The sequence below is a fragment of the Pseudomonas sp. FW305-20 genome (genome assembly GCF_058788075.1).
Genome location: NZ_JBYTAJ010000002.1, coordinates 228636 through 286306 on the forward strand (window position 1 = coordinate 228636; position 57671 = coordinate 286306).

Consider the following 57671-nt stretch of genomic DNA (forward strand, 5'->3'; position numbering starts at 1 on the left):
GAGGCATTTGTTCGCGAAGTCAGTACGAAAATCTATAAGCAAGCCTTCAGCGGCAAATTCAACATCATCATGGAATGTGCGTTCGATAGCCTCGACTTCGCAGCCTTCCCGCCGTCGGCGACCGCCGCCGGTTATCAGTTCGAAACTCACATTGTGGGCTGCACTCAATCGTTTGCTCATGTGTCGAGCATCAAACGAGCGCTCAAAAGCCTTGAAGACCAGGAAATGGAACGGTTTCTCACGGTATCGACGCTGGATGCCAGCATGAGTTATGCGCCTGCGATCATCCTGGCCTTGGAGACGGCTGCAAAAGCGGTCAGCGGCTCGCAAGTCAATGTGTACGAACGCGGGTTCGGCGTGTTGAACGAGCGGACCTTGATTGCCCAGAGTACTTACTCCAAAACTGCCGGCGGTTCCGTTGCCACAACGACAACCAAGGTGGATTTTGCGTACAGCATCTATTCGAATATTATCGACAACCACATCTTCGCGGCGAGCGATCGCGATGAAGTCATCAAAGAGTGCCACCTGGCGCTGCTCAAGATGGCGACTCATGCTTCGCATGTTCCCAAATTCGTCTACAACGATCTGTACGCCTACATCGTCAAACACGTCAATCGATAACGCTGGGCGACGAGTACCGTTTTTCCGGCTTTCCAAATGCGTGGTATGTCGCATACTCCAAAAAACGGTCATACCAAGAGGGATCAATGAACGAGGATCGGACCAACGCCATCGACGACAGTCGTTTTCGCCTGTTAATCGATGCTGTGATTGACTATGCGATCTACATGCTTGATCCCGATGGCATCATCACCAGCTGGAACAGCGGCGCCAGGCGTTTCAAGGGGTACGAGGAGTCCGAAATCCTCGGCCAGCACTTTTCGCGGTTTTATACCGAAGAGGATCGCCGTGCCGGTTTGCCCCAGCGGGCACTGGACACGGCGATCAGGGAGGGGCGTTTCGAGGGGGAAGGCTGGCGGGTTCGCAAGGACGGCACGCATTTCTGGTGCCACGTGGTCATTGACCCGATTCTCGACCCGTCGGGCAAGTTGCTCGGGTTTGCCAAGATTACCCGTGACCTGACCGACCGCAAGATGGCCGAAGAAGTCCTCAAGCAAAGCGAGCAGCAGTTCCGCCTGCTGGTTCAAAGCGTCACTGATTACGCCATCTACATGCTCGCCCCGGATGGCCGCCTGACCAACTGGAATCCCGGAGCCCAGCGCATCAAGGGTTATTTGCCCGAAGAGGTCATCGGCAAGCACTTCTCAATGTTTTACACCCCGGAAGACCGCGAGGCCGGCGAACCGCAACGGACCCTGGACATTGCCGTGCGAGAAGGGCGGTTCGAAAACAAAGGCTGGCGCGTGCGCAAGGACGGTACGCGGTTCCTGGCCAATGTCGTGGTCGATCCGATTTGGGGCGAAACCGGCACTTTGCTCGGATTCGCCAAGATCACCCGTGATATCACCGAAGTCACGCAAGCCCAGCAGACGCTGGAGCAAACCCGCGAGGCGCTGTTCCAGGCGCAGAAAATGCAGGCCATTGGCCAACTCAGCGGTGGTATTGCCCACGACTTCAACAATTTGCTGACGGTCATCCTCGGCAATCTGGAAATCGTGCGCAAACGAGTGGGAGAGGATCCGAAAATTACCCGGCTTGTGGACAATGCCACCCAGGGCGCCTTGCGCGGTGTCTCCCTGACCCAGCGCATGCTGGCGTTTGCCAGGCGTCAGGAACTCAAAGCCGAACCCGTCGAGATCCCGGCGCTGGTGCAAGGCATCATTGGCCTGTTGCGCAGCTCGCTCGGGCCGTCCGTGGTGCTCGAAACCCGCTTTTCACCAGAGCTCGAACCGGTCCTGGCGGATGTCAATCAGCTTGAACTGGCGGTGTTGAACCTGGTGACCAATGCCCGTGATGCGATGCCTCATGGCGGGAAAATCGTCATCAGTACCAAGACCGAAGAAACCGTGGATCAACCGCAGTTATCCCTGCTGCCAGGCCGGTATGTGTGCCTGAGCGTCAGCGATACGGGGGAGGGCATGGATGAAACCACGCTCGGTTCGGCAATGGACCCGTTCTTCACGACCAAAGGCATTGGCAAAGGCACGGGGCTGGGTCTTTCGATGGTGCATGGTTACATCGAGCAATTGGGCGGGCGATTCGTCCTCAAGAGCCAGAAGGGCATAGGCACCGTCGCCGAATTGTGGATACCCATCGCCACGACCGGTTCGGTTGCCAGGCCCGTTGCCGAGGAGACCGCACCGCCGGTGCCCCGTCTATGCGTGTTGGTGGTGGATGACGATAGCCTGGTGTTGACCAGTACCTGCCTGTTACTCGAAGACCTGGGGCATCGGGTGGTCAGTGCGACGTCCGGGGCGCAAGCGCTGGAAGTATTCGACGCCGAAGCAGCGATCGACCTGGTCATCACCGACATGGCCATGCCGCAGATGAACGGCGCACAACTGGCGCAAGCTATCCGCACTAAAAAGCCGGACCTGCCGATCATTCTTGCTACCGGTTACGCCGAGCGTCTGGAAGGTTTTGCGACCAGACTGCCGCGTCTGTCCAAACCCTTTACCCAGCTCAATCTGGTGGAAATCATCGCCTCGACCATGAAGTGATTACGGGTGCTCGCTGTTTGGTTGCATGAGAAGCGGGCGTTCGCAGCTTTTTCCTGATCGTTCCCACGCAGAGTGGGAACGATCAATGGGTAAGCGAGTAATCAACCATCAACCAGACAGCATGACGGTGCATCAAGCCGCCAGATGGGCTGCACTCATTTCCTTCTTGTACTGCGCTTTCAAACTTTCCATCTGCGCGCCCAACTCTTCCAGGGTGGCTTTGCCCAGCAGCTTCTTGGCCTGAGGAAACATCTCGGTTTCCTCTTCTTCAATGTGATGTTCCAGCAGTTCCTTGATCACTTTCACCCGACCGGCAAATTCCGGAGTGGTCGGGTCGGTGGCCTTCAAGTCTGGCAGCACCAGTGAATCTACGGTGCGATGTTCTTCCTTGGCTTCGTAATACATGACGTCCTGCTCCTTGCCCCCGGCTTTCTTGTAGGCCGGGTACAAGACTTCTTCTTCGAGGCGGGTATGGATGGCAACCTCCATTTCCAGCTTGGCCAGCAATTCGCTGCGTTTTTTAACACCACGCTCGGTGGATTCGCTTAATTGGGTCAGGATGCCTTTTACGCGTTCATGGTCAGCTTTCAACAAGTCTATGGCGTTCATCATGGTCGAGTCTCTCCACATTTCAGGGGGTGAGCGCGAACGGTCTCTAGGCCGAAAGTCGCTCATGGTCTCTGAGCATTTGTCGTGCCGGTTTGCCAGTGCGATAACGTGTTTATAAAACAATAAGTTGAAGTGACTGATGGCGAACTGGGGTCATGCAGCCTGCATGAGTCCGGAAATTGACTCATGCAGTTCGCAGTGGAACATTGATGTTTTTTCAGTCAAAAAAAAGCCCGGCGACTGTGCCGGGCTTTTCAAGTTCAGGATATGGATTCCGGCTGCTGGAGCGAACGATGAGCGTTTTGCGTGGATATCGAGACCGGCGGGAAATTTTCGTTGAGCAGCCGCAAGTGCTCGATCGCCTCCTCGAACTTCATGTCGGCCTTTCTGCGCAAGGCCTGATAGCGATCGAACTGGTTCACATCCATGTCGCCGCCCTCCAGTAACGCGAAGGCGCTGCGGCTGAGTGCCTGGGCCTCTTCAAACATTTGATGATTACGTTCCAGGGCGAAAGCCCGGCAGGCTTTGATTTCATCGGAGGTGGAATAGTGAACCATGACCAGCACCTGATTTTTTCGAAGTTCTTTTTGATAGAGATCGATGCCGCAGGGGCCCGAACCCGACACGTCCCGCCGTGCAAAAGCCGAGCGGGATTAAGGTTGTGACCTGCGGGATTGCTCAAGGATTTCAAATTTATCAGCGAAGAAATTCGATAACTCACGCGGCAAACATTCACGGCCATATCAAAAAAGTTGATTTTTTTGCCGTTCATATCGAGCCAGGATCGGTTGAGTACTGATGCCGTGGAACAGAATGCTGAGCGCAACCACGGATAACGTCAGGTCGATACATAACGTTGCTATCGAATCGCCCAACCCATGATTCACGGCATAAAACAGGTAATACAGACTGCCGATGCCGCGTATGCCGAACCAGCCAATCAGCATGCGCTGGTGGCCGTTGAGCAAACGGCCCCAAGGCATGGCGACGACGCTCAGGGGGCGTATCAGGCAAAACAGCACGCCAGCGATCGGCAACGCACGCCAATCCCAGTGAGCCATCAACACCACGCCGAGCAGCGTCACCAGAAACACTTCCATGGCCCGTTCCACCAGACTGCCAAAGGCGAGCATGTCGCCCATCATGATGCCCGCGGCGACCTGCTTGTCCTCAAGGCTTGTGGTATCACCATGAACCGCATGTTGCGGCTCGACGTTCTGATGTCCCACCACGGGCTGAACCAGATGCTCGGCGGGAAGCTCGTCGTCGCCTGTGGATTTGACTTCTTCGTGGCGCAAACCCAGGCCGGCGGCGAATACCGACAAAAAGCCATAACCGTGAATCCACTCGGCCCCGACATACGCCAGGGCAATCAAGGCAAGGGCCAGGTAATCGTTCGGGGACAGGGTGCTGTCGTCATTTTTGATGCGCATCAATAAGGTCAGGCGGCCAATGCCACGGCCCATCCAGTAGCCGGTGAGCAAACCGGCCGGGACTGCCCACAGCAGACTGCGCAGCACCCAGTCGCTCAGCCAGCCGGGGTTACTGTCGTGTTGCACCAGCAGCAGGCCAAGGATAACGAACGGGAAGGCGATCCCGTCATTGAGCCCGGCTTCACCCGACAGCCCGAAGCGCACGCTGTCGTCATCCCGGGCGTCGTTGACTTGCACCAGGGCGGCGAGTACCGGGTCGGTGGGCGCCAGAATCGAGCCGATCAACACGGACGCGCCCCAGGACAATTCGAAGCCGTAATGCAGCAACAGGCTGACCCCGGCAATCGTCAACACCATGACCGGGCCGGCCAGGCCGTAGGCAATACGCCAGTTTTCGTTCCTGAGCGGCAAGCGCAACTTCAAACCGCAGACAAACAATGAAAACAGCACCGCGACTTCCGTCAGGTGCTCCATCCAGATGGACGCCTCTTCGGTGTCCAGTTTCAACAGGCCCAGCCCCGCGGGACCGATGGCGGCGCCCAGCACCAGGCACACCGCCGACGTGGTCACCGGCATCCAGCGCAGGTACGAAGAGGTCAGTGCCAGCGTCAGCAGCACCGCACCCAACACCGCCACCCATAGAATAAAGCTCATGCTCGGTACTCGTAGGGTGCATGCCGCGATGCAGGGCCTGCGCCCTCAACCGACGGTCGTGCGCAGGTATTCAGGCGTCAATACGTTGAACCATAGCAGGATCATCGAGACCAGGAGGGTGACCAGCACCAGCAGGCCGACGCCCCAGACGCAAGCGGCGTTCAGCAAGCCTTGTTCCTTGCGTTCATGCATAAAGGTCGGCAAGCCGACGAACAGCAGAAACGTCGAATAGATCGACGCTGCGCCCAGCACCACAATCGCCAGCCAGCGGCTGGGGTACAAACCGGCAATGCCGGCGAGGAAGTACGGGGTCACGGTGTAAGCGGCAAAGCCGATGCATTGGTTGACGGTCGGCCGTGCGTCGAAGGTGCGCGACATCCAGCGGATAAACAGCCCCATCAACGCCACGCCGACGACGATGGTCACGTAGAGCAACACGCAGAGCTGTAGCGCGCTGGCGGTGCTGAGCTTAACGAGTTCGTTTTCGACCAGGCTCCAGCCGACGTAGGTGGTGCCAATAAACAGGCACACGGCGGGAATCATGGCGAGCAACAATAAATGGGCGAGGTAGTGGCATGGATGCGCTTCCTCTTCCTTGCGGATATCCGTCCATACGTAGTTCGGTTGGGTGAACAGCTTGACGATAGGTGCGGACATGATGACCTCCGGATCTGGAGCGGCCCGTAGCAGGGGGCCCTAAACGTATTGAGGGGCGAGTTTTGACAGGGGTTCAGTTTTTTATCCCAAAGCCGGGCGTGGTCGGATAGAGGGAATGTTTGCGAACGCGCAAGGTCAACCGAGCAGCTCTCCTTTCTGGATGATGTGCCATGAACGTCAGCCAATCCGTGGTCGAATACTTGCGTCAAAACGACTTGCTGCTGACCACCGCAGAGTCTTGTACCGCCGGAAAAATCGTCACGCTGCTGGCTGAGGTTCCGCACAGCGGGGAGTCGATCGAATGCGGGTACGTGGTCTATTCCACCGAAGCGAAACAGCGCTTGCTCCACGTCAGCCCGAAGACGATCGAAACATTCAATCTCACCAGTTGTGAAGTCGCTCAGGAAATGGCCGTGGGTGCGCTGCGCGACAGCACGGCCAATGTTGCGGTGGCGACCACCGGCATCCTCGGGCCGGAAGACGTCGATGGCATCCCGGCTGGCACCATTTGTTTCGCCTGGGTCTATCAGACCGGGCAGGGACGGTGTGTTTTCAGCCGACAGGTGCGGTTTTCCGGTACACGCAGTGAGGTGCAGTTATTGGCCGCGGAGCACGCGCTGAAGTTGCTGCCGCACTTCCACCAACGGGCATTGGCGGGTGAGCAAGGGCAGGGGGCACTCGATGAATGATGAATCCGGGCATACCGATTACCACAGCCGCGACTATCCCGTGCGCGAAGACATGGCGCATCAGGTCAAGGTCTGGCAATTCGAGCGTTGGGGCTGGTACTTCCTGGCGTTGGTGGTGTTGCTGGCGTTGCTCGGCCTGTTTTCACGCGGGCCGCTGAGTACCCGGGACGTTCAGGGCGACGATGGCAAGGTCCGGGTGCAATACGAGCGGTTCCACCGCCACGGATCGACCAATCCGATGCAGATCAGCCTGAGCGGTGCGCCCAATGCCACGGTTGAGCTGGAACTGACCGGCGCGCTGCTGGACGGTTTCAACATTGAAACCGTGCAACCACAACCCCTGCGCGCCATCAGTGCCGGGCACGGCATGAGGTTGTGGGTGCAAACCGACGCTCAGGGCCAGGCGAACCTTTACCTGACGTTGCGCGGCGATGGGCTGGGACTGTTTCGCAGCCGCGTTGCATCACCGGGCGCCATGCCAGTGAACATCGATCAATTCATTTTCCCTTAGGTGACCTATGGACTCGGTATTGCGCGCAGCTGCGATATATCTGGCGCTGATGGTGCTGTTCAAGATTGCCGGTAGACGCTCCCTGGCCGAACTGACGACATTCGATTTTGTGCTGTTGATGATCATGGGTGAGGCGACTCAGCAGGCGTTGCTGGGCGATGACTTTTCCTTGACCAATTCGATGCTGGTGATTGTCACGCTGATTGTCATCGACGTCGGCCTGTCGTTGCTCAAACAGCGCTCGCAATGGGTATCGCAGTTGATCGATGGCGGACCGACGATCCTCGTCGAGAACGGCAAGATTCTGCACAAACGCCTGCGTCACGCGCGATTGATCGAGGCCGACGTCATGGAGGCGGCACGTTCGAGCCAGGGCATCGAAACCCTTGAGCAGATCAAGTTCGCGATCCTGGAGCGCAATGGCAAGATATCGGTGATTGCTCAAGAGCCGTCGTGAGCAATGAATTGCGGCCATACCTGGCTTTTTGTGGCGAGGGAGCTTGCTCCCGCTTGAGGGCGTAGCACTCACAAAATCGGTGATCGTTGCCAGATTTTTGGGGCCGCTACGCAGCCCAGCGGGAGCAAGCTCCCTCGCCACAGGGTTCTCACTAACTCAACGTACTGCATTCAAAGCATCGGCTTGCCACCGGTGATTCCGTACCGCTGCCCCGTGATGTAACTGGCCTCATCCGATGCCAGCAACACATAAATCGGCGCCACTTCCACCGGTTGGCCCGGCCGTCCGAGCGGGGTTTGACCGCCGAAGTCCTGAACCTCTTCAGCGGGCATGGTCGAGACAATCAACGGTGTCCAGATCGGCCCCGGTGCCACACAGTTCACCCGAATGTTCTTCGGCCCCAGCATCTGCGCCAGGCCAGCGGTGAAGTTGGCTATCGCGCCTTTGGTCGTGGCGTAAGGCAGGAGGGTCGGTTTTGGCATGTCGGAATTGACCGAGCTGGTGTTGATGATCGAACTGCCGGGTTTCATGTGCTTCAACGCGGCCTGACAGAGCCTGAAAATAGCGGTGATGTTGACGTCGAAGGTCATCACCCATTCTTCGTCCGGGATGTCCTCGAGGTTTTCGTGGCTCATCTGGAACGCGGCGTTGTTGACCAGCACATCGATTCGGCCAAAACGTTCGACCGTCTTGTCCACCAGTGCCTGGCAGTGGGCTTTCTGCGCCAGGTCACCGGGCAGCAACAGGCACTGCCGGCCGGCCTGTTCGACCCAGCGTGCGGTTTCCTGTGCGTCTTCATGTTCATTGAGGTAGGCGACGGCGATATCCGCGCCTTCACGAGCGAAGGCGATGGCGACGGCGCGACCGATGCCACTGTCGGCGCCGGTGATCAGGGCGATCTTGCCGTCCAGTCGGCCTGAACCCTTGTAGCTTTGTTCGCCACAGTCGGGGTACGGGTCCATTTTATTTTGGGAACCGGGGACAGGCTGGCTTTGTTTAGGGAAGGGTGGTTTTGGATAGGAAGTCATTGCGAAATCTCCGTTCTCAAGGCAGAGGAGTCAAAGGGTTGACCCTGGTGTTTTGCCTTGAGTTCGGTTGGATTTCCGTGATGGTCACTCTTGTCGCCGATCGTTCCCACGCGGAGCGTAGGAACGATCATCATCAGGCTTTGCGATTGAGCAAGCTGCGTTCCATCCGCGCAATGCCTTCTTCCAGCAACGACCGTGGGCAGCCGAAATTCAGGCGCACGAACTGTTTGTTGGCATCGCCGAAATCCAGGCCAGGGCTCAAACCGACCTTGGCTTGTTCAAGGAAAAACTGCTGCGGGTTTTCCAGCCCCAGCGCCGAGCAATCGAGCCACGCCAGGTACGTGCCTTGCGGGATATTCATGGTCACTCCCGGCAGTCGGGTGTTGACCGCGTCCACCAGATAATCCCGATTGCCTTGCAGATACGCCTTCAACCCGGCCAGCCAAGGGCCGGCTTCGCTGTAGGCGACGCGCGTCGCTTCCATGCCCAACGGGTTGACGCTGTCGACCATGCCGCAGCGGGCGTGGTTGACCTTTGCACGCAACGCCGAGTCCTGAATGATCATGAACGATGTTTTCAGCCCGGCAATGTTGTAGGCCTTGCTCGCCGACATCAGCGTGATGGTGCGCTTGGCGATTTCCGGGCTCAGAGAGGCCGTCGGAATGTGCACGCGCCCGTCGAAACACAGCTCGGCATGAATCTCGTCCGAGATGATCCAGGCGTCCTGTTCCAGACAGATGTTGGCAACCGCTTGCAGTTCTTCTCGCGGGAAGACTTTGCCTAGCGGGTTGTGCGGGTTGCTCAGCAGCAGCGCACCGCCACCGGTCAGCGCCCGATTCAGGGCATCAAGTGGCGTGGCGTAAGTGCCGTCCGCCAACGCGTCGAATTCGAGTTCAACCTTGTTCAGTCCCCAGTGCCCCGGCGCATGGCGTAGCGGCGGGTAGTTCGGGACCTGCACCACAACGTTCTGTTGCGGCTGCACCAGCGCATTCAGCGCCATGTTGAACCCCGATTCCACGCCCGGCAGGAAAATCAGTTCCTCAGGCAATACGCGCCAGGCGTACTTGTTCCAGAGGTCGGCGACGATGGCATCGCGCAAGTCGTCCTGGGCCACGCTGTAGCCGAGCATCGGGTGTTCCAGACGTTTTTGCAGGGCCTGGATGATCACCGGCGGTGCGCAGAAGTCCATGTCGGCCACCCACATCGGCAACACGTCGGCCGGGTAACGGCTCCATTTGGTACTGCCGGTGTTGTGGCGGTCGAACACCTGATCAAAATCGAAAGTCATGCTCAGTCTCATAAAAAGCGGGGTTGAACGTGGGGCAATGATAAGCGCCAAGCCCCTGTGGGAGCGAGCCTGCTCGCGATGGCGTCACAACAGTCAGCATCTATGGTGACTGACACTCCGCTATCGCGAGCAGGCTCACTCCCACAGGGTGTGTGATGGCTTACGCCTTGGGATTGCCCGATGGTCGGTTTTCACACAGTCAGTTCTAACATTGTCTACAGTTTCAAGTGTCGGCAGCCAGACTGCCACAACCGTGATTGTCCAGAAAAACCCGGCAAAAATACCGGGTCTCCACCTGACAGGAGTGCACGATGGACCTCAACCGTCGTCAGTTCTTCAAGGTCGCTGGTATCGGCCTTGCGGGCTCGAGCCTCGGCGCGCTGGGCATGGCCCCCGCGACTGCCTTCGCCGAGCAGGTGCGCCACTTCAAGCTTGCCCACACCCATGAAACCCGCAACACCTGCCCGTATTGCTCGGTCGGCTGCGGCTTGATCATGTACAGCCAGGGCGATGCTGCGAAGAACGTCGCGCAAAACATCATCCACATCGAAGGCGATTCCGACCACCCGGTCAACCGCGGCACCTTGTGCCCCAAAGGTGCCGGCCTGCTGGATTTCATTCATAGCCCCGGCCGCCTGCAATACCCAGAGGTGCGCAAACCCGGCACCACCGAGTGGACGCGCATCTCCTGGGATGAAGCGCTCGATCGCGTTGCCGACCTGATGAAGGCCGACCGCGACGCCAACTTCATCGAGAAGAATACCCAGGGCCAAACGGTGAACCGCTGGCTGACCACCGGTTTCCTCGCGGCATCGGCGTCGTCCAACGAAGCGGGTTATATCACCCACAAAGTCATTCGCAGTCTCGGCATGCTGGGGTTCGATAACCAGGCGCGTGTCTGACACGGCCCGACGGTGGCAAGTCTTGCCCCAACGTACGGCCGTGGTGCCATGACCAATACCTGGACCGATATCGGTAACGCGAATCTGATCCTGGTGATGGGCGGCAACGCAGCAGAAGCGCACCCGTGCGGCTTCAAATGGGTGACCGAAGCCAAGGCGCACAACAAGGCACGCTTGATCGTGGTCGATCCGCGTTTTACCCGGACCGCCTCGGTGGCCGACTATTACGCGCCGATCCGCACCGGCACCGACATCGCCTTCATGGGCGGGCTGATCAATTACCTGCTGACCGAAAACAAAATCCAGCACGAGTACGTACGCGCCTATACCGACGTGTCATTCATCGTTAAAGCCGGGTTTGGCTTCGAGGACGGGATCTTCAGCGGCTACGACGCGGCCAAACGCATCTACACGGACAAGTCTGGCTGGGGTTATGAAATCGGTGATGACGGCTTTGTCAAAGTCGACCCGACCCTGCACGACCCGCGTTGCGTCTATCAATTGATGAAGACCCATTACAGCCGCTACACCATCGAACTGGCGAGCCAGATTTGTGGCATGCCCGTCGATGCCATGCAGAAGATCTGGGAAGAAATCGCCACTTGCTCGCAACCGGGCAAGACCATGACGATTCTCTACGCGCTGGGCTGGACTCAGCACTCGATCGGTTCGCAGATCATTCGCAGCGCCGCCATGGTGCAATTGCTGCTGGGCAACGTCGGCATGCCGGGCGGGGGCGTCAATGCCTTGCGCGGGCACTCCAACATCCAGGGGCTGACCGACCTCGGCTTGCTGTCAAATGCGCTGCCGGGTTATCTGACGTTGCCGCAGGATGCGGAGCAGGATTACAGCGCCTATATCACCAAACGTACGCAACTGCCGTTGCGGCCGGGGCAACTGTCTTACTGGCAGAACTACGGCAAGTTCCACGTCAGCCTGATGAAAGCCTGGTACGGCGCGAACGCCACGCTGGAAAACCGCTGGGCTTTTGACTATCTGCCGAAACTGGACATCCCGAACTACGACATCCTAAAAGTGTTCGACCTGATGAGCCAGGGCAAGGTCAACGGCTACATGTGCCAGGGCTTCAACCCCATCGCCGCGCTACCCGACAAAAACCGGGTGATGGCGGCGCTGGCCAAGCTCAAGTGGCTGGTGGTGATGGACCCGCTGGCCACCGAGACCTCGGAGTTCTGGCGCAATGTCGGGCCGTACAACGACGTTGAAACCGCCGGCATCCAGACCGAAGTGATTCGCCTGCCCACCACTTGTTTCGCCGAAGAAGACGGCTCGCTGGTCAACAGCAGCCGCTGGCTGCAATGGCACTGGAAAGGCGCCGACGGCCCAGGCGAAGCGCGCACCGATATACGGATCATGAGCGAGCTGTTTATCCGTCTGCGTCAGCGTTACCAGGCCAACGGCGGCGCTTATGCCGAGCCGATCCTCAAACTGTCCTGGCCCTACAAAATCGCCGAAGAGCCCTCGCCGGAAGAGCTGGCCAAGGAAATCAACGGCTATGCCACCGCCGACTTCACCGACGCTAGCGGCGCGACGATCAAGGGCAACGCGCAACTGGCCGGTTTCGGCCTGCTCAGGGACGACGGCAGCACGGCTTCCGGTTGCTGGATTTTCTGCGGCAGCTGGACAGAGGCGGGTAACCAGATGGCCCGGCGCGACAACAGCGATCCGTATGGCATGAAGCAACACCAGGGCTGGGCCTGGGCCTGGCCGGCGAATCGGCGGATTCTCTACAACCGCGCATCGTGCGACCCGCAAGGCAAGCCGTGGGACGAGAAAAAACGCCTGGTGTGGTGGAACGGTAAATCCTGGGGTGGTACCGATGTGGCTGACTTCAAGTCCGACTCGCCACCGGAAGCCGGGATGAATCCGTTCATCATGAACCCCGAAGGCGTGGCGCGGTTCTTTGCCGTCGACAAGATGAACGAAGGACCTTTCCCCGAGCACTACGAACCGTTCGAAACGCCGATCGGGATCAACCCGTTGCACCCGCAAAACAAGAAAGCCACCAGCAACCCGGCGGCGCGGATCTTCGATTCGGTCTGGGAGACCTTAGGCGTAGCCAAGGACTATCCCTATGCCGCGACCAGCTACCGGCTGACCGAGCATTTCCACTTCTGGAGCAAGCATTGCGAGCTCAACGCGATTTCCCAACCCGAGCAGTTCGTCGAGATCGGTGAAGTACTGGCCAAGGAAAAAGGCATCGTCGCTGGCGACCGGGTTCGTGTCAGTTGCAAGCGCGGGCACATAGAAGCGGTGGCGGTGGTGACCAAGCGGATACGTCCGCTGCAGGTCAACAATCAGGTGGTGCATCAGATCGGTATCCCGCTGCACTGGGGTTTTACCGGGCTCACGCGCCACGGTTACCTGACCAACACCCTGGTGCCGTTCCTCGGCGATGGCAACACTCAGACCCCGGAATCCAAGTCATTCCTGGTCAACGTGGAGAAAGTCTAAATGGCCAGCCAAGACATCATCGCCCGTTCGGCCACCACGACCGTCCCGTCCTCGGTGCGCAACCAGGAGGAAGTGGCCAAGCTGATCGACACCACCAAGTGCATCGGCTGCAAGGCGTGTCAGGTCGCCTGCTCGGAATGGAACGAACTGCGCGACGAGGTCGGTCACAACCTCGGCACCTACGACAACCCCCGGGACCTGAGCGCAGATACCTGGACTTTGATGCGCTTCACCGAACACGAAACCGCCGCCGGCAATCTGGAGTGGTTGATTCGCAAGGACGGCTGCATGCACTGCGCCGAGCCCGGTTGCCTGGCCGCGTGCCCGAGTCCGGGGGCGATCATCAAGCACGCCAATGGCATCGTCGATTTCGACCAGGACCATTGCATCGGCTGCGGGTATTGCATCACCGGTTGCCCGTTCGATATCCCGCGAATCTCGCAAAAGGATCACAAGGCCTACAAATGCACATTGTGCTCGGACCGCGTGGCGGTGGGGCTGGAGCCGGCCTGCGTCAAAACCTGCCCGACGGGCGCCATTGTGTTCGGCACCAAGGAAGACATGAAAGATCATGCGGCCGAAAGGATCGTCGACCTCAAGAGTCGTGGCTTCGACAATGCTGGCCTGTATGACCCCGAAGGTGTCGGCGGCACCCACGTCATGTACGTGTTGCACCACGCCGACACACCGAAGTTGTATGCCGGCCTGCCGAGCGCTCCGACCATCAGTCCGCTGGTGGACCTGTGGAAAGGCGTGAGCAAACCCTTGGGATTGCTGGCCATGGGCTTGGCCGTGCTGGCCGGGTTCTTCCACTACGTGCGGGTCGGGCCGCAATTGGTCGAGGAGGACGAACTGCCGACCACTGTTGACCCTGCGGTGCATGAAGTCGATCCGTCGGTACATACCTTTGATCCGCGCGGGGAGGACAGACCATGATCCGCAGACAGATCCTGCGCTACACCTCGAACCAGCGCACCAATCACTGGCTGGTGGCGATTTTCTTCTTGATGGCGGCGCTGTCGGGGCTGGCGTTGTTCCACCCGGCGCTGTTCTGGCTGAGCAACCTGTTTGGCGGCGGCCCGTGGACGCGCATTCTGCACCCGTTCATGGGCGTGGTGATGTTCGTCCTGTTCCTGGGCTTGGTGATTCAATTTTTCCGGGCGAACATTTTTATCACCAACGATCGCTTGTGGCTGCGACGTGTCGGGCGGGTGATCCGCAACGAAGAAGAGGGCGTGCCCGCGATCGGCAAATACAACCCGGGGCAGAAGCTGCTGTTCTGGATCTTGCTGATGTGCATGCTGGTGCTGTTGTTCAGCGGCTTGGTGATCTGGCGCGAGTATTTCAGCGAGTACTTCGGCATCACCAGCATTCGTTGGGCCATGCTGCTGCATGCGTTGGCGGGTTTGATCCTGGTGCTGAGCATCATCGTTCACATCTATGCCGGCATCTGGATCAGGGGGTCGGTCAGCGCCATGACGCATGGCTGGGTCAGCCGCGCCTGGGCGAGGAGACACCATGAACTCTGGTACCGCGAAGTGACCCGCGACGAGCACCCCGACCGGCCAATCAACAAAAAAGGATAACCCCTTGGCGACGATTCTTGAGCCTGGCGAGATCGAAGCGGCGGCGAGCGCGCCGCCGTTTCTGCACCTGCCACCGAACAATCTGTTCACTTTGCGCGCCTTGCGCCTGGAGCGTCTGGTCGACGGCCATCCGCTGGCCGATTACCTGCGGCTGGTGACCGGCCTGTGCCACGTGCAGCAGGGGCTGCTGGACGACCCGCCCGTCACCGCCATGCCCGATCCCGAACGTAGGCGCGTGTGCCAGCAACACGGCTTACCGCCGTTCGCTGCCGACAGCCTGGTGCGCGAAGACCATTGGCTGCCTTACCTCGAAGCCCTGTTGCAGCGTTACCAGCCACCGCCGCAACCTGCCGTGGAAAAAGCCGTGGCGATGTTGCGCAGCGCCAATGTCGGGCAGCGCAAGGCCTGGGCGATTGCGCTGGTCAGCGGCCAGTTCACCTTGCTGCCCGCCGCCGTGGTGCCGTTTCTCGGCGCGGCGTTGCAAGTAGCCTGGAGTCATTGGTTGCTGAGCACACCGGACCTTGCGCTGAAACCCGGTGACAGCCTCAGCCAATGCCCGGCCTGCGGTTCGCCGGCCATGGCCGGGGTGATTCGCCACCGCGGCAAGTACAACGGCTTGCGGTATCTGGTGTGCTCGCTGTGTGCCTGCGAATGGCATGTGGTGCGGGTCAAATGCGTGTATTGCGAACAAAGCAAAGGCCTTGAATACGTCAGCCTCGATGACGACCGCCACGCTGCCAATCAGGCACCCATTCGCGCGGAGGTCTGCCCCGGCTGCCGCAGCTACCTGAAACTGCTTTACCTGGAAAACGACGCCGAGGCCGAAGCGCTCTCCACGGACCTGACCAGCCTGTTGCTGGACATGCGCCTGGAGCAGGAAGGCTACCAGCGTCCGGCGCCTAATCTGTTGCTGGCACCGGGAGGTGACTGAGCGATCCCTTTAAGCTATCCCTCCGAGCCCAGCAGCTACACTCAGGCGCGACGGTCAACGTTTGCGGGAGCGCCTGATGTCTTCCAGATCCGCCAGCTCAACCCTGCGGCTGCCTTCAATCGACAGCTTGCTGCGTCATCGCGCCTGTCAGCCATTGGCCGAGCGTTACGGGCGTGACGCCCTGCTGGCCAGCCTGCGGCAATTGTTCGATGACTTGCGTGAGCCGGTGCTTTCAGGGCAACTCGACGCCATTGAAATCGCGCCTGAAGCGTTGGCGGGCAGGGCGGGTGAACGCTTGGCCTTTCAGCATCGCAGCAATGTGCGCCGGGTGTTCAACCTCACCGGCACGGTGCTGCACACCAATCTGGGGCGAGCGTTGTTGCCGGAGGAAGCCATCGAAGCGGTGCAAAGGGCGGCCCGCTATCCGCTTAACCTGGAATTCGATCTGAACAGCGGCCAGCGCGGCGACCGTGATGACCTGATCGAAGGCTTGATCCGCGAGCTGACCGGCGCCGAGGCGGTGACGGTGGTCAACAACAACGCTGCTGCGGTGTTGCTGGCGCTCAACAGTCTGGGCGCGCGAAAGGAAGGCATCATTTCCCGGGGCGAACTGATCGAAATCGGTGGCGCCTTCCGCATTCCCGACATCATGGCCAGGGCCGGGGTCAGGCTCCACGAAGTGGGCACCACCAATCGCACCCATGCCCGGGATTACGAGGCGGCCATCGGCCCGCGTAGCGGTTTGCTGATGCGCGTCCATGCGAGCAACTACAACATCGAAGGCTTCATCGCGCGGGTGCCGACCGCCGAGTTGGCGCTACTCGCGCATCAACACGGTTTGCCATTGCTTGAAGACCTCGGCAGCGGCAGCCTGCTGGACCTGACGCGCTGGGGCTTGCCCGCCGAACCGACGGTGCGCCAGGCGCTGATCGATGGCGCGGACATCGTCACCTTCAGTGGCGACAAACTGCTGGGTGGCCCCCAGGCCGGGTTGATTGTCGGCTGCAAAGACCTGATCGCGAAGATCAAGAAGAACCCACTCAAGCGCGCCTTGCGGGTCGACAAACTGACCCTTGCTGCCCTCGAAGCGGTATTGGGCCTGTACCGCGACCCTGATCGTCTGGCCGAGCGGTTGCCGAGTTTGCGCCTGTTGACCCGACCGCAGGCGGACATCCTCGCCCAGGCTGAGCGCCTGCAACCTTCGCTGGCCAAAGCCTTGGGCGACGGCTGGAGCGTCCGCGCAGTACCGGCGCTGGGGATGATCGGCAGCGGCAGCCAACCGGTGGCGCGATTGCCCAGTGCGGCGTTATGCCTGCGACCGCACGTCTCCAAACGTCTTCGTGGACGGCAGCTGCATGGCCTGGAAGCTGCCCTGCGAGCGTTGCCGATTCCGGTAATCGGGCGCATTGATGACGATGCGTTGTGGCTGGATTTGCGGCAACTGGACGATGAACCGGCGTGGCTGGCGCAACTCGATCAGATTGCAGGAACCGTAGCGTGATCGTCGGCACTGCAGGGCACATCGACCACGGCAAGACTGCCTTGCTCCAGGCACTGACCGGCCTGCTCGGCGACCGGCGTCGGGAAGAGCGTGAACGCGGCATGACCATCGACCTCGGCTACCTCTACGCAGCGCTGGAACCCCATGCGCCCCTGACCGGTTTTATCGATGTGCCTGGTCATGAGCGCTTCACCCACAACATGCTGGCGGGGGCCCAGGGCATTGATCTGGTGTTGCTGGTGGTCGCGGCCGACGATGGCGTCATGCCGCAGACCCGCGAACACCTGGCCATCGTTGAACTGCTGGGCATCCCTCGGGCGCTGGTGGCGATCAGCAAATGCGACCGGGTCGAACCGTCCAGAGTGCAAGCCGTTCGCGATCAGGTCCAGACGCTGTTGGCACCGGGGCCTTATGCCGACGCGCCGCAGATTGCGCTGTCGAGTGTGACCGGGGAGGGCGTCGAGACGCTGCGACAGGCCCTGCTCGCGGCGCAACGTGAAGTGCTTCAACGCAGCACCCTTGGCGGTTTTCACCTGGCGATCGATCGTGCCTTCAGCGTCGCCGGCGTCGGTATCGTGGTGACCGGCACTGCGTTGTCTGGCGTGGTGGCCGTGGGCGATACGCTGATGCTCGGCCCGCGGGGCAAACCCGTTCGCGTGCGCGGGCTGCATGCGCAGAATCGGGCGGCCGAGATCGCAATGGCCGGACAGCGCGTCGCGTTGAACCTGAGTGGCGAACGCTTGGCCCTGGAGCAGATCCATCGCGGTCAATGGCTGTCGGCCGAGTGGCTGTACGCGCCAACCCAGCGACTGGATATCGACCTGCAATTGTTGGTCAGCGAACCCAAAGCCTTCGAGCATTTTCAGCCCGTGCACGTTCACGTGGGTACTCAGGATGTCACCGGCCGGGTGGCGTTGCTGGAAGGCACCCGCCTCATGCCGGGTGAGCGGATGTTCGCGCAGCTGCTGTTGAATGCGCCGGTGCAGGTCGTGAAGGGCGATCCCTTGATCCTGCGGGACCAGAGCGCCCAACGCACCCTTGGCGGCGCGCGGGTGCTCGACCCGTTTGCACCGACCCGTCAACGCCGCAGCCCCGAACGGTTGGCGCAGTTACACGCCCTTGCTACAGGTAATGAGCTGGAGAAAATTCTGCCGGCGTTGTTGGCCAATAGCGAAACCGGGTTCGACCCGCGGCGTCTGGAGCGTCAGTTCAACCGCCCCCGCAACACCTGGGTTTTGCCCGATGACGTGCGCCTGATCGACACCCGCCAAGGCCCGTTGCTGTTCAGTGCGGCCCGTTGGGAAGCGCTGAAAGCGCCGTTGCTGGACCACCTCGCCCGTTTTCATCAACTGGAACCGGATCAAATGGGCCCGGACCGGGATCGCCTGCGGCGGTTCAGCGGCACAGCGCTGGAGCGTCCGACGTTCATCAGCCTGCTCGACGAATTACTCGCCAGCGGTGCCCTTGCCGCCAGCGGACCATGGTTGCATTTGCCTGACCATCAAGTGCGTTTGAGCGAAGCCGACGAAGCCCTGTGGCAGCACTTGCAACCGTTGTTCGAACAGGCTGGTTTTGATCCGCCATGGGTGCGCGATCTTGGCCATGAGGAGGCGGCCGTGCGCTTGCTGTTGTGCAAGATGGCCAGGTTGGGATTGCTGCATCAAGTCGTCCGCGACCTGTTCTACACCGACACGATGATCCGCCGTTTGGCGGCTATGCTTGTGCAACTGGCCGCGCAAAACCCGGTGATTCAGGTCACGGCGTTTCGTGATGCCGTGGGCCTGGGACGCAAGCGCAGCATCCAGATTCTCGAATACTTCGACCGGATCGGCCTGACGCGACGGTTTGGCGACAAGCGCCATCTGCGCCTCGACAATGCCCTGGCCCAACGCACCGATCACTGATTTCAAGGAAGGCAATCGCGCCCGGTGGCGCGGCCGGGCTTCAAACCCGGTTGGGGACGGCATCCGTTCCCGGGCAGGTTCGACTCCGGCTGCCTTCCGCCGTTTTCTGATTCACTTCAAATCGTCTTGAGTCAGCGAGAACCCGTGGCGAGGGAGGAGCTCGCTCCCGCTGGGCTGCGTAGCGGCCCCAAAAATCTGATATCCATACCGATTTTTGTGAGCGCTGCGCACTCAAGCGGGACGGTGCGGCGTTCCGACAAGCTCCCTCGCCACAAGGCCGACACTGTCACTGCATCACATAACGCCCCGGCGCCGACTCAATGGCCGGGTATTTGGCGTTACCGGTATGCAGCACCGAGGGCTGGCGTTCGCCAGACTGTTCAGCCAGCCAGATGAACCAGTCATTCCACCAGCTTCCGGAATGTTGCTGGGCGTTCTTGAACCAGGTTTCCGGATTTTTGGTGACCCGGTTGTTGGTCCAGTAGTGGCGTTTTTCCTTGGCCGGCGGGTTGATGACCCCGGCGATATGCCCTGATGCGCCCAGCACAAAACGCTTGGTCCCGGAAAGCAACTCGGTGCTGGCGTAAGCGCTTCGCCACGGCACGATGTGATCGTCATGGGTGGCGAGGATGTACGCCGGAGCATCGATGGCACGCAGGTCCAGCTTGACCCCGCAACAGTCCAGCTCACCGGATTTCAGGTCGTTCTGCAGATAGGTGTGGCGCAGATACCAGCAATACATCGGCCCCGGCAGGTTGGTGCTGTCGTTGTTCCAGAACAGCAGGTCGAGGGGGATCGGTTTCTGGCCCTTGAGGTATTTGTCGACGTTGTAGTTCCACCACAAGTCGTTGGGCCGCAGCAGCGAGAAGGTATTGCCCATGTCCTCGCCCTTGAACAGGCCGATGGGCCCATCCTGGCCGCCGATGGTGCGCTCGCGGTAGGCCACCAATTGTTCGTCGACAAAAATGTCGATAGGGCCGGTATCGAGGTAGTCAAGGAAGGTGGTCAACAGGCTCACGCTGCCAATCTCGCGGTCGCCGCGCGCCGCCAGGACCGCCAGCGCCGAACTCAACAAGGTGCCGCCAATGCAGAAGCCGACACAATTGGGCCGTTGCTCGCCGCTAATCTCGCGGGTCACTTGCAGGCCTTTGATGATGCCGGTTTCGATCAGGTCATCCCAGGTGGTTGCGGCGTGCTCCTGGTCGAAGTTGCGCCACGACATCAGAAACACCGGATGCCCTTGTTTCAACAGATGAGCAACCATCGAGTTGTCCGGGCGCAAGTCGAGAATGTAGTACTTGTTGATGGACGGCGGCACGACAAACACCGGGCGCCGGTATTGGGTTTCGCTTTGCGGGTAATACTGAATCAGCTGGAACAGTTCGTTCTCGAACACCACTTCGCCAGGGGTGTTGGCGAGATCGACACCGACTTTGAATGCACCAGCGTCGCACTGGCGCATCTTGCCTTCTTGCAGGTCGCTGGCCAGGTGCAACAGGCCGGTGAGGAGGCTACTGCCCTGGGTATCGACGACACGTTGCAACGCATCGGGATTACTCGCCAGGAAATTGCTCGGCGCGCCGGCGGCGATGGCTTGTTCCACCAGATAGAGCAGGCGCTGGCGCGGTTTTTTGTCCGGGATCGCCAACTTGTCCAGCAGCTTGAGCAGGAACCCGGCGTTGAGCAGATAAAACGCAGCGAGCGAGCCGAACAGGGGCTGGCTCCAGTTGCCGCTGGCAAAACGCCGATCCTCGAAGCTGAATGGCTGACCGGTCAGCAGTTGCTGGCCGAGTGCGCCCCATTGCTGTTGGTAGTCCGATTGAAGGCTGTCCAGGGTGCTGCGCGGCAGGTCAAACCACGCGTTGTAGTCCTGGCCGGTAAACCACGGATTGGTGCTGACCCAGAGACGTAGCTGTTGCACTGCAAAGGAGGCAATGAACGGAACCTGGCCTGACCAGAAGGTGTTGAAAGTATGCGAGTTATTGTCCATGGAACTCCTTGCCCACATCAGTAAACCGGGCTGAAAAAAACCGCGGCGCCGGACTTCGGCGCCGCGTTAGCAGTCAAGCAAGCAGTCCTGTGTTTCTTCTAGCGCTCGATGACCAGGCTGACACCCTGGCCACCACCGATGCACAACGTGGCCAGGCCTTTTTTGCCGTCACGGCGAATCAGCTCGTGCAACAGCGACACCAGGATTCGTGCGCCTGATGCACCGATCGGATGACCCAGGGCAATCGCGCCGCCGTTGACGTTGACTTTGCTGGTGTCCCAACCCAGCTCCTTGCCGACGGCCAGTGATTGCGCGGCGAACGCTTCATTGGCTTCGATCAGGTCGAGGTCGTCCAGGCTCCAGCCGGCTTTGGTCAATGCCAAGCGGGTGGCCGGTACCGGGCCGATGCCCATGATCGAGGGGTCCACGCCAGCGCTGGCGTAAGCCTTGATCCGTGCCAGTACCGGCAAGCCGAGGGCCAGGGCCTTGGCGGAGCTGGCCAGCAACAGGACGGCGGCGCCGTCGTTGAGGGTCGACGAGTTGCCGGCGGTCACGCTGCCGGTTTTCTGGAACGCGGGTTTGAGGTTGCCCAGCGCTTGCAGGGTGCTGCCCGGACGCGGCTGTTCATCAGTATCGAAGACCAGCGGTTCACCCTTGCGCTGAGGGATCAGGATCGGGGTGATTTCACGCTTGAAGTAGCCCGCTTCGATGGCCGCAGCGGCTTTCTGTTGCGAGGCCGCGGCGAAAGCGTCCTGGTCTTCGCGACTCAGTTCGTATTTTTGCGCCAGGTTCTCGGCGGTGATGCCCATGTGGTAGTCGTTGAAGGCGTCCCACAAACCGTCCTGAATCACGCTGTCTTGCAGTTGCGCATGACCCAGGCGCAAACCGGTACGGGCCTTGGGCAGAACATAAGGCGCCAGGCTCATGTTTTCCTGACCGCCGGCAATGATGAGTTCGGCGTCGCCACAACGGATGGCCTGGACCGCCAATTGGACCGCCTTGAGGCCCGAGCCGCAGACCTTGTTCAGGGTCAGGGCAGGGGTGGTGTGGGGCAGGCCGGCCTTGATCGCCGTCTGGCGTGCCGGGTTTTGCCCCGAGCCTGCGGTGAGTACCTGGCCGAGGATCACTTCATCGATCTGCGAGCCGTCCAGACCGGTCTCTTCCAGCAAACGGCGAATGACCGCCGCGCCCAGCTCGGTGGCTGGAATCGCGGACAAGGCACCTTGAAAACTGCCAATGGCGGTACGAGTAGCGGCAACGATTACGACTTCGTTCATGCGTGACCTCATTAAGATGTTGTCGAGCGAAAGCAGGGCATCCTTGCCCTGACAGGTCTATTGCATGTTCATGCCGCCGTTGACCGAGAAGTCGGCCCCGGTGCTGTAGGCCGATTCATCGGAAGCCAGCCAGGCCACGATGGAGGCGATTTCTTCTGGTTGGCCGAGACGCCCGACCGGTGTGGCCGCGATCATGGTGTCGAGAATGTCCTGGCGAATGGCCGCGGTCATGCTGGTCTGGATGTAGCCTGGGGAAACGGTATTGACGGTCACGCCCTTGCCGGATACTTCCCGCGCCAGGGCCATGGTGAAACCATGGATGCCGGCCTTGGCCGCGCTGTAGTTGGTCTGGCCGAACTGGCCGCGCTGACCGTTGATCGAGGAGATGTTGATGACCCGTCCCCAACCCTTGGTCAACATCCCTTCAATCACCTGTTTGGTGGTGTTGAACAGGCCGCTGAGGTTGGTGCCGATGACCGCGTTCCAGTCTTCGGGCGTCAGCTTGCGAAAGGACGCATCACGCGTGATCCCGGCGTTGTTGACCAGGACATCGATCGGGCCGAATTGCTCACGTGCCATTTCGAACGCTTTGCGCGTTGATTCCCAATCGGTGATGTCGCCATAGATGCATTCGAATTGATAACCCGCCTCCTGTTGGCTCGCCATCCATTCTTTCTTGCGGGCGGAGTCGGAGCTGCAGCCCACGATGACCTTGAATCCTTCCTTGTACAGGCGCTGGCTAATCGCAGTGCCAATCCCACCCATACCACCCGTGACCAACGCAATACGACCAAGCGACTTCATATGCACTCTTCCTTTTTGTATTTTGCGCTGCAAGATGGGGGATTGTTCGGTATTGGCGGGGTGTGCGGAAGTGTTGAGAGGTGACGGTCTGGTGTCCAACGGTGCCAAGCCCGAAGCGCAACGGAACTTTCTTTCGTCGTCTCGACGCTCATCGGCCACTGCTACAAGGCGACGACCGGCCTGAAATACTGGCTAAAAGTGAGGAGTACCTATACTGGGATCAATATTGGCAACGAAACAACCCGTTAGAGTTTTGATTCATCGCAGATCAGTTATGGCTCCGGACAGGATGTTCGGTTCCACAGGTCATTGAGGACGCCATGTATAGAATGAGTTCAGGCTATGCCAGCGTGTTGGTAAATACGCTCTTGGCTCAAGGACTGGATGTTGCCAGTCTGTGCCAGGAGGCTGAACTAGACATGAAGCTTGCGAACAAACCAGGAGCGTTTTGCGAGCGAAGGGCAATCTATCGACTATGGGATCTGGCCGCTCGGGCCTCGGGTGATCCAGACATCGGCTTGAAGGCCTATGGAAGTTTCCATCCCGGCAGCTTTCAGATCGTCGGCTACACCATGATGTCCAGCCTGAATCTGAAAAAAGCCCTTGAACGACTGGTCCGTTTCAGTCCGTTGATTGGTACCGGCTTCAGCCTTTTCTTTACATCGGAACAGCAGAACTACCGGCTTTCCGGCTTCGATCATCAACAAAAGGGTTCGGTCAAACCTCGCCAATACACCGATGCAGCGCTGGCTTCATTGCTGGGCTTCTGTCGTAAGCTGGCGGGCGGAAACGCACCGCAACCCTTGAGCGTGGGATTCACCTATCCCGAACCTGAAGACACCACCGAGCATCGTCGGCTGTTTGGCTGCGACCTGCATTTCGACGCGCCTTTCGACAGCATTTTGTTTGATGGTCAGGAACTGATGCGTCCGTTGAGCATGGCCAATGAAACATTGGCGGTGCTGCATGACAGTTTTGCCGAGGCTCAACTGGACCTGCTGTTTGGTTTTTGCATTGTCAGCAGGATTCGCGCATTGATTACCGAGCGCTTGAGCCAGGGCCAGGGGCAGTGCGACATGGAGTCGATCGCGGCGGCATTGAACATCAGCAAGCGGACGCTGCAACGCGCGCTGGAAAAGGAAGGGACGCAATTCAAGGACGTGCAGAACGATGTTCGCCGGCAACTCGCCGATTTCTACCTGCGCCATTCTCACTTCAACATGAAGCATGTCGCGTATCTCCTTGGTTTTCATGATCACAGCAGTTTCAACAAAGCCTGTAGCCGCTGGTTTGGCATGACGCCCGGTCAGTATCGGGCCGATGAATCGTTTGAAATCAAGGAAGCCGCGTCGGTCTGACGCGGTCTTCCTCGGTGCTCAACGTTATTTCACCGGAGGTTTTTTCACGACTTTCTTGCCCTTGGCAGGTTTGCGCACTGGACTCGCAACCTTGGCGATGGGGTCTGGGGTCACTGCGGGTATTTTCCGCTTGATTGGCTCGGGGATGACGACCGGGGTTTTCTGTTTGATCGGCACGGGAATTTCCACCGGGGTGATCTGCTTGATTGGCTCCGGGGTTACCACTGGGGCTTTCTGCTTGATTGGCTCAGGGGTTACCACCGGGACTTTCTCTTCGATGGCATCGGCTTCACCGGGTGGTTGAGTCAGGCTGAAACCTGGCATTGGCACGTCGAGCAGCGTGTGCAGCTCACGCCAGAAGAGGTTGTCTGCGCCGCTGGTCAGCAGTTCCGGCAGCAAGTTGGCGACGGCCGCGAGTACTTGCTGGCGTTCTTCGACCTCGGCAAGCATCAAGGGCAGGCTGTGCAGGCTTTCTTGCGGATGGGTGGCGACCAGCAGTTTTTGCAGACGCAGGGTTTCGCGCAAATCAAGCGGCTCGGCACTGTAGTCCTGAAGCAACACTTGCAGTTGCAGGATCAATTTTTCGACACTTTCCTTGCCCGGCTCGTCGCTGTCGCGGCCCAGCAGGAACAGGATCCGTATCAAGGCTTCCATCAGGCCGCCGAGGGGCAGGGCATCCTGCAAACGCTCGATCAACACCTTGTCGTGCTGCTCGGCATGTTCCTGCAGATTTCGCCCCGGTGCATTGCCGGTGAGGCTGTTGAGTACGCCATACACGCCGTAGAAACACATTTCCTGAGCCGCATCACGCAGGTCGCGATAACCGTTCAAGGCGTCCTGCACCTGATTGGAAAACAGTTCCTGCCAGACCAGCAACGGGTTGTTCTGGCTGGCGGGGTGACGATCCTTGCTCACTTGGGCGGCGCTGCCTGCCAGCCACCAGAGCGCCGGGTTCAAACTGCTCCAGGCCACTTGTTGCTGATGGAAAGGATGCGCCCGGCGCAGCATTTCGGCGCTTGGTTCGTTGATCAGCTGGCGCAACCACGGACGTATGCATTCGTCGTAAACGCTGTTGTTGATGGCGGACGCGCGCTGCACCAGGGCGAATTCGCGATCATCATCACGGGGCGGCTTCACTTCGCCATGGATGTCGGCGATACGCCGGCGCTCGAAACGCACGGCATATGGCGTCGCCGAGTGCTCCGGCAGGTCGTCGATCAGCATTTCATACAGCCCGGCTGACAGTGCGTTAATTGCGTCGACCGCACCAAGCAATTCACGGTGTTCACGCCGCGCCACGTCACCGGACACGAAGATGCCCAGGTGACCGATGCTCGCGTGTCGCAGGTAAACGATGGTGCGTCCGGCATTTTGCAACGCGAGATCGCTGGGGTAGACGTCGGTGATCCAGTCCAGTGCCTGCTGCGGGGAGGTGATGTTGTCACCATACGAGCAGAACACCACCACCGGCACTTCGATCAGTTTGAGATCAAGCCCGCTGCTCTTGCGCCCGAGACCACCGGACAGCTGATTGCCGATGAACAGGTCGTCGACAATCATCTCGATCTCTTCGCCATTAAGCAGGGTCGGGCTGCCCCACCAGCGTTCGAAGTCCAGAAAGCGTGCGGCCTCGCTGTCGACTTCGCTGAACAGGTGGTAGTACTTGCCCCAAAAGGTGTTGGCCGGGTCCAGGTTTTCGAAATTGCTGACTAGCCAGGTGCCGTCGAAACGGTCATTGCCCAGATCGCTACCGAGCCGCGCCATCCAGCCACCGCCCAGCAAACCGCCGGTGTAGCGCATCGGATTGCGGCCATTGACGCCGGCCCAGTATGACAACGGCGCACCGTTGACGATGATCAGCCCCGGCAGCTCCGGCCGGGTGGCCGCGAGGCCCATTAACGCCCAGCCCGCCTGGCAATTACCAATGACGACTGGTTTGGCGCTGTCTGGATGCCGGGCGCTGACGACTTCGATGAACCGCGCTTGGGCGTCGGTGATATCAGCAAGGGTTTGCCCTGGGCGGGGCGAGTGACTGAAGGAGATGAAGTAGGTGGGGTGGCCGGCTCTCAGGCTTTCGCCGATCACCGAATCCTGTTTGAAACCGCCGATGCCCGAGCCGTGACCGCCGCGGGGATCGATGATGATCACCGGCTGTTTCTTGCTGTCGATCTGTTGTCCAGGACCGCCGAGGATTTGCAACAACGAATAGTTGACCGGGCGGGGCAGGTCTTCACCGGCGACCAGCGTTTCATGATTGAACTTGAGCAGCAGCGGATACCCGGCGCGCTCGTGGGCCAAGGTGTTATCGCCGCGCTGACGCAAGGTGTCCCAGAACAACACGCTGCGTTGGCCGAGGTCCGTGAAGTATTCCTGCCAGTCAGCAGGCGTTGGCTGTCGGAGTTGCCCAAGGCTTAAAGGCGCGAAGGTTTTTGCCTGGCGCTTCTGCACGGCGTCGAGGACGTTACGGGTATTGAGGCGTTGCAGATGATTCAGGTGTTCGAACAAGCCGGCGGGCTCGGAGAACTCTTCATCTTGCAGCGCAATATTTAATTCCTGACCCATCGTGATCTCCTGACGCTGTGCATGGGAACCGGCCCATCAGACCCCTTAAGTTAAAGAGGGCTGGCCTGGCCGTTCGATGATCAGGAGTTTACAGCGTATAAGGAGGGCATTAGCAAAGTTTATTTTGCACCGCACAAAAATACACGTTGCCAAATAGTTTTGTGCACTGCAATATCAAGGCTAACGCGATGACTGGCCGGATCGCTATCGCGTCCTCAGGCTCATCAGGGCCTTCCAGTACCAGGAGATTCAAGCATGTCTTTTTTCAATTCGGAAAAACTGCAAACCACTCAGAAAGCCAACCTCGACCTTTTGCAGCAAATCAGCGGCAAAGTCTTCGCCAGCGTTGAACAGCTCAGCCAGTTGCAGTTCAAGGCACTGCGCGACTCCACTGAAGAGCACTTCGAAGGCGTTCGCAAGTTGCTGGCCGTCCGTGATCCACAAGGTTTCGCCGAGCTGCAGGCTTCTTTCACCCAGCCGAGTGCGCAGACCGAACGTCTGGCCGAGTTCAATCGCCAGGTTCAAGCACTGATCGTCGGTACTCAGTCGGACATCGCCAAATTGACCTCGAGCCAGGTCGAAGCGGGCACCCAACAGGTGCAAGAGTTCGTTGAAACCATCAGCAAGAATGCACCTGCCGGCTCCGAGCCTGTTGTGGCCGCGTTCAAGTCGAGCCTGGCGAACGCCGGTACTGTGTTCGAAAGCGCACAGAAAGCCGTAAAACAGGCTGCCGATGTGGCTCAGACCAGTTTCGACGCAGCGACTGCCACGGCCACCAAAGCTGCTTCAGAAGCAAGTGCCAAGGCTACCAGCGGTAACAAGTAAGTCACATTAGATAAGCAGCACCAATGGCGATGGGTTTATTCCCCATCGCCATTTTTTTTCGTCCCGCCATCGGCTCCGGGCTTGCCGCCGAACATGCCGAACAGGTTCTGGGTGTTCAGGTACAGCGCCTTTGACTGGTCGACATATTGGCGCATCAGGTCCTGCATCACCGGCGCCTGCTGGTGCATGAAGTCGCTCCAGGCCTCGGACGACTGTGCGCCGGTCTGGGACTGGATGTCGATCACGGTTTGAATGCTCTTGTCCAGATAGCTGCCGAGTACGCCCTGGTAAGGGCCGTAGAACTGGATAATCCCCATCAGCATTTCGGTAGTGAAGATTGGCTCACCGCCGCTTTCAGCTTCCAGGATCACTTGCAGCAGGATGCTGCGGGTCAGGTCCTCGCCGCTCTTGGCATCGACCACCTGAAAGGCAACTTTGTCGACCACCAACTGGCGTATGTCCGCCAGCGTCAAATGACTGCTGGTGTGGGTGTCATACAGTCGGCGATTGGGGTACTTCTTGATCAGGCGGGGGGTGGTGTCAGTCATGCGGGGCGTCTCGCGGCGGGCCTGGTTTGCCGGCATCTTAACCTACTCTGGCCCCTGCCGCGGATTAGCGGGTACCGATCGTTCCCACTCCGCGTGGGAATGCATCAATGGACGCTCTGCGTCCGCTGTAGGGACGCGGAGCGTCCCGGGCTGCATTCCCACGCAGAGCGTGGGAACGATCGGGGGAGGAGGGCTTGCTTACCAGATCGGCAAGGTGTAGCTGACGATCAACCGGTTTTCATCCAGGTCGCTGCCGAAGTGGGTCGAGCGCACCGTCGCGTTGCGCCACTTCACCCCGACATTCTTCAACGGCCCGCTCTGCACCACATAGCCAATGTCGGTATCACGTTCCCATTCCTTGCCTTCCGGGCGATTGCCGCCCAGATCGATGTTGTCACCGGTGAGGTAACGGGTCATGAAGGTCAGGCCCGGAATGCCGATGGCCGCAAAGTTGTAGTCGTAGCGCGCCTGCCAGGACTGTTCGTCCTTGCTGGCGAAGTCGCCGATCTGCACGAAGTTCACCAAAAACGCATCGGTGCCGTTGACGTAGGCGTAGCCGGTGTCGCCGCTCATGCCTTGATAACCCAGGCCCACCGCATGCCCGCCGAGGTTGTAGGTGAACATCGCGCCAATCGCATTGTTATCGACATTGCTGCCGCCATCGTCCGTGGAGCGGGCGAAGCGCAGATCGGTCTTCAGCGACTGGCCGGTGGTGACTGGCAAGACGTAGGTCAGGTTGACCAGGTGCTGGCTGTAGAAGTTGTCGAGGTGGCCATAGCTGTAGCCGGTGGCGAGGTTGCTGGTCCATTTGTAGTTCAGGCTGGCGAAATCGAAGCTGTCGCTGTCGAGATGACGCGTGGTGATGCCCTTGGCGCCGGTACGGGTGATGCCCATGTCCTCGTAGTCCGAGGAGTCGCGCTGATTGACTTGCGTCAGGCGCCCGGCATCCACGGTCAGGCCTTCGAGTTCCAGCGACGTCAGCTGACCGCCCTTGAAGGTTTGTGGCAACAGCCGTGAATCGTTGGCCAGTACCGTCGGCAGTTTCGGCAGCAGCGTGCCGAGTTTCAGTGTGCTTTTTGAGGCGCGCACTTTGGCGGTCAGGCCCAGTTCGCCGTACTCGTCCTGCGCCCCTTTGCTCGTGTCACGGTGGCGTTTAAGCAGGCCGGAGCCTGCGCGATCAGGGCTGGAATCGAGCTTGACGCCGAGCAGGCCGATGGCATCGAAGCCGACACCGATCAACCCGTCGGTGTATCCCGATTCGTAGCGCAGCAGGAACCCCTGGGCCCATTCCTCTTGTTTGGATTGGGCGGCGTTGTCCTGGCGATAGTCACGGTTGAAATAGAAGTTGCGCAGCTCAAGGCTGGCCTTGCTGTCTTTGACAAAGTCAGCGGCGGCGGGGGCCGAGAGGCTGATGACGCCGCCGGCCAGCAACAGTCGGGTAGCGAGGGTGCGGGTGTTGCGGTCCATGGTGAAGCCCCTTTGTTTTTATTATGGAAAGACAGGTCCCGCGGCCCTCGCCAGGTGGGCGAGGGCTTATCGATAAAAAAACGCGAACGCCAAAAAGAGAGGAGCGTGACGCCGCGTGCGGTTCAATCGTTAGAACTGTTCGGCGCTCAGGCCAAACAACGAGGCACTGCCCGCGCGGATGGATTGCTCCAGGCTCAAAATGCGCGGTAGCAGGCGGTGGATATAGAAGTCGGCGGTGGCGATTTTCGCGCCATAAAACCCTTGGTCTTCGGGCAGCTTTTGCTTGGCAACCTGTGCCATGCGTGCCCAAAGCCAGGCGTAGGCGACGTAACCGAACAGGTGCAAATACTCCACCGACGCGGCGCCGACTTCGTTGCGATTGGTCGCGGCCCGATCCTGCAGCCAGTCGCTCAGGTCTTCCAGACGCTGCACGGCATCGAACAGTTGAGTGCAGTAGGGCGCGTCAGGCTGATGGGCGAAATGACGGATCTCAGCGGTGAACTGGCGCAGCGCGAAGCCCTTGTCGGCGAGCACCTTGCGTCCGAGCAAGTCCAGGGCCTGAATGCCGTTGGTGCCTTCGTAGATCTGCGCGATGCGCACGTCGCGGACCAATTGTTCCTGGCCCCATTCGCGGATGTAGCCATGACCGCCGAACACCTGCTGGCCGTTGATGCAGCTTTCCAGGCCGGTGTCGGTGAAGAACGCCTTGGCCACCGGCGTCAGCAGCGCAACCAGGTTTTGCGCGTTGTCCCGTTCCTGGACGTCATCGGAAAACTTCGCCAGATCAAGTTGCTGGCCGACATAGCTGGCGAACGCACGGCCGCCCTCGGTCATGGCTTTCATGCTCAGCAGCATGCGGCGCACGTCGGGGTGGACGATGATCGGGTCAGCCACTTTGTCCGGAGCAATGGCACCGGTCGGCGCGCGACTCTGAACCCGCTCACGGGCATAGGCGACGGCGCTCTGATAGGACGCTTCGGCGCAGCCAATGCCCTGAATGCCAATAGACAGGCGTTCGTAATTCATCATGGTGAACATCGCTGCCAAACCTTTGTTGGCTTCGCCGACCAGCCAACCGCTGGCGCCGTCGAAGTTCATCACGCAGGTGGCCGAGGCCTTGATGCCCATCTTGTGTTCGATCGAACCGCAACTCACAGCGTTGGCTGCACCGAGGGAACCGTCGGCATTGACCAGCACTTTGGGCACGACGAACAGTGAGATGCCTTTCGGCCCCGCGGGTGCGTCCGGCAGTTTGGCCAGCACCAGATGCACAATGTTTTCGGTCAGGTCCTGATCGCCACCGGTGATGAAGATCTTGCTGCCGGTGATGCTGAAGCTGCCGTCGGCTTGAGGTTCGGCGCGGGTGCGGATAATCCCCAGGTCGGTGCCGGCGTGGGCTTCGGTCAGGCACATGGAGCCGGCCCAGCGGCCCTCGTACATCGGCGGCAAGTAAAGGTTTTTCAGGGTGTCGCTGGCGTGAGCATCCAGCGCCAGGCAGGCACCGGAACTCAACGCCGAATACAGCGCGAAGCTGGAGTTGGCGCCGTAGAGCATTTCTTCGAACTGCACCGCGAGCATCTTCGGCATGCCCATGCCGCCAAAATCAGCGTTACCGGAAAGACCCACCCAGCCGCCTTCGATGTAGGTGGCATAAGCCTGTTTGAAACCGATTGGCGTGCTGACCTGGCCATCGACCCACTGGGCGCCTTCCTCGTCGCCGCTGCGATTCAATGGCGCAATCAGGTGCGAGGTGACTTTGGCCGCCTCCTCAAGAATGGCGTCAGCGGTGGCGGCGTCGACACTGTCGGCCAGGGCCGGCAAGCGTGCCCACAGGGCCGGGGCGTCGAACACTTCGTGCAAGACAAAGCGCATGTCGCGCAGCGGGGCGTTGAATTCGGGCATAACGTGAACCTCAAAAGGTTGTGCGATGGGCACGGCGCCGCTTTAGCAGGCCGTGCCCTTTCAATCAATGAGCGGAAGCGCTGGCGGCACCGAGGCCGGTCTGGGCGCGAACGAACTGGTCGGCGTAAGCGTCACGCTCCTTGTCGGCCCGCACGCTGCGGTCGAGTTTCGACACCACGACGATCACGAAGAACGCCAGCGGCATGGAGAACAGTGCCGGGTGGTCATACGGGAAGATCGCGTGAGCATGGCCGAGCACGGTGACCCAGACCGCTGGCGAAAGGATCACCAGCACCAGCGCGCAGATCAGGCCGGCGAAACCGCCGATGATTGCACCTTTGGTGGTCAGGCCTTTCCAGTACATGGCCATGATCAACACCGGGAAGTTGGTCGATGCGGCGATACCGAAGGTCAGGCCCACCAGGAACGCGACGTTCATCTTCTCGAACAGAATGCCCAGCAGAATCGCGATGATGCCCAGGCCGACAGTGGCCATGCGGGTCACGCGCATTTCCTGTTTCTGGCTGGCTTTGCCTTTCTTGAACACCGTGGCGTAGAGATCGTGGGAAATCGCCGAAGCACCGGCCAGGGCCAGCCCGGAGACCACCGCCAGAATGGTGGCGAAGGCTACGGCCGAGAGGAACCCGAAGAACAGGTTGCCACCGACCGCTTTGGCCAGGTGCATCGCAACCATGTTGCCGCCGCCAATCAAGGCGCCGCCGACTTCACCATTGACGTAGTACTGCGGGTCAGTACCGATGATCACCATCGCGGCAAAGCCCAGGGTGCAGACAACGAGGAAGAAGAAACCGATGAAGCCCGTGGCGTAGAACACCGACTTACGCGCTTCCTTGGCGTTAGGCACGGTGAAGAAGCGCATCAGGATGTGCGGCAGACCGGCAATCCCGAACACCAGGCCCAGCGACATCGAAGCGGTGTTGATCGGGTCGGCGAGCATTGAGCCGGGGCCCATGATGTTCCAGCCGCTGGCATGGGCTTCGACGGCTTTGCTGGCCAGGGTTTCGTAGCTGAAGCCGAATTGCGACATGGCCATCAACGCCAGGGTCGTACCGCCGGCAAGCAGCAACACAGCCTTGATGATCTGTACCCACGTGGTGGCGATCATGCCGCCGAAAATGACATACACCAACATCAGCGCGCCGACGATCACCACCGCAACCGGGTAGTCGAGGCCGAACAGCAATTTGATCAACTGACCGGCACCGACCATCTGCACGATCAGGTAGCAGCACACCACCGTCAACGAACCAAACGCGGCGAAGATCCGCACTTTGTTCTGGTCCAGTCGATAGGACACGATGTCGGCAAAGGTGTAGCGCCCCAGGTTGCGCAAGCGCTCGGCCATCAGGAAGGTGATGATCGGCCAGCCGACGAAGAAACCGATGGTATAGATGAAGCCGTCGTAGCCCTTGGCAAATACCAGGCTGGACAGCCCCAGCAGCGTGGCCGCAGACATGTAGTCGCCCGCAATCGCCAGACCGTTCTGGAACCCGGTGATGCCACCACCCGCCGTGTAGAAGTCCGACGTTGATTTGGTTTGCCGCGCGGCCCACCAGGTGATGGCCAGCGTGCCCAGCACGAAGACGAAGAACATGCCGATCGCATGCAGGTTGAGCGGTTGTTTTTCCACCGCACCCAGCGCGGGTGCAGCCAGCACGACGGAGGCCGGCAACAGCCCGGCAGCGGCGAGGAGAAGTTTACGTAGCAGGTTCATTACTTGCTCTCCTCGAGAATGGCCGCGCCCAGTGCGTCGAAGCGGGTGTTGGCGCTGTAGACGTACCAACCGGTCAGTAGCCAGGAAAAAATGATGATCGCCGCGCCAACCGGCATGCCCAGGGTCAACATCCGATGTTCGGCGAGCGGTGCATGCAGCCACTGCGGGGCAAACGCCACCACCAGCATGAACGCATAGTAAATGCCCAGCACCGCAGCACTCAGCGACCAGGCCAGGCGCGAACGGCTGTTCACCAATTGAAGGAATTTCGGGTTGGACCGAATGCGTTCACAGCGTTGGGTATCGGTTGAATGGATGTCGATCATGGGTGGCTCCACATTGTTTTTGTTATCAGTGTGTAAGGGGCAGGGCAGCGCCGAATTCGGCGTGCACGAGCCCGAAACGGCAGGTAAAGGCACCTGCCGCTTGACGGGTACAACGTTGGTTCGGGTTAGAGCGCTTTAGCCCTGTCGCGCAGAACGTACTTCTGGATCTTGCCAGTTGAGGTCTTCGGCAACAGGGTGAAAACCACCGTGCGCGGGACTTTGAAACCGGCCAGATGCTCGCGGCAGAAACTGATGATGTCGGCCTCGCGAACGTCCTGGTGATCAGCCTTCAATGTGATAAAGGCGCAGGGCGTTTCACCCCACTTCTCATCAGGGCGGGCGACGACGGCCGCTTCCATGACGGCTGGATGGCGATAGAGCACACCTTCCAGTTCGATGGTGGAAATGTTCTCGCCGCCGGAAATGATGATGTCCTTGAGTCGGTCCTTGATTTCGACGTAACCGTTGGGATGACACACCGCCAGGTCGCCGGTGTGGAACCAGCCGCCCTCGAACGCTTCGGCCGTGGCGGTCGGGTTCTTCAGGTAGCCCTTCATCACGGTGTTGCCGCGCATGAAGATCTCACCGATGGTCTGACCGTCTCGCGGGGTCGGCTCCAGCGTCTTCGAGTCGCCGACCATCACGCCTTCGAGCGTCGGGTAGCGCACGCCCTGACGGGATTTGATTTGCGCCCGTTCGTCCAGAGGCAACTCGTCCCACTCGGCATGCCAGGCGCAGAGCGTCACCGGACCGTAGGTTTCGGTCAGGCCATAGACGTGGGTGACCTTGATGCCCATTTCTTCCACGGCGCCGATCACTTTGGCCGGCGGTGCGGCACCGGCGACCATGGCGTTGACCGGGTGATCGATCGCCGCTTTCGCCGATTCCGGCATGTTGACCAAGGCATTGAGCACGATCGGCGCGGCGCACAGGTGGGTGACCTGATGCTCGCGGATCAGCGTGAGGATTTTCTGTGGATCGACGCGGCGCAGGAACACATGCACACCGGCCATGGCGGTGATGATCCACGGGTAGCACCAACCATTGCAATGGAACATCGGCAGGGTCCAGAGGTAGACCGGGTGGTTGCCCATGGCCCAGGTCATCTGGTTGCCCAGCGAGTTCAGGTATGCACCGCGATGGTGGTAAACCACACCTTTGGGGTTGCCGGTGGTGCCTGAGGTGTAGTTCAGCGAGATGGCTTGCCATTCATCATCGGGCCACTGCCAGGCGAAAGCAGGGTCGCCTTCGGCCAATAGCGCTTCATAGTCCAGATCACTGACCGCCTGGCCTTCGCCGTATTCCGGATCATTGACATCGATCACCAGCGGCGGGTGATCCAGCATGCCGATCGCCGCGTGGATCACATCATGGAACTCGCGGTCGGTAATCAGCACCTTGGCTTCGCCATGTTGCAGCATGAAGGCGATGGCTTCGGCATCCAGGCGCACGTTGAGCGGGTTGAGCACCGCACCGATCATCGGCACGCCGAAGTGCACTTCCAGCATCTCGGGAATGTTGGGCAGCATCACCGCCACGGTGTCGTTCTTGCCGATGCCGCGCCCGGCCAGAGCCGACGCCAGGCGACGGCAGCGGGTGTAGGTCTGCGCCCAGGTGCGGCGGATAGAGCCATGGATGACGGCGGGGTAGTCTGGATAAACGCTGGCGGTGCGCTCGATGAAGCTGAGCGGAGACAAGGCAATATGATTGACAGCCGCAGGGCCTAGCCCTTGTTCATAGATCGACATGTACGGGTACTCGGTGGCTGATTGTTAGCTCTATAGGTGACCCTTGCAGCGTCGCCGCTGGGGGCACCTTTTATGTCCGGTTTGCTTTATATAACATTCAGCCACCTATATGGAAGTACAACCTACGTCATATAGGATATGTACTATATTTGATTCTTGCGGATCTAAATCAATACAGCCACACCGCCAAGGCCGGTATATCCTTGGCTTCCCCAACGAAGCGGACCTGTGATGACCCTGACCCCCGTTCGATTGCACAGCTGGTTGCGCCTGCAGCGCGAGGGTGTGTCTCTGGCCGCCCGGGCCGATGCGTTGTGCCGTGCGCTGCAGGATTGCCCCGAGGTGCGCCGGGCGGTTTATCTGAGTTGGCAAGCCAATGCGCGGATTTACAGCCACGAGGGCGCCGCCCAGCATTTTCCACCGGGGCTGGGCGACCCTTCGCTGGCCAGCGATCAGCGGTTGTTTGATCGGCTGGCCGAAGCGGGGCGGCTGGATCTGGCGCAAGTACGTCAACTCGATTGCTGGTTGGCCGGGCGATTGCGCCGGGCCGCTATCAGCCATGGCCAGGTGTTTGATCTGGCGTTACAACCGGGGCAGCCGGGGCTGTTGCTGGTGGAAGTGTGCGAAGGCGTAAGTCTTGATTGGCTGGGTTGGGTGCAGGACTTGCTGACGACCTTGCTGAGCAGCGTCAACGGCATGCTGCGCGGCTCGCCGCTGTTGGGCCACGACCCGCAACCGAGCCTGTTGCTCGATGCCCAGGGCCGACCGCTGGAGTTCAATGCCGCGCTGTTGGCACTGCTCGCCGAAAAACCGTTGACTGATGTGCTGGGTTTTCTGCCAGTCAATCACCGGGTGCTGGTCCGTGCCTGCCTGGACCAGCAGCGCGCCATCGAAGGGGTCGAAGCCCAATTGGACGCGCAGATCCTGATCTGGACGTTTATCCCCGACCCTCAGGACAACCGCGTGCTTGCCCGTTGCCGCGATGCCACGGCACAAGTATTGGCCGAGCGTGAAGCGGCCACGGCACGCCGGTTGTACCGGCTGATCATCGAAAACACCACCGACCTGATTTCCAGGCATACACCCGACGGGCGCTTTCTGGATGCCTCGCCCGCGTCCTGGACATTGCTCGGCTACTGGCCGGAGGAGTTGCGAGGGCAAATGGCCCAGGGTTTGTTCCATGGTCAGGACCTGGCCAGCCTGGTGCAACGCGCGCGCGATGCCCTGGAGCAGGACGGTTATCACACGATGACCTATCGCATTCGCCATCGCGACGGGCATTACCTGTGGTTCGAAACCGCGAGCCGGGCGATTCGTGAAACCTACACCGGGACGGTGGTTGAAGTGGTCAGCGTCTCCCGGGACATTACCGCCCGGGTGCAAGCCGAGGAGAACAAGCGACGCCTGGCGGAGGTGGTCGAGGCCAACACCGATCCGGTGTTGTTCATCGACCCCGAGGGGCAAGTCACTTACCTCAATCCCGCGGCGCGGCGCATCCTCGGGATCGACGAGCAACAACCGATGCCGGCCCTGGCGGAACTGTTCGCCAGCAGCGACCTGGCACGTCTGCAACGTGATGGCTGGAGCAGCGCCGAACGCGACGGTGTCTGGAGCACCGATGCGCGATTGCAGCCACCGGGGGGCGGCACTTCGGTGCCGGTGTCGCTGGTGCTGCTGGCGCACCGTTCGGCCGGTGGCGAGCGCTATTACTCGTTGGTGGCGCGGGACATGACCGAGCGTGAACTGCGTGAAGTGCAACAGCGCCGCCATCAGGATGAACTGGCGCACACCGCGCGGTTGGTCACCCTGGGTGAATTGGCCTCGGGCATCGCACACGAAATCAACCAGCCGTTGGCGGCGGTGGTCAATTACGCCAATGCCAGTCAGCGCTATTTGCAGACGCTGGACTCCAATCCCCAGGCCGCCGCCCGAGTGGCGCAAGGGCTGGAGCGCATTACCCATCACGCCACGCATGCTTCAGAAGTGATCAGACGTTTGCGCGCGTTTCTGCGCAAGGGACAACGCCGGATGCAAGCCCTGAATTTCACCGACGTCGCCCGCGAGGCCGTGCGCTTGTGTGCCTGGGAGGCGAGCAATTGCCAAGTGACAATCGAGGACCGCCTGCCGGATAATCTGCCGCCGATTTATGCCGACCGGGTGCTGCTGGAGCAGGTCCTGCTTAATCTCCTGCGAAACGCCATCGACGCCAACCGCGAACGACATCCGGGGCAGCCTTCGCTGATCGTGATGGCAGCGGAGCAGGGCGCTGGTGCAACCGTGGAAATCAGTGTGCAAGACCAGGGCCCGGGTGTCAGCGAGCCGGAACTGGAGCAGATATTTACCCCGTTCTATACCAGCAAGGCCGATGGCCTGGGGCTTGGCTTGTCCATGAGCCGCAGCATCATCGAAGGTTTCGGTGGCGAATTGCAGGCCCGACGCCAACCTGTCGGGCTGCTGATGTGCTGCCGCTTGCCGCTGGCCGGCCCAACAAAACAACAACAGGAATAACGTAATGGCAGGTGTGACAGAGCACGTGGTGTATGTCGTCGACGACGATCAAGGCATGCTCGACTCAACGGTCTGGTTATTGGAATCGGTCGGACTCAAGGCCTTGCCGTTTACCAGCGGCGTGGCGTTTCTCAATGCCTGTGATGCCAGTCTTGATGCCTGCGTGCTGCTCGATGTTCGCATGCCCGGCATGGGCGGTTTGAACGTGCAGGAAGAAATGCGCGCACGTGAGCTGAACCTGCCGATCATTTTCGTCAGCGGGCACGCAGATGTACCGATCGTGGTTCGCGCCTTCAAGGCGGGCGCCCATGACTTCATCGAGAAGCCCTACAACGAACAATTGCTGCTGGACAGCGTGCAACAGGCGCTCAGCAACTGCGCGGCAAACCGCTCGGGCAATCAGGGCCAAGAAGCCTTGCAGGCGCGCTTGCTGACACTGACCCCACGGGAGCGCGATGTCTTGCTGCCGCTGGTGCAGGGTTACACCACCCGCGAAATCGCTGAACAACTGGGTGTCAGCGCCAAGACCGTCGATCTGTATCGTTCGCGGGTGATGAAACGCATGCAGGCCAATACCTTGCCGGACCTGGTGGGCATGGCCATCGCCGCTGAACTGGTCGATCCGCTGAAGCTGCGGTGATTGCTCACGCTTTCCATTTGGCGTCTATGCTGGGCTTACCGATCCCATCCCTCTGCAGCGATCTGCAAGGAGGCAGCAATGGTGCCCACATCCAGTTCCGAGAAGGCGTTCACCCGCAGTTTGCTCGATGTTTTGATCCGCGCCGGGCTGATTGCCGTACTGGTGCTGTTCTGCTTTGAGATCTTCAGCCCGTTTCGCGACCTCATGCTGTGGTCGGTGATTCTGGCGATCACTCTTTATCCATTGCAAGAGCGGCTCAAGGGGCCGCTGGGGCAGAAAGACGGCCGTATTGCGACCCTGATTGTGCTGGTCGCAATCGTAGTGCTGATGGTACCGATCTATCTGTTGGTCACCTCGATTGCCGACTCGGTCGAGCACGCCATGACCATCATCAGGGACGGCAAATTCCATATTCCGCCACCCGCCGATTCAGTTGCTGAATGGCCTTTAGTGGGCAAGTCGATCTCGGCAGTATGGCTGCAGGCCTCTACCGATCTTCCCGACCTGACAGCGAAGTACCTGCCGCAGATAAAACATTTCAGTGTGGGTTTCCTCGCCAAACTGGCCGGCGTCGGCATGGGCTTTCTTACCTTTATCTTTGCCCTGATCATTGCCGGCATTTTCATGGCCTACGGCGAGAGCGGCAGGCGCAGTGCGATACAGATCGCTTCCCGCGTCAGCGATCCGGGCAAGGGGCCGAAAATCGCCGAACTGTGTACCGCGACGATTCGTGCAGTCGCGCTGGGCGTGGTCGGCATCGCCTTCATCCAGATGCTGTTGGTGGGCATCGGATTCGTGCTCAAGGGGGTTCCCGGTGCCGGTCTGCTGGCCTTGGCGGTGCTGCTGCTCGGCATCATGCAATTACCTGCAACCTTGATTACGCTGCCGGTGATTGCCTATGTGTTCGCCACCGAGGGGGCCAGTACGGTGACCATCATCTTCGCCATCTATGTGTTCATTGCCGGTCTGGTGGATAACGTACTCAAGCCCTTGCTGCTGGGGCGCGGCGTCGATGTGCCAATGCCGGTGGTGCTGATCGGTGCCTTGGGGGGCATGGTCACGAGCGGTATCCTCGGCTTGTTCATTGGCCCGGTAGTGCTTGCGGTCGGCTATCAGTTGTTCTGGCAATGGGTAGAGGATCAGCCGCCGAACAGACCGGACGTCCCGCCGACGTTATGACTGCCCGGGCTTGCGCTAGCATGAAAGATATTCAGGCCATTCGCCCTGACGAGCAGGGCTGCCATCATGACGACACAGAGTCATCAACTGCTGGACCAGGTGCTGATCGCCCATGGTGGTCTGGAACGCTGGAGCCACTTCAGTAAAGTTCGCGCCACCCTCGTGACTGGCGGCTCGCTATGGGGCATGAAAGGGCTGACGCAGGACAACACGCCCCGGCAGATGACCGTTTGGCTGCATGAACAGCGCGCTTCGGTGATGCCATTCGGTGGGCCTGATCAACGGACCGCCTACACGCCGGACCGCATCGCCATCGAAACCACCGAGGGCAAGGTGATTGCCGAGCGACCAGCGCCCCGGGAATCCTTTCGCGGACACGGGCAAACATCCCCTTGGGATCCACTTCAGCGGGCGTACTTCAACGGTTACGCGCTCTGGTCCTACCTGACCATGCCGTTCCTGTTCACCTTGCCGGGTGTCCTGGCCGAGGAAGTCGAACCCTGGCAAGAGGGAACACAGCGCTGGCGACGATTACAGGTGACCTTTCCCGAGAACATCACCACCCACTGCGCGGTGCAGGATTTCTACTTCGGCGAAGACTTCCTGCTTCGTCGACATGACTACAACGTTGACGTGAGTGGTGGCCTGCCTGCCGCGCAGTATGTCCATGACTACGTTGAAGCAGACGGGCTGCGCATGCCCGGCAAACGGCGAGCCTATCGGCGCGGAGCAGACGGGCAGCCAGACAAGGACGTCTTGTTGGTGGCTATCGACCTCAGCGACATCAGCTACGCCTAGAGAGGGTTGAATCATGACCATTCATTCCTGGGAAAAACTCTATCTAGATGACTTGAGCCTGGGTCAGCAGTTCGAAAGCGACAGCCTGCGTGTCCATCGAGCGTCGATGCTGGCCTTTGCTCAGGAATTCGACCCGCAACCGTTTCACCTCGATCCTGAAGCCGCCGAACTGAGCCTGTTCCGTGGTCTGGCAGCCAGTGGCTGGAACACCGCAGCCCTGACCATGAAGTTGTTGGTGGAAAGCGTGCCGTTGGCAGACGGGATCATCGGCCTGGGTATCGAATTGAGCTGGCCGACGCCAACCTACCCGGACGATCTGTTGCGCCTGCAATGCACCGTTCAGGCCATCGATCCGTCCAGCACCAAGCCGGACCGGGGTGTGGTGACCCTGTTCATGGAAACACTCAATCAAAACGATAAGGTCGTGCAACGAGCCACCGGCAAACTGCTGGTGTTCAGAAGACCGGCGCCTGATTGAGACAGTAGTCATGGGTATATGGAGCGGGCGTGAGCGGCAAGGCGTCTTGCCGTTGCACTGAGCGCGTTCCTTGTCGATTGCAGGGGCGGGAGGCGGCGTTGTGAAAACATTCCTGCTCATGCCTGGCGCTTCAACGCTGAACATGTTGCGCCAAGCGTGCCTGCAACGCCGTGATGCGGTGCCGCCAACGTTAACCGAAAAAGCGCTTATTCCAGGCATTCCAGATGCCCGCTACTGGCTGGACCAGGACCTGACGCCGTTCATTCGGGATGTGAGTCAGGCCAACCTTCGAGAAGCCGAAGCGCTTGCCAGCGCAGGGATGCCCAATGACACCCTGCCGTTGGCCAGCATGTTGGCCGTTTCCGGGGGCGGCGATGCCGGCACATTCGCCGGGGGCATCATTGCGGGGTGGACCCAGCATGGGTCTCGTCCCGTGTTCAAAGTCGTCACCGGCATCAGCGCTGGCGCCCTGGTCGCCCCATTTGCCTACCTGGGGCCCCAGTACGACAGTGTCATTCTGGGTATCTGCAATGCAGTCGGTCCAAAAGACATTTTCCATCCGCGCAATATGCTGACCCGTCTTGCCAGCGATGGTATGGCGCACAGCAAGCCACTGTCGCGGCTGATTGCACAGCACATTACCGCCGAGGTTCTTGCGGCGATCGCCTCGGAATACGCCAAAGGACGCCTTCTGATGATCGGCACCACCGATCTCGATTCAGGGCGCCCGGTCACCTGGAACATGGGCGCTATTGCCTCAAGCCAGGCACCGGGCGCGCTCGACCTGTTTCGCAACATCATGATCGCGTCGATGAGTATTCCCGGCGCAGTCTCACCGGTCATGATCGATGTGGAGGTTGACGGCCAACAGTTTCAGGAAATGCACGTGGACGGAGGCGTCCTGACTCAGGTGTTTCTCTATCCACCTGGCACTGTGATGGCGCTGAACCGCGTGACCGGGGCGCGTTTGCGTGATGAACGGCATTTCTATGTCATTCGCAACGGCAAATTGGAGCTGCAATGGTCCGGAACCAAGCGTCGCACCTTGAGCATCGGCGGTCGCGCCATCAGCGCGTTGATCCAGACTCAGGGGATCAGCGATCTGGATCGGATTTACCGAATTGCACAGCAGGATGGCGCGGACTTCAATCTGGCGTACATCGGCTCCGACTTTGATATTTCCCGTAATCACAGATTCGATGGCGAGTACATGAAGCGCTTGTTCGAATACGCCTTTGAACTCAGCGCGAAAGGCTATCCGTGGCATAAATCGCCGAGTACGTGAGGGAGGGCCGGCGCTCTACCCGATACCGATCCGTAACACGATTTGTAGCAGCTGCCGAGCCTGCGAGGCTGCGTTCGGCTGCGCAGCAGTCGTGAGTCCGGCTGACGCGGTATGTCTGACGTACTGCAAATGACTGATTTACGACTGCTGCGAAGCCGAACGCAGCCTCGCAGGCTCGGCAGCTGCTACAAAAGTGTTGCGGCTGAAATACGGAAATAGCGGCGCTTGATTTTTCGGACTTGTCTCGGAGAAATCAGCTGACCGGTTCAGCCGTACAACTCATCGCCCCTGAACCTGGTTTCTGGAAAATCACCCCGTTGCCGTCTTGCCAGAAGCGGTAGCTCCCCTGGGAATCCTTGCCTGTGTATTGGGTTCCCGAATCACTCGGCACCTGGTTCAGGGTGATCGAGGTGTTCGCCCATTTCAGGTACACGACGCCTGGCTGCGTATTAAAGAAGGTGGCGGCAATCAGTGGGGTTAACCCGGTACACCGAAAAGCCAGGGGGCCTTCGGTGAGCCTGTCTGGATCCTTGGTTCTCACAATGGCCGAGCCTTGGCGCAGCTGGTGCGCGCGCTCGGCATAACTTCGGATCGTGCACGCCTTGGGCTCAGACGTGGATGCACACTGATTGCGGGAGTCGATCCAGAACTCCTGGTCGATCAAGATTTTATCTGGCCGCGGTACAGACCGTTGATCCGTGAGCGCCAGGCGATAAAGACGCGTCAGTTCGATATCCATCTGCGCCAGTTGCCGATCGCGGCAGATAAGCTTTTCGACGGATGCCTTGGCCGTGGCGCAGTCGAAGCTGGTCTCGAACGATGCCGCCTGGGCGCAGGTGCTCGTCACCGCGCAAACGCTGGCAGCGAGCAGACAGGTGAAAAGGTTGGTGACCGTTTTCATGTTGGCTTCACCCAGATCATTACGTGATCCCCGGAGTGCCATGGAACCTATCGATCCGTTGGACATTGATTCATTCGCATTGGGTGTATCGAGTGTAAGTCAGTGCTCAAAACTTGCCACTCCCGGTCTGGCCTGCGGGGTGCTTTGGACTTAAATTGAACCGCGTTTCACCAGGAGAGCGCTTCCTGCTCTTTCGATATGTGGCCAGTGAAGGCACAATGCGCATCCTTTTTTGGCTGGCCTTGCCGGAGGCGCCTCGAAATGATCAAAACGCCGTACTACCTCATCGATAAACAGAAGCTGCTGGCGAACATGCAGAAGATCGCCTACGTGCGCGAACAGTCCGGGGCCAAGGCCCTGCTGGCACTCAAGTGCTTCGCCACCTGGTCGGTGTTCGACCTGATGCAGCAATACATGGACGGCACCACGTCGTCGTCGCTTTACGAGCTCAAGCTCGGTCGACAGAAATTCGCTGGCGAGACCCACGCCTACAGCGTGGCCTGGGCCGACGACGAGATCGAGGAGATGCTCGAAAACTGCGACAAGATCATCTTCAACTCCATCGGTCAGTTGCAGCGCTACACCGAGGCTTCGGCCGGCAAGGTGCGTGGCCTGCGGGTCAACCCGCAGGTGAGCAGCTCGGATTATCTGCTGGCTGACCCCGCGCGACCGTTCAGCCGTCTGGGCGAGTGGGACCCGGTGAAGATCGAGCAGGTCATCGGGCAGATCTCTGGCTTCATGTTCCACAACAATTGCGAGAACGGTGATTTCGGCCTGTTCGACCAGATGCTGTGCACCATCGAAGAACGCTTTGGCGACTTGCTGCACAAGGTCGAGTGGGTCAGCCTCGGTGGCGGTATCCATTTCACAGGTGAAGGCTACGCACTGGACGAGTTCTGCGCGCGCCTCAAGGCTTTCTCGCAAAAATACGGCGTTCAGGTCTACCTGGAACCGGGCGAAGCGGCCATCACGCAGAGCGCGTCGCTGGAAGTCACCGTGCTCGACACCCTCTACAACGGCAAGCACCTGGCGGTTGTGGACAGCTCCATCGAAGCGCATATGCTCGATCTGCTGATCTATCGCCTGAATGCCAAGCTGGCGCCTAGCGAGGGTGAGCACACGTACATGGTGTGCGGCAAATCCTGCCTGGCCGGAGACATTTTCGGTGAATATCAGTTTGATCGTCCGCTGGCGATTGGGGATCGGCTGTCGTTCATCGATGCAGCGGGCTACACCATGGTCAAGAAGAACTGGTTCAACGGCCTGAAAATGCCGTCCATCGTAGTGAAACAACTCGACGGTACAGTCGAAGTGGTTCGTGAGTTTGATTACAACGACTACATGTCCAGCCTTTCGTAAGCTGGCAGAGAAGGAGAGAGAGAAAAATTGAAGAAGAACGTGCTTATCATTGGTGCAGGAGGTGTCGCCAAGGTGGTGGCCCACAAGTGCGCGCAGCACAACGATGAACTCGGTCGTATTGCTATCGCGTCGCGCAACATCTCCAAGTGCCAGGCCATCATCGACAGCGTCAAGGCCAAGGGCAGCCTCAAAGTGCCCGCCGAAATCCAGGCCTTCTCGCTGAACGCCCTGGATGTCGAAGCGACCAAGACGCTGATCCGCGAAACCGGATCGCAGATCGTCATCAACGTCGGTTCCGCGTTCCTCAACATGTCGGTGCTGCGCGCCTGCATCGATACCGGCGTGGCCTATCTGGACACCGCCATTCACGAAGAACCAGGCAAAGTCTGCGAGACGCCGCCCTGGTATGGCAACTACGAGTGGAACCACCTCGAAGAGTGCAAAGAGAAGAACATTACCGCCATTCTCGGCGTGGGCTTCGACCCGGGTGTGGTCAACGCCTATGCAGCACTGGCGCAACAACAGTATTTCGACCGCATTGATTCGATCGACATTCTCGACGTCAACGCCGGTTCCCATGGCAAGTATTTCGCCACCAATTTCGACCCGGAAATCAATTTCCGCGAATTCACCGGACAAGTGTGGAGCTGGCAGAACAGCCAGTGGACCAGCAACACGATGTTCGAAGTCAAACGCACCGACGACCTGCCGGTCGTCGGCGAGCAGAACCTGTACCTGACCGGCCACGATGAAGTGCACTCGCTGTCGAAGAACCTCGACGTGCCCAACGTGCGTTTCTGGATGAGCTTCGGCGAACACTACATCAATGTGTTCACCGTACTCAGGAACCTTGGCTTGCTCTCCGAGCAACCGGTCAAGACCGCCGAAGGCCTGGAAGTCGTGCCGCTGAAACTGGTCAAGGCCGTGCTCCCTGATCCGAGCTCGCTGGCGCCTGGCTACACCGGCAAAACCTGCATTGGCGACCTGGTCAAGGGCACCAAGGATGGCCAGCCGCGCGAAGTGTTCATCTACAACGTGGCTGATCATGAAGACGCTTATGCGGAAACTGACAGCCAGGGCATTTCCTATACCGCAGGCGTGCCGCCCGTGGCCGCAGCCTTGCTGGTCGCCCGTGGCGAGTGGGACGTGCAGCGCATGGCCAACGTCGAGGAGCTTGCGGCCGAGCCGTTCCTCAAGGCGCTGGATGTGATGGGCCTGCCGACCCGCATCAAGGACGAAAATGGAGATCGTCCGTGGAGCTGAAACGCCTGAGGCTCCTGAAATACAGGTGAGTCTCGTTTCCCGCTCCAGCTAAAGATCTACAGAGCGCCATTGAATTCTGTAAATCATTGAAATCAGGACCTTCGGGTCCTTTTTTCGTTCCGGCGCGAACCACTGAAATCCATCCTGGCTTCGACGTCGGCAGTCTCTTGCGCGTTGTTCATCGCCGGGTTGTTGCAGGGGTAATGCTCGTTGCCTGAGGCGATCCGGCCGATTGCCGTACGTAGTGGTACGGCATGATCTAAGCTCCACAATGGATGGCTTCTCGAGCAGGGGTTTCAATGCGAAGCACACCTGAAAACAGCCTGCAAAATGCGTTGAAAGCCTGTAGAGACAGCTTCATTTCTGTGGGTTTTTTCAGTCTTTTCATCAACGCGCTAATGCTCGTTCCTATCTTCTACATGCTTCAGGTGTATGGGAGAGTGCTGAGCAGTAGAAGTCTGACGACCCTGGCAATGCTGACGCTGATCATGACCTTGCTGGTGGTCACGCTCGGCTCACTGGAATGGGTTCGTTCTCGGATCATGGTCCGGGTCAGCACCCGGCTGGATGTGTTGCTCAGTCGCCAGGTCTATAAGGCCAGTTTCAAACGGGCACTGGACAGTGGCGGCATGGATGCTTCGGCCCAGTCGCTGAACGACTTGACGGGCTTGAGGCAGTTTCTCTCCGGTAATGGATTGTTCGCCTTTTTCGATGCGCCCTGGTTGCCGATCTATATCGCGGTGATGTTCCTGTTTCATCCCTGGTTTGGCTGGGTCGCGACGGGCAGTGCGCTGTTGTTGCTGTTACTCGCGTTTATCAATGAGCGGCTGACGGGACCGGCACTGGCCCAGGCCAACAAGGAGCATATTGGCGCGACGCTCTACACCACGAAAAATCTGCGCAACGCTGAAGTCATCGAGTCCATGGGCATGCTTGAAACCCTGATGGACCGTTGGGGGCGTCGGCAAAGGAACGTCCTGTTGCTGCAGTCCCGGGCGAGCGATAGAGGGGCCATAGTCAGTACGATTTCCAAATCCTTCCGTATCCTCGTGCAATCACTGGTCCTTGGACTGGGGGCGTACCTGGCCGTGGAGCAGCAGTTGGGGGTAGGCCTGGTGTTTGCCGGGTCCGTGCTGCTGGGGCGCGCATTGGCCCCCATTGATCTGATCATCGGCAGCTGGAAGGGTTTTATTGCGGCCCGCTCGCAGTACGCCCGTCTCAACGACATTCTCGACAAACAACTGGCTCAGCCCGAGCGTATGTCCTTGCCTGCGCCTCAGGGGCACGTGCAAGTGGAAAACCTGGTGGTCACGGCACCTGGTTCGAAAACCCCGATCATCAAAAACATCAGCTTCAGCGTACCTGCCGGCTGCATGGTGGGAATCATTGGCCCAAGTGCCGCGGGCAAGTCGACCCTGGCCAGGGCACTGATGGGAGTATGGGTCCCGCAGCATGGGGTGGTCCGCCTGGATGGGGCCGACATCAGCGCGTGGGACAAACATGAGCTTGGGCCGCATATCGGTTACTTGCCCCAGGACATTGAATTATTCGAAGGCAGCGTCAGCGAGAACATTGCGCGCTTCGCCGAGGTCGATTCCGAGAAAGTCATTCTGGCCGCCAGGACTGCTGGCGTTCACGAAATGATTTTGCTGTTGCCGGATGGCTACGACACCGTCATTGGCAGCGAAGGGGTCATGCTGTCGGGAGGACAGCGCCAGCGCATAGGACTGGCCCGCGCTCTGTATGGCAACCCACGGCTGATTGTTCTCGACGAGCCCAATTCCAATCTCGACGAAGTCGGTGATCGCGCCCTGGCAGCAGCCATCCAGCAGCTCAAGCGGAATGGCGCGACCCTGTTTGTGATTACCCACCGAACCAACATCGTGTCGCAACTTGACCGGTTGATGGTGATGACCGACGGCGTTATCAGCCTCTATGGGCCACGCGAGCACGTGCTGGCCAAACTCAACGCGCAGCAGCAGGTACAAAAGCACACCGCGCAAGCCGGCGCCAACATGGCTTCGGTCGCTACCAGCAAGGACGATGCGGATGGACCGTACGATGCCCAATCGTCAAATTGACAGCTTCGCCGACCTGCCGGTATCCGACCGAAAAATCCGTCGCCTGGGTTTTGGCATTGTCGGGGTGATCTTCGGCCTGTTTGGCACTTGGGCGGCGCTCGCGCCGCTGGACGGTGCCGCTTACGCGCCTGGCGTGGTCACCGTGCAGTCTTACCGCAAAACGGTCCAGCATCTGGAAGGGGGCATCGTCAAAGCGGTGTTGGTCCATGACGGTGACATCGTCAAGCGGGATGATCCACTGATCATTCTCGATGATGCCCAGTTGCGCTTCGAATACGAGATGACCCGAAGCCAGCTCGTCGCGGCCAGAGCCATGGAAGCAAGACTCCGGGCGGAGCGCGACGCGCTGTCGGCAATCAGCTTTGGGGAGATAGCCGATCCCTCCAGTGTGCGAGGTGTGGAAGCGCGCCAAGGCGAGACCCAGGTGTTCAATGCCCGGCAGGGCTCAAGGCTGGGCCAGATTTCGGTGTTGAAAGAGCGCATTGGCCAGTTGCATCAACAAATCAAGGGACTGGAATCGATGATCGCTGCCAAGGTTCACCTGGAGAAATCCTACAGCGGTGAAATCGGTGAATTGACCGACCTGCTCAAGCAAGGGTTCGTTGACAAACAACGTCTGATTGAGCAGGAGCGCAAGCTGGGAATGCTCAGGTCGGAAGTGGCCGATCACCGTTCAACCATCAACAGGACTCGTCTGCAGATCAACGAAACACAGCTGCAGATTCTGCAAATCGACAAGGATTTCAATGCCGAGGTCGTCAAGCAGCTGGCCGAAGTGCAAACCAGGATGTACGACCTGCAAGAGAAAACCTCAGCCCTGGAAGACCGGCTCAGCCGTATCGTCATCCGCTCACCCGACGCGGGCATGGTGATTGGCATGACCGTGCACACCATTGGTGGCGTCGTGCGCCCGGCAACGCCGCTGCTGGACATTGTTCCATCGGTTTCCGAACTGGTCATAGAGGCCCAGGTGGACCCGATGGATATTGATCGCATCGCCATCGGCAAGCGTGCCGATATCCGTTTCGCCGCGTTCAACAGCTCGACCACTCCGGTAATCGAAGGCGAGGTCAGCGGCGTATCGGCTGACCGACTGACCAATGAAAAGTCCGGGGCTGCCTATTATCTGGCGCGGATCCGGGTCACCGAAGCCGGTGCGCAGACCCTGGGTGAGCGCAAGTTGCTGCCGGGGATGCCGGCGGACGTGTTGATCATCACCGGGCAGCGCACGCTGTTGCAGTACTTGGTGCAGCCGGCTCGCGATGCCCTGTCTCAATCGATGATCGAGGAATAACCGTGCGCGCGTCGGCAGTTCTGCTGGGCGGTCTGCTGATGCTTGCAGCGGGTGCCGCGCTGGCGCAAACCCCGGCAGCAACACCAAACGGGGTCAGCGCCTCGACGTTTTCCACCGACCTCATGCAGTTGTATCGCGAGGCGCGACTGGAGGATCCGCGGATATTGGCTTCCTTTGCACAAGCGCAGGCGGGCCGGGAACATCAGCGCGAGGCCATGGGGGCGCTGTTTCCGCAGGTATCGATGAACGCCGGGACGAATCGGATTCACCAGGAAAACGACCTGGTGCAGCAGAGTTACGATAGCGAAAGCTACAGCCTGGTGTTGCGTCAGTACCTCTACAACAAGGTCGCATGGGAGAACTATCAGAAATTCAAAAGCCTGGCCAGGCAGTCCGAATCTGAGGCGTTGGAAGCCCAGGCCGAGGCCACCGTGGAGTTGGCCCGGCGTTACTTCACCGCATTGGCGGCCGAGGATGAACTGGAGTTGGTGAGGGCGGAACGTCGAACCACGCAAAAGAGCCTGGACCGAGTCAATGCGTTGTACGAAAAGCAGTTGGCATTGATTACCGACCAACTCGACCTCAAGGCCCGGGTCGATTTGCTCGCTGCGCAGGAGCTGGATGCCCGCAACCAGGCCAGTATCAGTCGCGAGGCATTGGCGGAGATCGTCGGCCGGCCAGTCAAGGAGAAGCTCAACCGGATTCGCGATGACGTGCAACTACGGGTTTCGGCGCAGAGCCTTGAAACCTGGGTGCGCGAGGGTATGGCGCTAAACCCTGCACTCAAGGCCAACGAAAGCGGTGTCGAAGCGGCAGGCGCTGCGTTGCGCAGCGGTAAGGGCGGGCACTATCCGACCCTGAGTCTGAGCCTGAGCGCACAAGAGACAAACGAAGGCTACAACAATGCCCTGACGCCGCGCACAGACAGTTATGTCGCCGGCATTGGCGTTCAGGTGCCGCTGTACAGCGGTGGCTCGACCTCGGCGCGGGTCCGTGGTCTCTACCAGGATCAGATTACCGCCGAGCAGGAACTGGAAGCGATCCGGCGCCGGGTGGTCAAAGAGATCACCAGCGCTTACCTGACCGCCAATTCGAGCGTAGAAAAGATCAGCGCGAGCCGAAATGCCCTGAGCTCGGCACAGCTGTCCAGGGTGGCGGCAGAGAAAGCGCTCAATTACGGAATGGTCAATGCCGTCGATGTACTAGCCAGCGTACGCAACGAATTCCGGGCTCGTCGTGATCTGCTCAAGACGCAATATGAGTTCGTCACCAATGTCCTCACGCTCAATCGCTGGGCGGGAAAGTCGCCTGCCGAAAGTGTCGAAAGCGTTAATGCCTGGCTGGGCCCCGTCAGCGCCAGCCAAAACCTGACATCCCCCTGATCCTGCCGCAATACCGACTGTGGATCCCGCCCAAACTGAACGCCAATTTCAGCCTGACCTCCAGCAGTTCTGGCGGTGGTTGCATGGCTCGGCGAGACAGGCTTCGCCGAAAAATTGACGCCAGAGTTTATTCTGTGCTGGCTTCACGCCACTTGTCGGTTAGTTGACGATTTTGATCAGATTCAGGCTTAGGTCGCAGGTCTTCCGCAGCGAGCCTAAGACCTTGATTTCTTGAGGTTGAGGGCACCCGTGGGAAGATTTACGGGGCTATGCGCATGAGGTTTGAGGTGACGGCTGATGGAATGGGCGGGCGGGTAGTGCGCTGGGCTGGCCTAGACTCAGTTCAGTGGCTGGAGGGAGCACATCCACATGCGCAAGCTATTGATTGTTGTTCCTATTTAAGTTTTTTCGATAGCTTGCCCGGGTTTTGCAAACGTCCTCAACTTCAGCCGGTGACGCTAGTGTCCCTTGGGCCTGTCGGCGCTCGTATCTGTTCTTCGATCGCGCGGACCAAGTGAGCGGGCCGCTGATCCAGGAAGTCCAATGGATGGAGGTCATGGTTCATTTTCAAGGGAGTCAGCAAAGTAATGACGACCCACAGAAAACCCATACGCGTGATGCTGATCGATTGTCGCCCCCTCGTGCTCATGGGGCTTCACGACCTGATCAATGCCAGGAAGCCTCAGATGGAAGTGAGCGGCCAGGCCACCACCTATACCAGCGCGCTGGATCTTGCCGATCAGATGCGTCCCAATGTCATTTTTTTCAGTTTCTTTCCAGATGCGCTGAACCCGTTGGAGGTCGTCGCGCAACTCACCCGCAGCGCTGAAATGAAATTACTGGTGCTTAAGGGCTTGTACGAAGCCGTCCCCGTTGCCCAGGCAATAGAGGCGGGCGCTCGCGGCATCGTGCTGGCGGAAGACCCGACAGAATCGATCATCCAGGCCATCATCACGGTCCACCACCGCGACATTGGACTGGATAGAGCCTGGGCCGGTGGGCTTTCCGGCTACGCCGCGACCGGACATATACATTTGAAGTGCAATCTGGAGCAGGCGAAACAAGCGCGGCTGACGTTGCGCGAGAGAGAACTGATTCGCGCCATCGTGGGGGATCCGTCCGCCAAATACATCAGCATCGCCGGGCGCCTGGGCATCAGCGAGCACACCGTGCACAACCACCTCAGCAACATTTATCAAAAGCTTAATCTCATCAACCGCATCGACTTGCTGATGTATGCGCTGAAGCACGGGCTTACCAACGACGAAAAACCACTCGATTCCACTTGGGTGGAAATGGATTTGGCTTCACGTCAAAACAAGACGCTCTGACACCCCTTGGCGCGTCTGGGCCGTCACCGTGTTGTCGTCCCAGAGGATTCAGCACGCAGGCGATCCGCTGCGAGGGTGGTTTGCGCCACCCTCGTATTCTTTACGCGCGCGATACCTCAGGCGCCGCCAAAAACAATGTCGCTAGCCAGAACATCGACCCCGACCAAGGTGATGGTGGTTGTTTGTCCGCCATCCTCGGCAATCGTCACGATGCTGTCTGCGCCGGAGATGTCGATCGATTGGACCACGGCATTCTGGTCGCCGTTGAGCACCAGCGTGTCTCGCAGGCTTGGGTCCGCATCGAAGCCGGTGACCTGGTACAGGTTCTCATCGACTGACAAATCAATGTTGAAGGCATCACGCTCTCCGCCTGTACCAACCAGCGTGAAGTCGAAGAGCGCGTTGGCCGGGTCGTTGGCGAACAGGTTGGCGTCAAACGTACTCGTCGCCGAGTCCCCATCCTTGTCCGTCAGCGTCGCGCTGAACGCCAGCTGGAGATCGCTGGCCAGGTTCTCGGACTCCTGAATGAACTCGATCACCGGGATCTTGATCACGCCCAGGCCCATCGTGAGCTGAACCGCGTCAATGAGCTTGGAGTCCACTCGCTCGATGAGGAAGGACGTCTGTCCTCCATCCTCCGAGGTCAGGTCAGCGGCAAGAACCTTCGTCGGCGAACCCGACGTCGTGCCGTCAGCGTAGAAGATCGTGTAATACAGTTCCTCCGTTGCCGGGTCATACCCCTGCACCGAGTTGTCGATGAAAACTTTCAGGCCCGTCAACAAGGTCTCGGGATTGATGACGAAACTCTCGTCACCGGCATTGATGCCTGCCGTCCCGTTTCCATCCAGGTTGTTGTTGGCAATACCGATGCCGGAGGTGCTGACGTTCATGTTCGCGGTGCCGATGAATGCAAACCCGCCGGCTTCTATTTGCGTTTCGGTGAGGTCGGGCGCTCCCACGGTGATGGCGGAAAATATTTCGCCTGCGGTAGTGGTCGCGTTAACACCAAAAAAGACAATCTCCTCAGAGGGCGAAGGAATAGTCGGCGGATTCTGCGGCGGAATTAACAATGTGCGCACGGGATCCGGGCCACCGGCACCGAGCGAGCCGTCTTCAGAGCTCTGGACGATCGTCGAACCGAAGCCTTGCTCAAGATCCAGTGCATAGCTGCCATTGGCATAGGCGGTCAACGTGTAGTCGACGCTGGTATCCGCTGTATTGGCGTTATTGTCGAAATCGCCGGTCAACGTCCCTGCGAATTGGTACGCGCCATTGGCATCCGGTGAGGGCGTCTGCTCGGTGAGCGTGCCGGTCCCGGTCGAGGTCGTGTTATCTGGCCTGACGATGGTGAACTCACCATTCACCAACGAGATATTCAGACCGGTCGTACCCAGCCCGTCGGCTCCGGCCGAGTTGTTCCAGAACCCATATTGAGCAAGGACGCTACCGGTCCCGATCAGGTTGCCGAATGCGAGCGATGGGCCGTCGTCCTTGAATATCAGGTTTTGCCCGATATTGAGGGTCGCCTGGGCACTGTCGCCGTCGCCATCGGTCTTGGTCCCTATCAGTGTCACTAGATTGTCCGCCGATAGAGTCTTCGAATCATCGGGATTGGTGGCATCGGGGTGCACCACGGCGCGGATCTGGTCGAGTGTGACATCACCATTGGCGGCCACGCTCACCGTGAATACCAGATCGTTGCTCGTCGCCGTGCGGCCTTGCACCACGCCGCCGTTGAGCGACAGGTTTACCGCCTGGCCGGTGGCCGTATCCACCAACCCCGACGCACCGGCCACCACGGCCAGCGCATAGGTCAGTGTGCCCGCGCCATCAGCGCCAAACGCTGAACTGAAGTTGGCGGCAAAGTTCTGGGTGGCGTTGGTTGCCAGTACCGTCTCGTCCACTGTCAACGTCGGCTCGGTGCCGGTGGTGCTGATGCTCGGCCCATCGTCCTTGAACACCAGGTTCTGCCCGATGTTGAGGGTCGCCTGGGCACTGTCACCGTCGCCATCGGTCTTGGTTGCCGTCAGCGTTACCAGATTGTCAGCGGTCAGCGTTTTCGAATCATCGGGATTGGTGGTGTCGGGATGTACCACGGCGCGGATCTGGTCGAGCGTGACGTCACCATTGGCGGCCACGCTCACCGTGAATACCAGATCGTTGCTCGTCGCCGTGCGGCCTTGCACCACGCCGCCGTTGAGCGACAGGTTTACCGCCTGGCCGGTGGCCGTATCCACCAACCCCGACGCACCGACCACCACGCCCAGCGCATAGGTCAGTGTGCCGGCGCCATCAGCGCCAAACGCCGAGCTGAAGTTGGCGGCAAAGTTCTGGGTGGCGTTGGTCGCCAGCACCGTCTCGTCCACTGTCAACGTCGGCTCCGTGCCGGTGGTGTTGATGCTCGGCCCATCGTCCTTGAACACCAGGTTTTGTCCGATGTTGAGGGTCGCCTGGGCACTGTCGCCGTCGCCATCGGTCTTGGTTGCCGTCAGCGTTACCAGATTGTCAGCGGTCAACGTCTTCGAATCATCGGGATTGGTGGTGTCGGGATGCACCACGGCGCGGATCTGGTCGAGCGTGACGTCACCATTGGCGGCGACGCTCACTGTGAACACCAGCTCATTGCTCGTGGCGGTGCGACCTTCCACCACTGTGCCGTTGAGCGACAGATTCACCGCTTGACCAGTGGCCGTGTCGGTCAGCCCCGAGGCACCGGCTACCACGCCCAGCACATAGGTCAGTGTGCCCGCGCCATCAGCACCAAACGCCGAGCTGAAGTTGGCGGCAAAGCTCTGGGTGGCGTTAGTCGCCAGCACCGTCTCGTCCACCGTCAACGTCGGCTCCGCACCGGTGGTGCTGATGCTCGGCCCGTCGTCCTTGAACACCAGGTTCTGCCCGATGTTGAGGGTCGCCTGGGCACTGTCGCCGTCGCCATCGGTCTTGGTTGCCGTCAGCGTTACCAGATTGTCAGCGGTCAACGTCTTCGAATCATCGGGATTAGTGGTGTCGGGATGCACCACGGCGCGGATCTGGTCGAGCGTGACGTCACCATTGGCGGCGACGCTCACCGTGAATACCAGATCGTTGCTGGTGGCCGTGCGGCCTTGCACCACGCCGCCGTTGAGCGACAGGTTCACCGCCTGGCCAGTGGCCGTGTCGGTTAGCCCCGACGCACCGACCACCACGCCCAGCGCATAGGTCAGCGTGCCGGCGCCATCAGCGCCAAACGCCGAACTGAAGTTGGCGGCAAAGTTCTGGGTGGCGTTGGTCGCCAGCACCGTCTCGTCCACTGTCAGCGTCGGCTCCGTGCCGGTGGTGCTGATGCTCGGCCCGTCGTCCTTGAACACCAGGTTCTGTCCGATGTTGAGGGTCGCCTGGGCACTGTCGCCGTCGCCATCGGTCTTGGTCGCCGTCAGCGTTACCAGATTGTCCGCCGATAGAGTCTTCGAATCATCAGGATTGCTGGCATCGGGGTGTACCACGGCGCGGATCTGGTCGAGCGTGACGTCACCATTGGCGGCCACGCTCACCGTGAATACCAGATCGTTGCTCGTCGCCGTGCGGCCTTGCACCACGCCGCCGTTGAGCGACAGGTTTACCGCCTGGCCGGTGGCCGTATCCACCAACCCCGACGCACCGGCCACCACGGCTAGCGCATAGGTCAGTGTGCCGGCGCCATCAGCGCCAAACGCCGAACTGAAGTTGGCGGCAAAGTTTTGGGTGGCGTTGGTCGCCAGCACCGTCTCGTCCACTGTCAACGTCGGCTCCGTGCCGGTGGTGTTGATGCTCGGCCCATCGTCCTTGAACACCAGGTTTTGTCCGATGTTGAGGGTCGCCTGGGCACTGTCGCCGTCGCCATCGGTCTTGGTCGCTATCAGCGTTACCAGATTGTCAGAGGTCAGCGTTTTCGAATCATCGGGATTAGTGGTGTTGGGGTGCACCACGGCGCGGAGTTGGTCGAGCGTGACATCACCATTGGCGGCGACGCTCACCGTGAACACCAAATCGTTGCTGGTGGCCGTGCGACCTTCCACCACTGTGCCGTTGAGCGACAGGTTTACCGCCTGGCCGGTGGCCGTATCCACCAACCCCGACGCACCGGCCACCACGGCCAGCGCATAGGTCAGTGTGCCGGCACCATCAGCGCCAAACGCTGAGCTGAAGTTGGCGGCGTAGTTCTGGGTGGCGTTGGTCGCCAGCACCGTCTCGTCCACTGTCAGCGCCGGCTCGGTGCCGGTGGTGCTGATGCTCGGCCCATCGTCCTTGAACACCAGGTTTTGTCCGATGTTGAGGGTCGCCTGGGCGCTGTCGCCGTCGCCATCGGTCTTGGTCGCCGTCAGCGTCACCAGGTTGTCAGAGGTCAGCGTTTTCGAATCATCGGAATTGGTGGTGTCGGGATGCACCACGGCGCGGATCTGGTCGAGCGTGACGTCACCGTTGGCGGCGACACTCACCGTGAACACCAAATCGTTGCTGGTAGCCGTGCGACCTTCCACCACGGTGCCGTTGAGCGACAGGTTTACCACCTGGCCGGTGGCCGTATCCACCAGCCCCGACGCACCCGCCACCACGCCCAGCGCATAGGTCAGTGTGCCAGCGCCATCGGCGCCAAACGCTGAGCTGAAATTGGCGGCAAAGTTCTGGGTGGCGTTGGTTGCCAGCACCGTCTCGTCCACCGTCAGCGTCGGCTCGGTGCCGGTGGTGCTGATGCTCGGCCCGTCGTCCTCGAAGATCATTTGGGAGCCGATTTCGGTTTTCGAAACAGAGGCCTGGACCAGCGTGAAACCACCGATATCAAAATCGGCGTGGTTATTACCCTTGGCGTCGAGGGCTGCCCCGTTCTCGACGAGGACGCGGTTGTGATCCGTCGTTGTGGTGTATTCAATCTGGTAGCCGGCCAAAACGCCGGTGATGGTTGCAACCCCACCAGTCAAGCTGATGCCAATGGCCGCGTCATTCACCGATCCGTTTGAATTCTCGATCACCACCCCGGCGCTGTTGAAGACGCGAACATTGGTGATAGCAACCGGCGTATCACCCACATAACCGTTGATGAAGTTCACGCCAGGTTCAGCAGCGGTGGTGAATGCGCTGATTTTTACCACGGCACTCTTGCCGCTTTGCAACTGCACGACGTCGAAGTTGGCCATCTTCGCGTTGAAGACGCCGGTAAAGTCGATGTTGGACTCAAGATCTGCTTCGGTCGGGCTCAGGTTGGGAATGGTCACATCCTGCCTGGCACCGGTGACGAACGAAAAGCGAATGCCATCCTGTTCCGTAATCATCTGGTTGTTGGTGCCGAAAGTGGTCGGGTTGGCCGCCTGGCTGGTGATGATCGTGTCGCCAGTGTTTATATTGGCGCCGCTTGACTGGTCTGCGGG

General features: G+C 59.7%; 43 protein-coding genes and 1 tRNA gene (2 of these 44 cut by a window edge). 26 read left to right on the forward strand and 18 right to left on the reverse strand.

What is annotated here, in order from left to right:
- Positions 1 to 624 carry the 3' portion of a zeta toxin family protein gene (locus AC3WP4_RS02970; protein WP_102614701.1) on the forward strand. It extends 285 nt beyond the left edge of the window, so 624 of the gene's 909 nt are visible here — the last part of the coding sequence; its start codon lies beyond the left edge, outside the window; it ends in the stop codon at positions 622 to 624.
- An 86-nt stretch (positions 625 to 710) separates the two neighbouring features.
- Complete coding sequence (locus AC3WP4_RS02975; RefSeq protein ID WP_102614700.1) at positions 711 to 2624, forward strand: hybrid sensor histidine kinase/response regulator; 1914 nt, start codon at positions 711 to 713, stop codon at positions 2622 to 2624.
- Between the two features lie 132 nt (positions 2625 to 2756).
- On the opposite strand, the gene AC3WP4_RS02980 is transcribed toward AC3WP4_RS02975, so the two are convergent.
- From AC3WP4_RS02980 to AC3WP4_RS02995, 4 genes are all read right to left on the reverse strand, one after another.
- Entirely contained in the window at positions 2757 to 3233 is a 477-nt protein-coding gene (locus AC3WP4_RS02980) for a PA2171 family ribosome-binding persister protein (protein ID WP_074876558.1), read from the reverse strand.
- A gap of 260 nt (positions 3234 to 3493) precedes the next feature.
- Positions 3494 to 3859, reverse strand: coding sequence for a hypothetical protein (locus AC3WP4_RS02985; RefSeq protein WP_235865007.1), 366 nt, complete (start codon positions 3857 to 3859; stop codon positions 3494 to 3496).
- Between the two features lie 117 nt (positions 3860 to 3976).
- On the reverse strand, positions 3977 to 5320 hold the full coding sequence (locus AC3WP4_RS02990; protein WP_102614699.1) for a cation:proton antiporter: 1344 nt from the start codon (positions 5318 to 5320) through the stop codon (positions 3977 to 3979).
- A 45-nt stretch (positions 5321 to 5365) separates the two neighbouring features.
- Positions 5366 to 5977, reverse strand: coding sequence for a Yip1 family protein (locus tag AC3WP4_RS02995; RefSeq protein WP_102614698.1), 612 nt, complete (start codon positions 5975 to 5977; stop codon positions 5366 to 5368).
- A gap of 170 nt (positions 5978 to 6147) precedes the next feature.
- On the opposite strand from AC3WP4_RS02995, the gene AC3WP4_RS03000 reads away from it, so the two are divergent.
- Genes AC3WP4_RS03000 through AC3WP4_RS03010 form a run of 3 tightly spaced genes read left to right on the forward strand, consistent with a single transcriptional unit; the run spans position 6148 to position 7634 of the window.
- Positions 6148 to 6666 carry a CinA family protein gene (locus tag AC3WP4_RS03000; protein ID WP_102614697.1) on the forward strand — a complete coding sequence of 173 codons (519 nt, stop codon included), beginning with the start codon at positions 6148 to 6150 and terminating at the stop codon, positions 6664 to 6666.
- Positions 6659 to 7177 (forward strand): hypothetical protein, encoded by a 519-nt coding sequence (locus tag AC3WP4_RS03005; protein WP_102614696.1) that lies wholly within the window; start codon positions 6659 to 6661, stop codon positions 7175 to 7177. The genes AC3WP4_RS03000 and AC3WP4_RS03005 overlap by 8 nt, the downstream gene beginning before the upstream one ends.
- A 7-nt stretch (positions 7178 to 7184) precedes the next feature.
- Positions 7185 to 7634 carry a DUF421 domain-containing protein gene (locus tag AC3WP4_RS03010; protein ID WP_102614695.1) on the forward strand — a complete coding sequence of 150 codons (450 nt, stop codon included), beginning with the start codon at positions 7185 to 7187 and terminating at the stop codon, positions 7632 to 7634.
- Between the two features lie 170 nt (positions 7635 to 7804).
- On the opposite strand, the gene AC3WP4_RS03015 is transcribed toward AC3WP4_RS03010, so the two are convergent.
- Positions 7805 to 8662 (reverse strand): SDR family oxidoreductase, encoded by an 858-nt coding sequence (locus tag AC3WP4_RS03015; RefSeq protein WP_102614694.1) that lies wholly within the window; start codon positions 8660 to 8662, stop codon positions 7805 to 7807.
- Positions 8663 to 8795: 133 nt separating this feature from the next.
- Positions 8796 to 9950: a MalY/PatB family protein gene (locus AC3WP4_RS03020; RefSeq protein WP_102614693.1), complete on the reverse strand. Its 1155-nt coding sequence runs from the start codon at positions 9948 to 9950 to the stop codon at positions 8796 to 8798.
- Between the two features lie 311 nt (positions 9951 to 10261).
- Here AC3WP4_RS03020 and fdnG point away from each other — a divergent pair, with 311 nt between their 5' ends.
- The 7 genes from fdnG to AC3WP4_RS03055 all read left to right on the forward strand — a co-directional run bounded on the left by fdnG (position 10262) and on the right by AC3WP4_RS03055 (position 19348).
- Positions 10262 to 13327 (forward strand): formate dehydrogenase-N subunit alpha, encoded by a 3066-nt coding sequence (gene fdnG / locus AC3WP4_RS03025; protein WP_146011584.1) that lies wholly within the window; start codon positions 10262 to 10264, stop codon positions 13325 to 13327.
- A complete protein-coding gene (gene fdxH, locus AC3WP4_RS03030) occupies positions 13328 to 14263 on the forward strand; it encodes a formate dehydrogenase subunit beta (protein WP_074876577.1) in 936 nt (311 codons plus the stop codon).
- Positions 14260 to 14913 carry a formate dehydrogenase subunit gamma gene (locus AC3WP4_RS03035; RefSeq protein WP_074876579.1) on the forward strand — a complete coding sequence of 218 codons (654 nt, stop codon included), beginning with the start codon at positions 14260 to 14262 and terminating at the stop codon, positions 14911 to 14913. The genes fdxH and AC3WP4_RS03035 overlap by 4 nt, the downstream gene beginning before the upstream one ends.
- Before the next feature lie 4 nt (positions 14914 to 14917).
- Positions 14918 to 15844, forward strand: a complete 927-nt coding sequence (gene fdhE / locus AC3WP4_RS03040) for a formate dehydrogenase accessory protein FdhE (protein WP_102642434.1) — start codon at positions 14918 to 14920, stop codon at positions 15842 to 15844.
- A gap of 76 nt (positions 15845 to 15920) precedes the next feature.
- Positions 15921 to 17345 (forward strand): L-seryl-tRNA(Sec) selenium transferase, encoded by a 1425-nt coding sequence (gene selA / locus AC3WP4_RS03045; protein WP_102614690.1) that lies wholly within the window; start codon positions 15921 to 15923, stop codon positions 17343 to 17345.
- Positions 17342 to 19249, forward strand: a complete 1908-nt coding sequence (gene selB / locus AC3WP4_RS03050; RefSeq protein ID WP_102614689.1) for a selenocysteine-specific translation elongation factor — start codon at positions 17342 to 17344, stop codon at positions 19247 to 19249. Before selA ends, selB begins: the two co-directional genes overlap by 4 nt.
- Positions 19250 to 19255: 6 nt before the next feature.
- A tRNA-Sec gene (locus AC3WP4_RS03055) sits at positions 19256 to 19348 on the forward strand.
- 187 nt (positions 19349 to 19535) lie between these two features.
- Here the strand turns inward: AC3WP4_RS03055 and phaC are convergent.
- From phaC to phbB, 3 genes are all read right to left on the reverse strand, one after another.
- Positions 19536 to 21239: a class I poly(R)-hydroxyalkanoic acid synthase gene (gene phaC, locus AC3WP4_RS03060; RefSeq protein WP_102614688.1), complete on the reverse strand. Its 1704-nt coding sequence runs from the start codon at positions 21237 to 21239 to the stop codon at positions 19536 to 19538.
- Positions 21240 to 21337: 98 nt separating this feature from the next.
- Positions 21338 to 22516, reverse strand: a complete 1179-nt coding sequence (locus AC3WP4_RS03065) for an acetyl-CoA C-acetyltransferase (RefSeq protein ID WP_076031124.1) — start codon at positions 22514 to 22516, stop codon at positions 21338 to 21340.
- Between the two features lie 57 nt (positions 22517 to 22573).
- Positions 22574 to 23320 carry an acetoacetyl-CoA reductase gene (gene phbB / locus AC3WP4_RS03070; protein ID WP_076031123.1) on the reverse strand — a complete coding sequence of 249 codons (747 nt, stop codon included), beginning with the start codon at positions 23318 to 23320 and terminating at the stop codon, positions 22574 to 22576.
- Between the two features lie 320 nt (positions 23321 to 23640).
- On the opposite strand from phbB, the gene AC3WP4_RS03075 reads away from it, so the two are divergent.
- Positions 23641 to 24678: an AraC family transcriptional regulator gene (locus AC3WP4_RS03075; RefSeq protein WP_102614687.1), complete on the forward strand. Its 1038-nt coding sequence runs from the start codon at positions 23641 to 23643 to the stop codon at positions 24676 to 24678.
- 24 nt (positions 24679 to 24702) lie between these two features.
- On the opposite strand, the gene AC3WP4_RS03080 is transcribed toward AC3WP4_RS03075, so the two are convergent.
- Positions 24703 to 27240, reverse strand: a complete 2538-nt coding sequence (locus tag AC3WP4_RS03080) for a DUF3141 domain-containing protein (RefSeq protein ID WP_102614686.1) — start codon at positions 27238 to 27240, stop codon at positions 24703 to 24705.
- A gap of 255 nt (positions 27241 to 27495) precedes the next feature.
- On the opposite strand from AC3WP4_RS03080, the gene phaP reads away from it, so the two are divergent.
- Positions 27496 to 28065 (forward strand): TIGR01841 family phasin, encoded by a 570-nt coding sequence (gene phaP, locus AC3WP4_RS03085; RefSeq protein ID WP_102614685.1) that lies wholly within the window; start codon positions 27496 to 27498, stop codon positions 28063 to 28065.
- Between the two features lie 35 nt (positions 28066 to 28100).
- On the opposite strand, the gene phaR is transcribed toward phaP, so the two are convergent.
- The 6 genes from phaR to AC3WP4_RS03115 form a co-directional block, all read right to left on the reverse strand.
- Entirely contained in the window at positions 28101 to 28649 is a 549-nt protein-coding gene (phaR, locus tag AC3WP4_RS03090) for a polyhydroxyalkanoate synthesis repressor PhaR (protein ID WP_102614684.1), read from the reverse strand.
- Positions 28650 to 28811: 162 nt separating this feature from the next.
- Entirely contained in the window at positions 28812 to 30080 is a 1269-nt protein-coding gene (locus AC3WP4_RS03095; RefSeq protein ID WP_207250617.1) for an OprD family porin, read from the reverse strand.
- Between the two features lie 129 nt (positions 30081 to 30209).
- Positions 30210 to 31982, reverse strand: coding sequence for an acyl-CoA dehydrogenase C-terminal domain-containing protein (locus AC3WP4_RS03100; protein ID WP_102616631.1), 1773 nt, complete (start codon positions 31980 to 31982; stop codon positions 30210 to 30212).
- Positions 31983 to 32046: 64 nt separating this feature from the next.
- Positions 32047 to 33717, reverse strand: coding sequence for a cation acetate symporter (locus AC3WP4_RS03105; protein ID WP_102616630.1), 1671 nt, complete (start codon positions 33715 to 33717; stop codon positions 32047 to 32049).
- On the reverse strand, positions 33717 to 34043 hold the full coding sequence (locus tag AC3WP4_RS03110; RefSeq protein ID WP_074876610.1) for a DUF485 domain-containing protein: 327 nt from the start codon (positions 34041 to 34043) through the stop codon (positions 33717 to 33719). The genes AC3WP4_RS03105 and AC3WP4_RS03110 overlap by 1 nt, the downstream gene beginning before the upstream one ends.
- A gap of 125 nt (positions 34044 to 34168) precedes the next feature.
- Positions 34169 to 35791, reverse strand: coding sequence for an acyl-CoA synthetase (locus AC3WP4_RS03115; protein ID WP_102616629.1), 1623 nt, complete (start codon positions 35789 to 35791; stop codon positions 34169 to 34171).
- Between the two features lie 231 nt (positions 35792 to 36022).
- Between AC3WP4_RS03115 and AC3WP4_RS03120 the strand changes: the two genes are divergently transcribed.
- The 6 genes from AC3WP4_RS03120 (at position 36023) to AC3WP4_RS03145 (ending at position 42679) form a co-directional block, all read left to right on the forward strand.
- A complete protein-coding gene (locus AC3WP4_RS03120; protein WP_074876614.1) occupies positions 36023 to 38299 on the forward strand; it encodes a PAS domain-containing sensor histidine kinase in 2277 nt (758 codons plus the stop codon).
- 4 nt (positions 38300 to 38303) lie between these two features.
- Positions 38304 to 38939, forward strand: coding sequence for a response regulator transcription factor (locus AC3WP4_RS03125; protein WP_076031116.1), 636 nt, complete (start codon positions 38304 to 38306; stop codon positions 38937 to 38939).
- 78 nt (positions 38940 to 39017) lie between these two features.
- A complete protein-coding gene (locus AC3WP4_RS03130; RefSeq protein WP_102616628.1) occupies positions 39018 to 40118 on the forward strand; it encodes an AI-2E family transporter in 1101 nt (366 codons plus the stop codon).
- Positions 40119 to 40184: 66 nt separating this feature from the next.
- Positions 40185 to 40916 carry a hypothetical protein gene (locus AC3WP4_RS03135; protein ID WP_102616627.1) on the forward strand — a complete coding sequence of 244 codons (732 nt, stop codon included), beginning with the start codon at positions 40185 to 40187 and terminating at the stop codon, positions 40914 to 40916.
- 13 nt (positions 40917 to 40929) lie between these two features.
- A complete protein-coding gene (locus AC3WP4_RS03140; protein ID WP_074876624.1) occupies positions 40930 to 41394 on the forward strand; it encodes a MaoC family dehydratase in 465 nt (154 codons plus the stop codon).
- A 100-nt stretch (positions 41395 to 41494) separates the two neighbouring features.
- Positions 41495 to 42679 carry a patatin-like phospholipase family protein gene (locus tag AC3WP4_RS03145; protein ID WP_074876626.1) on the forward strand — a complete coding sequence of 395 codons (1185 nt, stop codon included), beginning with the start codon at positions 41495 to 41497 and terminating at the stop codon, positions 42677 to 42679.
- 253 nt (positions 42680 to 42932) lie between these two features.
- On the opposite strand, the gene AC3WP4_RS03150 is transcribed toward AC3WP4_RS03145, so the two are convergent.
- Positions 42933 to 43580 carry an MliC family protein gene (locus tag AC3WP4_RS03150; RefSeq protein WP_102616626.1) on the reverse strand — a complete coding sequence of 216 codons (648 nt, stop codon included), beginning with the start codon at positions 43578 to 43580 and terminating at the stop codon, positions 42933 to 42935.
- A gap of 261 nt (positions 43581 to 43841) precedes the next feature.
- On the opposite strand from AC3WP4_RS03150, the gene AC3WP4_RS03155 reads away from it, so the two are divergent.
- The 6 genes from AC3WP4_RS03155 (at position 43842) to AC3WP4_RS03180 (ending at position 52290) form a co-directional block, all read left to right on the forward strand.
- A complete protein-coding gene (locus tag AC3WP4_RS03155) occupies positions 43842 to 44939 on the forward strand; it encodes a carboxynorspermidine decarboxylase (RefSeq protein WP_074876628.1) in 1098 nt (365 codons plus the stop codon).
- 27 nt (positions 44940 to 44966) lie between these two features.
- Positions 44967 to 46202 (forward strand): saccharopine dehydrogenase family protein, encoded by a 1236-nt coding sequence (locus AC3WP4_RS03160; protein WP_074876630.1) that lies wholly within the window; start codon positions 44967 to 44969, stop codon positions 46200 to 46202.
- Positions 46203 to 46501: 299 nt separating this feature from the next.
- Complete coding sequence (locus tag AC3WP4_RS03165) at positions 46502 to 48283, forward strand: type I secretion system permease/ATPase (protein ID WP_102616625.1); 1782 nt, start codon at positions 46502 to 46504, stop codon at positions 48281 to 48283.
- The gene (locus AC3WP4_RS03170; RefSeq protein ID WP_102616633.1) at positions 48264 to 49577 is read left to right on the forward strand and encodes an HlyD family type I secretion periplasmic adaptor subunit; all 1314 of its coding nucleotides are present in this window, start codon (positions 48264 to 48266) and stop codon (positions 49575 to 49577) included. Before AC3WP4_RS03165 ends, AC3WP4_RS03170 begins: the two co-directional genes overlap by 20 nt.
- A gap of 2 nt (positions 49578 to 49579) precedes the next feature.
- Positions 49580 to 50959 (forward strand): TolC family outer membrane protein, encoded by a 1380-nt coding sequence (locus AC3WP4_RS03175; RefSeq protein ID WP_074876634.1) that lies wholly within the window; start codon positions 49580 to 49582, stop codon positions 50957 to 50959.
- Positions 50960 to 51546: 587 nt separating this feature from the next.
- On the forward strand, positions 51547 to 52290 hold the full coding sequence (locus AC3WP4_RS03180) for a response regulator transcription factor (RefSeq protein WP_074876636.1): 744 nt from the start codon (positions 51547 to 51549) through the stop codon (positions 52288 to 52290).
- A 116-nt stretch (positions 52291 to 52406) separates the two neighbouring features.
- On the opposite strand, the gene AC3WP4_RS03185 is transcribed toward AC3WP4_RS03180, so the two are convergent.
- On the reverse strand, positions 52407 to 57671 hold the 3' portion of the coding sequence (locus AC3WP4_RS03185; RefSeq protein ID WP_492575654.1) for a DUF5801 repeats-in-toxin domain-containing protein. 1152 nt of this gene lie beyond the right edge of the window; 5265 of the gene's 6417 nt are visible here — the last part of the coding sequence; the start codon falls outside the window, past its right edge; the stop codon is at positions 52407 to 52409.

Excerpts from the sequence above, each read along its gene's own strand:
- AC3WP4_RS02975 (WP_102614700.1), top strand. The coding sequence starts at position 711 with ATGAACGAGGATCGGACCAACGCCATCGACGACAGTCGTTTTCGCCTG.
- AC3WP4_RS02980 (WP_074876558.1), bottom strand. The coding sequence starts at position 3,233 with ATGAACGCCATAGACTTGTTGAAAGCTGACCATGAACGCGTAAAAGGC.
- AC3WP4_RS02990 (WP_102614699.1), bottom strand. The coding sequence starts at position 5,320 with ATGAGCTTTATTCTATGGGTGGCGGTGTTGGGTGCGGTGCTGCTGACG.
- AC3WP4_RS02995 (WP_102614698.1), bottom strand. The coding sequence starts at position 5,977 with ATGTCCGCACCTATCGTCAAGCTGTTCACCCAACCGAACTACGTATGG.
- AC3WP4_RS03000 (WP_102614697.1), top strand. The coding sequence starts at position 6,148 with ATGAACGTCAGCCAATCCGTGGTCGAATACTTGCGTCAAAACGACTTG.
- AC3WP4_RS03005 (WP_102614696.1), top strand. The coding sequence starts at position 6,659 with ATGAATGATGAATCCGGGCATACCGATTACCACAGCCGCGACTATCCC.
- AC3WP4_RS03010 (WP_102614695.1), top strand. The coding sequence starts at position 7,185 with ATGGACTCGGTATTGCGCGCAGCTGCGATATATCTGGCGCTGATGGTG.
- AC3WP4_RS03015 (WP_102614694.1), bottom strand. The coding sequence starts at position 8,662 with ATGACTTCCTATCCAAAACCACCCTTCCCTAAACAAAGCCAGCCTGTC.
- AC3WP4_RS03020 (WP_102614693.1), bottom strand. The coding sequence starts at position 9,950 with ATGACTTTCGATTTTGATCAGGTGTTCGACCGCCACAACACCGGCAGT.
- fdxH (WP_074876577.1), top strand. The coding sequence starts at position 13,328 with ATGGCCAGCCAAGACATCATCGCCCGTTCGGCCACCACGACCGTCCCG.
- AC3WP4_RS03035 (WP_074876579.1), top strand. The coding sequence starts at position 14,260 with ATGATCCGCAGACAGATCCTGCGCTACACCTCGAACCAGCGCACCAAT.
- selA (WP_102614690.1), top strand. The coding sequence starts at position 15,921 with ATGTCTTCCAGATCCGCCAGCTCAACCCTGCGGCTGCCTTCAATCGAC.
- phaC (WP_102614688.1), bottom strand. The coding sequence starts at position 21,239 with ATGGACAATAACTCGCATACTTTCAACACCTTCTGGTCAGGCCAGGTT.
- AC3WP4_RS03065 (WP_076031124.1), bottom strand. The coding sequence starts at position 22,516 with ATGAACGAAGTCGTAATCGTTGCCGCTACTCGTACCGCCATTGGCAGT.
- phbB (WP_076031123.1), bottom strand. The coding sequence starts at position 23,320 with ATGAAGTCGCTTGGTCGTATTGCGTTGGTCACGGGTGGTATGGGTGGG.
- AC3WP4_RS03075 (WP_102614687.1), top strand. The coding sequence starts at position 23,641 with ATGTATAGAATGAGTTCAGGCTATGCCAGCGTGTTGGTAAATACGCTC.
- AC3WP4_RS03080 (WP_102614686.1), bottom strand. The coding sequence starts at position 27,240 with ATGGGTCAGGAATTAAATATTGCGCTGCAAGATGAAGAGTTCTCCGAG.
- phaP (WP_102614685.1), top strand. The coding sequence starts at position 27,496 with ATGTCTTTTTTCAATTCGGAAAAACTGCAAACCACTCAGAAAGCCAAC.
- phaR (WP_102614684.1), bottom strand. The coding sequence starts at position 28,649 with ATGCCGGCAAACCAGGCCCGCCGCGAGACGCCCCGCATGACTGACACC.
- AC3WP4_RS03095 (WP_207250617.1), bottom strand. The coding sequence starts at position 30,080 with ATGGACCGCAACACCCGCACCCTCGCTACCCGACTGTTGCTGGCCGGC.
- AC3WP4_RS03100 (WP_102616631.1), bottom strand. The coding sequence starts at position 31,982 with ATGCCCGAATTCAACGCCCCGCTGCGCGACATGCGCTTTGTCTTGCAC.
- AC3WP4_RS03105 (WP_102616630.1), bottom strand. The coding sequence starts at position 33,717 with ATGAACCTGCTACGTAAACTTCTCCTCGCCGCTGCCGGGCTGTTGCCG.
- AC3WP4_RS03110 (WP_074876610.1), bottom strand. The coding sequence starts at position 34,043 with ATGATCGACATCCATTCAACCGATACCCAACGCTGTGAACGCATTCGG.
- AC3WP4_RS03115 (WP_102616629.1), bottom strand. The coding sequence starts at position 35,791 with ATGTCGATCTATGAACAAGGGCTAGGCCCTGCGGCTGTCAATCATATT.
- AC3WP4_RS03120 (WP_074876614.1), top strand. The coding sequence starts at position 36,023 with ATGACCCTGACCCCCGTTCGATTGCACAGCTGGTTGCGCCTGCAGCGC.
- AC3WP4_RS03125 (WP_076031116.1), top strand. The coding sequence starts at position 38,304 with ATGGCAGGTGTGACAGAGCACGTGGTGTATGTCGTCGACGACGATCAA.
- AC3WP4_RS03130 (WP_102616628.1), top strand. The coding sequence starts at position 39,018 with ATGGTGCCCACATCCAGTTCCGAGAAGGCGTTCACCCGCAGTTTGCTC.
- AC3WP4_RS03135 (WP_102616627.1), top strand. The coding sequence starts at position 40,185 with ATGACGACACAGAGTCATCAACTGCTGGACCAGGTGCTGATCGCCCAT.
- AC3WP4_RS03140 (WP_074876624.1), top strand. The coding sequence starts at position 40,930 with ATGACCATTCATTCCTGGGAAAAACTCTATCTAGATGACTTGAGCCTG.
- AC3WP4_RS03150 (WP_102616626.1), bottom strand. The coding sequence starts at position 43,580 with ATGAAAACGGTCACCAACCTTTTCACCTGTCTGCTCGCTGCCAGCGTT.
- AC3WP4_RS03155 (WP_074876628.1), top strand. The coding sequence starts at position 43,842 with ATGATCAAAACGCCGTACTACCTCATCGATAAACAGAAGCTGCTGGCG.
- AC3WP4_RS03165 (WP_102616625.1), top strand. The coding sequence starts at position 46,502 with ATGCGAAGCACACCTGAAAACAGCCTGCAAAATGCGTTGAAAGCCTGT.
- AC3WP4_RS03170 (WP_102616633.1), top strand. The coding sequence starts at position 48,264 with ATGCCCAATCGTCAAATTGACAGCTTCGCCGACCTGCCGGTATCCGAC.
- AC3WP4_RS03180 (WP_074876636.1), top strand. The coding sequence starts at position 51,547 with ATGACGACCCACAGAAAACCCATACGCGTGATGCTGATCGATTGTCGC.